This is a genomic window from Streptomyces sp. NPDC052079 (assembly GCF_040680275.1).
Classification (GTDB): Bacteria; Actinomycetota; Actinomycetes; order Streptomycetales; family Streptomycetaceae; genus Streptomyces.
In genome coordinates, this window is the sequence record NZ_JBFAWL010000007.1 from 221,945 (window position 1) to 271,587 (window position 49,643).

Genomic DNA, 49,643 nt, shown 5'->3' on the forward strand with positions numbered 1-49,643 from the left:
CGGCTGCATCTGCGTCTCCCACGTCTGCCCCTGCCACTGCTGCGTGTACTGCTGATCCGCGTACGGATCGTCGTACCCCTGCTGCTGCCCGGGCCAAGCCTGCGGCTGCTGGTACGGCTCCTGGCCGCCCCCGTACGACCCGTACGGCTGGTTCGTCATCGCTCACCCTCCTGCGAACGGCGGAAGCACCTCGACCGTGCCGCCGTCGGCCAGCCGTACCGTCTCATGCGCGCGCTTGCCCACGGGATCACCGTCAACGAGGAAGGAACACCGCACCAGCACCCGCGCCAGTTCCCCGGAGTGCCGCCCCCGCACGGCATCCAACGCCTCGGCCAGCGTGTCCGCCTCGTACGCCTCCTCGGCCACCCCGGCCGCGGCCTTGGCGGCGGCCCAGTACCGCACCGTGACCTTTGCCATCTGCTGGTTCCTCTCGGTGGACATGAACACCGTCAGGCTAGCCCGCCCGGGCGACCACCCAGTCCCCGATCCGCCCCAGCAACGCCTCCGGCGCCGCGTTCTCCGCGTGCCCCATGCCCGGCTCGACCCACAGCTCCCCGTGCTCCCCGGCGGCAGCCGCCAGCATCCGGGGATGGTCGAGCGGGAAGTACGCGTCCTGGTCGCCGTGCACGATCAGCAACGGCGTCGGCGCGATCCCCGGCACCGCCTCCACCGGCGACACCGGCACCGGATCCCACTGCCGGTGATGGATCCGCGTACGCAGCCCGTACCGCCCGACGACCCGCCCGGACGGCCGGGTCACCAGCCAGTGCAGCCGCCGCATGGGCGCGGTCCCGCGATAAAACCACCGCGCCGGCGCACTAACGGAAACCACGGCATCGACAACATCACCAGCCACCCCCACCCCCGCATGCCGCAGCACCACCGAGCCCCCCATCGAGAACCCGACGGTGGCCACCCGCGCATATCCCAGCTCACGCGCCCACCCCACCACCGCAGCGAGATCCAGTACCTCCCGGTCCCCCACGGTCGACCGCCCGCCCGACGCCCCGTGCCCACGGAAGGAGAACGTCACGACACCGCCGTACCGCGAGAACACCCGCGCCACGCGCCGCACATGCGGCCGGTCCGCATCCCCGGTGAACCCGTGTGCGATCACAAAAACCAGATCACCGACAGAATCGGCCCCCGATACGGACGGTTCGTATACGGAATCGATCGCCACTCCATCCGCAGTTCGCAAGAACGTCCGCAAAGGCGCAGCGCCGCGTGTCCCCCCGCGCGTCACCCCACTCATCTCGGAATACGGACGATTCGTGGCCCACGCCACATGACCTGCCCGATCGGTGCTCATGTCGGCTATTCTGCTGCGAAGAGGACTCGGGCAGCGAAGCCCCCGAGTCCTTTTGTGCTTTCGGAAGCGTTGTATACGAACGCGGGAAGGCGCGCCCCCATCGCAGGGACCGAGGAGGAACCAGACGTCATGGGAGAGCGAACCGTGCACGACTCGAGGACGACCCGGCCCCGAGCAGATGAGGAGACGCGATGAGCTCGCTGCTGCTCCTGACCAACGCGCTTCAGCCGTCGGCGGAGGTGCTCCCTGCCCTCGGCCTGCTCCTGCACAACGTGCGCGTGGCCCCCGCGGAGGGCCCAGCCCTGGTCGAGACCCCCGGCGCCGACGTGATCCTCGTCGACGGCCGCCGGGACCTCCCGCAGGTGCGCAGCCTGTGCCAGCTCCTGCGCTCCACCGGCCCCGGCTGCCCGCTCGTCCTGGTGGTGACTGAGGGCGGTCTGGCCGCCGTCACCGCGGACTGGGGCATCGACGACGTACTGCTGGACACCGCGGGCCCGGCCGAGGTGGAGGCGCGGCTGCGCCTGGCGATGGGCCGCCAGCAGATCGTCAACGACGACTCCCCGATGGAGATCCGCAACGGCGACCTGTCGGTCGACGAGGCGACCTACTCCGCGAAACTCAAGGGCAGGGTCCTCGACCTGACCTTCAAGGAATTCGAACTGCTGAAATACCTGGCGCAGCACCCCGGCCGGGTCTTCACCCGCGCCCAGCTGCTCCAGGAGGTGTGGGGCTACGACTATTTCGGCGGCACCCGCACGGTGGACGTGCATGTACGGCGGCTGCGCGCCAAGCTCGGCCCCGAGCACGAGTCGCTGATCGGCACCGTCCGGAACGTCGGTTATCGATTTGTTACGCCCGAAAAGGTGGAGCGCGCGGCCGAGGAGGCGAAGGCCAGGGCGGACCGGCAAAAACCATCGGATACGGACGAGACGGCCACCGGTAAAGCCGCCGAGTCCCACGCGCGGGCGCGACAGGCGCACGCATGAGCGTTGCGTTCGCACATACGAGCCGTTTCCGTGCTGCTCGGAACCCTCTTCACGCCCTGCCCGGACCGAATATATCCGCGTAGACTCCGCGCGTGGCCAAGGTAACCAGGGATGATGTGGCGCGGCTGGCGGGTACGTCCACCGCCGTCGTCAGCTATGTCATCAACAACGGACCCCGGCCGGTCGCCCCGGCCACGCGCGAGCGCGTTCTCGCCGCGATCAAGGAGCTGGGGTACCGGCCCGACCGAGTCGCCCAGGCGATGGCGTCACGGCGTACGGATCTCATAGGCCTGATCATCCCGGACGCCCGGCAGCCGTTCTTCGGAGAGATGGCGCACGCGGTCGAACAGGCCGCGTCCGAGCGCGGGAAGATGGTGCTCGTCGGCAACACCGACTACATCGCGGAGCGCGAGGTCCACTATCTGCGCGCGTTTCTCGGGATGCGCGTCTCCGGTCTGATCCTGGTCAGCCACGCGCTGAACGACCTGGCCGCCGCGGAGATCGAGGCGTGGGACGCCCGGGTGGTCCTGCTGCACGAGCGCCCGGAGGCGATCGACGACGTGGCGGTCGTCACGGACGACCTCGGCGGCGCCCAGCTCGCCGTACGCCATCTGCTGGAACACGGGAACGCGTACGTCGCCTGTGTCGGCGGCACCGAGCAGACCCCCGCCGTTGGCGACCCGGTCTCGGACCACGTCGAAGGCTGGCGGCGCGCGATGAAGGAGGCCGGGATACCGACCGAGGGCCGCCTCTTCGAGGCGCCGTACAACCGCTACGACGCCTACCGCGTGGGCCTGGAGATCCTCTCCGGCCCGAACCGCCCGCCGGCGGTCTTCTGCTCCACCGACGACCAGGCGATCGGCATCCTGCGCGCCGCTCGGGAGCTGCGCATCGACGTGCCGGGTGAGCTGGCGGTCGCGGGATTCGACGACATCAAGGAGGCGGCGCTCGCCGACCCGCCGATGACCACGGTCGCCTCCGACCGTCCGGCGATGGCCCGCGCCGCGGTCGACCTAGTCCTCGACGACGGCCTGCGGGTGGCGGGCTCCCGCCGCGAACGCCTGAAGGTGTTCCCGTCCCGCCTGGTGGTACGCCAGTCCTGCGGCTGCCCGTAGGAAACCCGACCCGGAAACCTTTATATCGGGCATACGGCCTTCTGTCGGGCTTCTCAGCAAGCACTCAGGATGTTCTCATCGTCCGGCGCGACCCTCATGAGCATGACCGAGAGCCTCAGCCCGAGCGGCGAGTACGAGAGCAGCAACCCCCACCAGGTGAACCCCGAGTGGCCGCCCCCGCCGGCGTACGCACCGACGCCTGCGCAGCCCTCGAACCCGGCGCCGACCCCGCATCGGAAGCGCGCCCGGGGCCCCGCCGCCCTGCTCACGGCGGTGGCGATCGTCGCGGCGGCCGTGGGGGGCGGCACCGCCTTCGGGGTGCAGGAGCTGACCGGCTCCGACACCGTCGCCACCTCGAACTCCACCGGCACCAACGTCGTACCGTCGAGCCAGAAGGGCACGGTGTCCGGCGTCGCCAAGGCGGTCAGCCCCAGCATCGTCGAGATCAACGCGACCTCCGACGCCGGCTCCTCGACCGGCTCCGGCGTGATCATCACCGACGACGGCGAGATCATCACCAACAACCACGTCGTCGCCGGGGCGTCCTCGATCAAGGTGCGGACGGACGACGGCACGACGTACACCGCGAAGGTCGTCGGCACCGACAGCAGCAAGGACCTGGCGCTGATCAAGCTGGAGAACGCCTCCGGCCTGAAGGCGGCCACCCTCGGCGACTCCGACGGCGTACAGGTCGGCGACCAGGTGGTGGCGATCGGCTCCCCCGAGGGCCTGACCGGCACGGTGACCAGCGGCATCGTCTCCGCCCTCGACCGCGATGTGACCGTCTCGAAGGACCAGGACCAGGGCCAGGGCCGGCGGCCCGGACAGCAGGGCGGCGACTGGCCGTTCGAGTACGACGGCCGGGAGTTCAACGGCGACACGGGCGGCTCGACGACCACGTACAAGGCGATTCAGACCGACGCGTCCCTGAACCCCGGCAACTCCGGCGGCGCGCTGATCGACATGAACGGCACCATCATCGGGATCAACTCGGCGATGTACGCACCTACCGGCGCGGACTCGTCCGCGGCGGGCAGCGTGGGCCTGGGCTTCGCCATCCCGGTCGACACGGTGAAGAAGGACCTGCCGGCCCTGCGCTCCGGCTCGACGAACTGACGCGCACGCGCACCCCGGGAAACGTGCGAGGCTGAAGACCCGTGAAGAGCCTGATGGCCATGCTCCCGGCGCAGACAGAGGAACCCGAGACACCATGACCTCCGCAGAAGGCGACCGTGCCCCCCAGCGCATCCTGATCGTCGACGACGAGCCGGCGGTGCGCGAAGCGCTCCAGCGCAGCCTGGCCTTCGAGGGGTACGGCACCGAGGTGGCCGTCGACGGCGCGGACGCCCTGGAGAAGACGGCGGCGTACCGGCCGGACCTGCTGGTGCTGGACATCCAGATGCCCCGCATGGACGGCCTCACCGCCGCCCGCCGCATCCGCGCCACCGGCGACACCACGCCCATCCTTATGCTGACGGCCCGCGACACCGTCGGCGACCGGGTGACGGGACTGGACGCCGGGGCCGACGACTACCTGGTCAAGCCGTTCGAACTGGACGAGCTGTTCGCCCGGATCCGGGCGCTGCTGCGCCGCAGCTCCTACGCGGCGGCGGTGGCCGCCTCCGCCGAGTCGGACGACGTCCTCAGCTTCGCCGACCTGACCATGAACCTGGCCACGCGGGAGGTCTCGCGCGGCGGGCGTCCGGTGGAGCTGACCCGCACGGAGTTCACCCTGCTGGAGATGTTCATGGCCCACCCGCGGCAGGTGCTCACGCGTGAGCAGATCCTCAAGGCGGTCTGGGGCTTCGACTTCGAGCCGTCCTCCAACTCGCTGGACGTGTACGTCATGTACCTGCGCCGCAAGACCGAGGCCGGCGGCGAGCCGCGCCTGGTGCACACGGTGCGGGGGGTGGGGTACGCGCTGCGGCAGGGCGGCGCGGAGTGACCGCTCCGCTCCGCCGCTTCCGCTCGCTGCCGATCCGGGCGCGGCTGTCCCTGCTGGTGGCGGCGGCCGTGGCGTTCGCGGTGGCGGCGGTGTCGGTGACCTGCTGGTTCATCGTGCGCGGGAAGCTGTACGACGAGGTCGACAACGATCTGAAGGAGTCCGTGCTCACCCTCGAGCAGCAGGAGTTCGAGCAGCTCACCAACGCCTGTGTCCGGGAACCCTCCGACACGGGCACGATCACCCCGCGCAGCAAGCAGTACGCCCAACTGGTCCGCTCGGACGGCAGGGTGTGCGTGCTGCCCTACTCCGCGGCCGCGGTCGACGTCACCGACGGGGACAAGGAGGTGGCCGCGGAGCCGGACCCCAACGAGGGGCGCTTCCGCAACGGCACCGACAGCGACGGCACCCGGGTTCGGGTGCTGACGACGGCCGTCACCGTGAAGACCGGCCCGCTGAGCCAGGCCGTCGCCCAGGACTACGCCTTCGTCGTGGCCCTGCCGCTCAGCAACACCCAGTCCACGCTCAACGAACTGGCCCTCCTGCTGCTCCTCGTCTCGGGCATCGGCGTGTTCGGCTCCGCCGCCGCGGGACTCGCCGTCGCCCGCACGGGTCTGCGCCCGGTCGACCGGCTCACCGACGCCGTCGAGCACGTGGCCCGCACCGAGGACCTGGGCGTCCGCATCCCCGTGGAGGACGACGCCGACGACGAGATCGCCCGCCTCTCCCGCTCCTTCAACAGCATGACCTCGTCCCTGGCCAGCTCCCGCGACCTCCAGCAGCAGCTCATCGCGGACGCGGGCCATGAACTGCGCACCCCGCTCACCTCCCTGCGCACCAACATCGAGCTCCTCACCCGCAGCGAGGACACGGGCCGTCCGCTGCCCGCCGAGGACCGCAAGGCCCTGCTCGCCTCGGTCAAGGCGCAGATGACGGAACTGGCTGCCCTTATCGGCGATCTGCAAGAACTGTCCCGCCCGGACAATGACCAGCAGTCGGGCCGTACCCGGATCGTGGCGTGGCACGACACCGTCGAGTCGGCGCTGCGCCGGGCCCGGCTGCGCGGCCCGGAACTGACTATCAGGGCGGACGTGCAGCCCTGGTACGTACGGGCGGAGCCCGCGGCCCTGGAGCGGGCGGTGGTCAACATCCTCGACAACGCGGTGAAGTTCAGCCCGCCCGGCGGCACCGTCGAGGTCCGCCTCGCCGACGGCGTACTCACCGTCCGCGACCACGGCCCCGGCATCCCGGCCGACGAACTCCCCCACGTCTTCGACCGCTTCTGGCGCTCCCCCACCGCCCGCGCCCTCCCCGGCTCGGGCCTCGGCCTGTCGATCGTGGCCCGCACGGTTCACCAGGCCGACGGCACGGTCACCCTGACCCCGGCCGACGGCACGGGCACGACGGCCACCATCCACCTCCCGGGCGCCCCGACCCCACCACCGGAGGTGCCCTAGGACTCCGCCGTCCCCAACCCTCCGACCAGCACGCGCACCTGTTCCCACGCCTCTCCGTCCTGCCCCAGCCGGTAGTGCAGAGGGCCCCGGTGACCGGGGCCGAGCCGCACCGGCGTGGGAACCGGGGCGGGCGGACGGCGGATCCGGTCGGCTTCCGTGCGGCCGACGGTGAGGGTGACGGGTGTCGGCGGCGGCTCCGCATGGGCGGGTACGGTCAGGTCGCGGCGGCCCTGGCGGAGTGCCGTGAGCAGGGTGACGAGCCCGTGTTCCGCGTCAAGTTCGGCGGCCAGCCCCTCCACGGCGTCGAGCGGCGGTGCTTCCTCGTCCCCGTAACCGAGGGTGAGGGTGATGTCCTCCTCCACCCCGGCCGGGGTGCGCAGCACACGCAGCGTGGCGAGCAGCGGACGGTCGGGGTGGCCGACGGCGATCAGCCAGGTGGGCCGAGGGGCGCGGGAGCGGGCCAGGTCCGTCACCTGACGGGTGGACCAGGGCAGGTTGACCGGCTCGGCGGTGCTCCATCCGGCCGGCGGCCTTCCGGTCAGCCGGGTACAGGCCGTCTCCAGGGACCGCCCGAGCACCAGGTCCGGGTCGGCCGGATGCCGGGTCCGCAGCGTGAGCAGCAGCTGGCGTTCGTTCGCGCCGGTGACGGCTCCGAATGCCCCGGCGAGGCGGGCGTCTCCGTGTGCGTCGCGGACCGGCGTGAACGTGCCCCCTTTCCAGTGGAGCACCGCGCCGGACAGACCGTCGTAGTACCCGTCCTCGGGATCCCGGACGACCCAGCGGTTGGGCAGGCCGCGCAGGGCGGTGCGGGTGGCGAGGGTGAGGCGGGCGCCGGGCGGGGTGACGATCTGCACGGCACGGTCGTTGTCGGCGGCGGTGCGCAGGGCGTCGGACAGCCAGCTGCTCATGGGGACCAGGGGGCGGTCCTGGATCACCACCGCGGTGCTCGGGGTGAGGACGTCCACGGCGGGTGTCGCGGTCGCGGGGACCGGGACGGCGGTGATGTCGGTGGTCAGCGGCACGACCTCGGTGGTGGCGGCCTCGGGGGGCCAGACGGCGCCTCCGAGTACGGTGACCAGCCGGCCCGCGAAGGAACCCGCGAGCCGCCCGGCCTCGGCGACGGCCGTGGAGGCCCGTGCCTCCGTCCACCACACCGGCCCGTCGTGCCCGCCGCCCTCGCCGCCCTCGCTGGCCTCGCTGCCCTCGCTGCCGAGCAGGCGGGCGGTCTCCCCGGGAACCTGGACCAGGACGGGCGTCTCCACGGACACGAGGGGCCGTCCGTCGGGCGCGCAGAGCTGCACCACCGCCCCGTCCGCCAGGGTGTTCACACCCAGATCGGGGCCGCCCGCGTACAGGCCCGCGAGCAGGGTCGGCAGGTCGGGCATCTTCGGGGTGAGGGCGATGACGTCCTTGGTCATGGCGTCTCTTCCACGGCGTCGTCGGTGAGGGCGGTCTGGATGATCCGGTGAGCACGGCCCCGCCGGACGAGCGTGCCCCGTCCCGGCGGCTGCGGGGAGGCGTACAGGCCGGGGAAGAGCTGGCCCTCGGTGCGGTCGCCGGTCATGAGGAGCGCGGCCGTGCCGGTCTCCCGCAGCGTGGTGAGGAAGGGCTCGTAGAGGGCGCGGGAGGACCCGGCGGCGCGGCGGGCGACCACAAAGTGCAGGCCGATGTCCTGGGCCGAGGAGATGTAGGGCAGGAAAGGGGCGAGCGGCTGCTGTCCCGCGGTGGTGAGGACGTCGTAGTCGTCGACGAGGATGACGATGCGGGGCCCGTCGAAGGCCGGCCCGTCGGCCTGCGGCGCGTCGGGGTCGGCCGTCTCCGGCAGCCGCTTGTCCAGTTCGCCCGCGATGCCGCCGGCCAGCGCTGCGGCGGGCCGGGCGTTGTGGGCGTACCCGCCGCGATAGGGCTCGGGAACGACGCCGCGCAGGCTGCGGCGCGGGTCGAACACGCCGAAGACGACCTCCTCGTCGGTGTACCGCTCGACGATCCGGTCGGCGATCAGCTTCAGCAGATTGGTCTTGCCGCACTCGTTGTCGCCGAGGACCAGCAGGTGCTGGTCACTGCCGAACAGATCCAGGAGCACGGGCGCGAGGGTGTCCTGGTCGACGCCGACGGGCACCGCGGCGGGCGCGGCCGCGACGGACGGAAGCCTGGCGGCGGGCAGCCGGGACGGCAGCACCCGCACGGGTTCGGCCACCTCGCCGTGCCACGAGGCGCGGACCGTGCGGACGGCGCGCTCCAGCGCCGGGCCGAGGTCGTCCGTGCTGGGCCGGGAGTCGATGCGGGGCAGCGCCACCTGCGCGAACAGCTTGCCGTCGGTCAGCGCCCGTCCCGGTGTGTCCGCGTCCAGGGTCTCCGACAGTTTGCGGTCGACGGCGGAGTCGGCCGGGTCGTTCAGGCGCAGTTCGACGCGGGTGCCGAACATCGACTGCTGGGCGATGCGTACGTCGTTCCACCGCAACATGCCCGCCACCACGTGGATGCCGTAACCGCCACCCCGTTTAAGCAGGTCGGCGATGGTGTCGTCGAGGTCCGCGAACTCGTCGCGCAGGGCGCCGAAGCCGTCGACGACCAGGACGACGTCGGTCGCGCCCAGCTCGCGCACCCTTCCCTGGCCGCGCAGCCGGCGGAGCTGTTCGACGGAGTCGATGCCGTGCTCGCGGAACAGCTCCTCGCGGCGGGCCAGCATCCCGCGCACCTCGGCGACCGTACGGGCGGCCCGTTCGTGGTCCGCGCGTCCGGCGACGCCGCCGACGTGCGGCAGCCCGGCCAGCGCGGACAGACCGCCGCCGGCCAGGTCGAGGCCGTACACGGCGACGTCGTACGGGGTGTGGGTGAGGGCGAGGGAGAGGGTGAGGGCGCGCAGCAGGGTGGTCTTGCCGGACTGGGGGCCGCCGATGACGGCGACGTGTCCGCCGGCCACGGTGAGGTCGAGCAGCCAGGGCTGCTGCCACTGCCGGGCGGGGTCGTCGAGCGTGCCCAGCGGAACGTGCAGCGGGTCACCGCCGTGGGCGAGGCGCAGTCCGTCGGTGTGTGCCTGCAGCGGTCCGGCGGCGGTGTCCAGCGTGGTGGCGTCGGGCAGCGGGGGCAGCCAGATGCGCCGTACCGGCGGTGCCGCGGTGGCGAGTTGGCCCACCATCACGGACAGGACGGTCGGCCCGGCGTCCCGTTGCACGCCCGCCTGCTCCTCCTCCTCGGACGGGCCGGTGTCCTCGGGTGTGCCGCCGTACGTCGGGTAGGGCAGGGCAAGCGGCTCGTCGGTGCCGTCCTCGTCCCGGGTGGGCCCGCGGTAGGCGCCGGAGACGTATCCGGCCTTGAACCGCTCGTACGTCGAGGTGTCCACCTTCAGATAGCCGAAGCCCGGCAGTGGCGGCAGCCGGAAGGCGTCCGTGGTGTCCAGGACCGTACGGGACTCGTCGGCGGAGAAGGTGCGCAGGCCCAGCCGGTACGACAGATAGGTGTCGAGGCCCTTGAGCTTGCCGCCCTCGATGCGCTGGCTGGACAGCAGCAGATGGACGCCGATGGAGCGGCCGATGCGCCCGATGGAGAGGAACAGGTCGATGAAGTCCGGTTTGGCCGTGATCAGTTCACCGAACTCGTCGATGACGACGAAGAGGTGCGGAAGCGCCTCCAGGTCGGGCCGCTCCGTCGACCGCAGCGCCGCGTACTGCCCGATGTCGGCGACGTTCCCGGCGTCCTTCAGCACCTGCTGACGGCGTTTGACCTCACCGGCGAGGCTGGCGTGGACCCGCTCGACCAGACCGGCCTGGTTCTCCAGGTTGGTGATCACACCGGCGACGTGCGGGAGTTCGGCGAACGGGGCGAAGGTGGCGCCGCCCTTGTAGTCGACCAGGACGAGGGCGAGGTCCTCCGGGGAGTGGGTGACGGCCAGGGCGAGGACGAGGGTGCGCAGCAGTTCGCTCTTGCCGGAGCCGGTCGCGCCCACGCACAGGCCGTGCGGGCCCATGCCGAGCTCAGCCGACTCCTTGAGATCGAGCAGGACGGGCTCGTGCCGGTCGGTGACTCCGATGGGCACGCGCAGGAAGTCCCGGTCGCCGCGGGGCGCCCACAGGGTGCGCAGGTCGAGCGCGGCGGGGTCGTCGATACCGAGCAGCGCGGGAAAGTCCACCGGCCCGGACACCGGCGTGCCTTCGACCGCCGACTCGGGCGACAGCCGCAGCGGGGCGAGCATCCGGGCGATGCCCTCGGCTCCCGGGGCGGTGACGGCGTCCGCGGTGCCGCGGGCGACGCCTCCGCGCAGGTCGTCGACCGTGATCCGGTCGCCCTCCACGGTGATGCGCACGGCGACCTCGCCCGGCTCGTGCACCTGCTGCTCGAGCAGATGCAGCACGGTGACGCCCATCGCCTCCGGGCCGATCGCCGTGTCCGGCAGCGGGAGGTCGGAGGCGGTGGAGCCGTAGGTGTCGCTGACGACGAGGAGCCGGCCGGTGAGCCGCAGCGCGTCCCCGCCGGACAGACCCCGGCGCACCTCGGCCGCGTAGGCGGCGCGCTGTCGCAGGTCCGGTGCGCACAGGGCGGCGAGCTCCGGAAGACCGGGCGCGATCCGGCGGGCGGGGACCGGCCCGTCGCACGCGTGCGTGTCGAGGACGTGCGGCAACCACTTGACCCAGGCCCACTCGGCCTCGTCGGTGGTGGCGAGCGCGAGGGCCACGTCGTCCGGCGCGTGGGTCACCGCGGTCTGCACCAGCAGGGCGTGGGCCACGCGGAGCACGCCCTCACGGTCGCCGACGACGCTGACGTTCCCGGCCCGGTCCAGCGGGACGGTGAGCGGGACGTCGGTGACGGTGGCGAACCGGCTCTGCAGCGCGCGGGCCTCGTTCAGCATGAACGGGTCGGGCGGGGTGAGGACGCCACCGGAGGGATGCTGGGCGATGGTGAGGTGATCGGCGGGTACGGAACCGGTGCCGGCCCGCACCCGCAGGAAGTCGGCATCGCCCCGGCGCCGCTCCCACAGCCGCGCCGGGTCCCTGATCAGGTCGTACAGGGCCGCCGGCGGCGGGTCCAGCTCGCGGGCCGCGGCCCGTCGTACCCGCTCCTCGGTGCCCAGGTCCGCCCGCAACTCCTCCAGGTACTCCAGGTACCGCTCCCGCTGGACGCGCCGGGTGCGCTGCGCCTTGCCGCGCTGCGAAAGGAACAGCACCACGGCACCGAACAACGCCGCCACCAGCACGACCGCACCGAGCACGGCGAACCGGCTGTTGCGGATGACCGTCATGAGGACGACGGAGCTGATGACTCCCGCCATCGGCAGCAGAGCGGTGGCCGCGCTGCCCACCTTCCCCTCGGGAAGGTTGGGCGGCGGCTCGATGGTCCGTGCCTCGGGGGCCGCGAGCGGCCGGGGGGAACGCGCCGGCCGGTGGATCACCTGCTGGGTCATCGCACCTTCACCGCCCGCCGCATCGCCTCGGCGGCCAGATGGACGGCCGCGTCACGGGTGCCGCCGGCCAGCATGTCGGTGTGGATGGGCCCTCCCTGGGCGAGATGGCGGTCGTAGGGCAGGGTGACGACGGGCACGCCGGGCTCGCGCAGGTGGGCGGCGGCGGTCCTGGTGTCGATGGTGGCGTCCGGCGTGGCCGCGCTGAGCGCGACGACGGTGGTGGAGAGCGCGGGGTGCGGCAACTGTGCAAGCCAGTCGAGCACTTGCCGGGTCCCGTGGATCCCTTCGGCGGTCATGGGAGCGACGATCACCCGGGCGTGCGCGGTGTCCATGGCGGTCCGGGCCACCTCACCGGGCAGCGTCTCGCAGTCGACGACGGTGACGGCGAAGTAGCGGCGCAGGGCGAGGGTCACCGTGCGGTAGGTGGGTACGTCGAGCGGCGCGCCCACCCGTCCCTGGCTCGCGGGCAGCAGCCAGCCGCCGTCGGCGACAGGCAGGAGGTAGCCGGTGATGTCGGTGAGCTGCATGGCGGGGGTGAGAATCCGGGCGAGGTCGCCGCACGACCAGCGGACCGTCTCGGCGCCCATCCGCGTGGCGAGGGTGCCCAGCGCGGCGTCGGCTTCGAGAGTGAGGACGGGGTCGTGCCGGTAGTGGCTGAGCGTGCGGCCGAGCAGCGCGGACACGGTGGACTTGCCGACCCCGCCGCGGATGGAGGTGACGGCCACGACCCGCCCCGTGGTGACGGGCTGCTGCAGTTCCCTTGCCAGCTCCGTCAGCCGTGTCACGTCCCGGGCGGCGGAGGAGGTGAGCCGGCGCAGCCCGGCCCCTGCGCGACGGGTGACGGGGTCGCCGTGCTGGGGGCGGCCCAGGGCGATGGCGAGGCGGGGGTCGATGGTGGGGAGGGAGGCGGGGGTGGGCGCGTCGGCGGCTGCGGGCAGGCGCGGGTCGCCGGCGGACGGGGGCCGGGATGCGGCGGCGGTCCGGTCGACGGCGGGCGGCACTGGGTCGGGAGCCTTCGCGGGAGCGGGCGCCGGGGACCTGTCCACCGTCTCCTCCTCGGTCAACTCCCACAGCAGATCGCGCTGCCAGTCCCCTCCCCCGGTCATGCTCCTCCCCAGCCCCTTCAGGCGAAGGTGCCGAGCAGCCGCCCGTACACCCCGAACACGCCGATGACCAGCGGCACCAGCGCGATCACGGCGACGGACTCGACGACATCCCCGAGCCGACGCAGCCGAACCCGCACATGCTCGGCGGGTTCGGCGCCCAGGACGGCGAGGCAGACGCCCGCCAACAGCACCGGTACGGCGAGGGGCCCGCCGGCCGCCGAACCGTGCTCCAGCCACACCATGACGAGCCGCACGGCGACGACGGCGGAAGCGGTGAACAGCACCACGACCTCCGCGGCCAGCGGGAAGGCACGGGCCCGCAGCGCGAGCGCGACGACCACGACGGCGGCCAGCGGAACCGTCCACACGGACACGGTCCGCAGCACGAGCACCCCGCCGGCGGCGGCGGAGACGGCGAGCGCCACGGTGGCGAGCACCAGGCCCCGGTGCGTCGCGGCGAGCGCGGTTCCCACCTGATACCGGCTGACGGACGCACCACCGGTGCGCCGGTCGTCGAGCCGGGTGAGTCCGGACGCCATCAGCGCGAGCCGCGGCAGCAGCCCGAGCAGCACGACGGACACCAGCACGATCAGCGCACCCACGTGGGTCTGCTGGGCGGCGTCACCGGCCCCTCCCTGCGACCCGACGGCGGCCTCCCACACCACCAGACAGCCGACGGCACTCCCCGCGCCCACCAACGCCCCACGCCCGAACGGCGTGAACCACCCGGCGAGCGCCAGCACACCGGCCACCACGGCGACCACCCCCGCGAGCCGGACGGCACCGTCCCACTCCTGGGCGTCGGCCGCGGTCCACACGCCCAGCACCCCGACCGCACCGGCGGTGACGAGCAGACTCCCGGCCGGCGCATACCGCCGCGCCCGTCCGGAGAGGGCGCCGGCGAGTGCACAGACGGCCGCGACGACAAGGAGCAGCGCACCCACGCCCGCCAGGTCGAAATGATCCCGCGCCAGCACCCCGGCGGTCAGGGCCCACCCCGCACTCGCGCCCGCGGCGACGACCCGCCGCACCTCGGGCCGCCAACGCCAGGCGCGTACGGCGAGATCCTCGGCGACCTCGTCACTGACATCGTGCACGACGGGAGCCGAGGGCGCGTCCTCGACGCGCACCAGCCGCAGCACGGCCCCGTCGGCCACTCCGGCCGACTCGAGGGTGCTGTCGTGGGCGAGTGCGGAGCCGTCGGGGGTGACGAGGTGCCGCAACTCGGGGCGTTCGCCCACCCGGTCGTCGAGCAGGCGCATGATCTCGGGCAACAGGACCCCGACGGACTCCCGGGCCGGCAGCACCAGGTCGACGCGCCGCCGCTCCCCGACGAGCGTGACCCGACTGAGCGCTGTACGACCCTTGGTCACAGACCGGCTCAAATCCCCCACGGCTACCACGTATTCGAACCTATCACCGAGGAGAAGAGGGACTGGAGGGCGCGGAGGAGGACACCCCAGGCGCGGGCGCGGAGTACGGATCCTTCCCGATCACCCGATGCGAGAGAAACGACCACCCCACACACCCGGCACACACCACAGCGGCGATCACCACCCCGACGAACACCTTCCCCACCCGCTCATCAACAGTCCGCCGCTGCCGCTGCACCCCGAACAGCAAGGCATCCCGCAGGCGTCGACGCCGGACGGCAACGGACTCGAGCAGCTGGTTGTCGTAGTCCTGGGCTGTCACAGGCCAGTCACCCGCCCCCGTACCTCATTGATCACGTATCCACCTCGCCGACCCAGCCGAACTGCAGGAGTTCCTTGGGCAGGTACTCCGACTCGACCTCGATCGGCAAACCGGCATCGTGCGCCATGCAGGCAATGGCAAGGGGAGCAAGGGCAACCAACCCCTCACCATCCTTGGACCGCGCCTCGTCCGCACTCCAGTACTCCTTGTGCCACGCGAGTGCATCGACGAGAGCGGCGTTGAACCGCTCGGCGTCCCGGCGCTGGTAGCGGTGGAATAGTTCGAGGGGCGGGTAGAGGATCTTCAGCATCAACTCTCGACCGGCGATGTGCGCAGGGTCGGGGTCAGTGGCATTCACAGCGGTGACGAGGGTGTCCCACATCTCGCGCCGCCGGAACCATGCATGCTGAAGTGTTTCCACCCATGCGTAAATGTACTCGTCGAACTCCACTCCCGAGGCACGGAGAAACGACACCGGAACACGAGCCAGCCGATCGACGCGCTCATTCTCCCGACAAACGACCGCCAAGTAATAGGCAGTAAGCCAATTTCCCGCATGGAGGTATTCTTGAGGCCCTGTGGCAGGCAGGTTCTTGACCTCACCATCCACTCCGATACGACATGAAACTGGGCCTTCGGTTGCCATGCCTGAGTCGAACAGGGCACAGCCCACCTGCATAGCCTTCACCCACGCCTCCCACGTCACGAATTGCTCCGCTCTGGGATCCGACAGGCATCGCCACTTGGCGACGGCCAGCGTGTAGTCCAACGCATCGAAGCGGTCGAACTCCGATGTCTCCAGTTCGTCCAGCACTTCCTTGGCACTCTTGACGATTGGCGCAATGGCATTGGCAACGTCGTCCGTGCCGAAGGCATGGCGTGGAATGCGACTGACCACTCACTCTCCTCCAGCTAAATCTTGAGATACTCGAACACGGCACCGGCGTAGGACGTACCATTCGGCTGCTGCGCCTTGACCATGGCATACTCCAGCTTTCCGGCTTTGAGCGCATTACGCAGGTCCGCCGCTATTTCAGCATCCCTTCCGCCCCTCCGCGCCATCAGACCCAGGATCGAGCGAACGTAGAGCCTAGTACCTTGCTTGACCCTCATACCCTTGGCCCCGCCATCGTCGCCGACGTGCGGGTTCGATGGGTCCTCCGGATCGGCAACGCCATTACGCCAGTCCAGGTCGCCCGACGGAGCCTTGGCCTCGACGATAAGGTATCTACCGTCACCGCGATCGTAAACCAGGTCGAACGCATCGGCACCGTTGGGCGTCTTAGGCAGAGGAACTTCCACAGCCTCACCGAACTGGCGCGGCGCAACATGGAGCCGGACGGCCTTCTCACCGAGCTCTTCGGCAATCTTGCTGTTGTTCGGCCTGCCCCCGAGTTGATCAGCATATGCGTTTCGAGCCCTCGCCAGAGCATCCGACGCTTCTGGAGTTTCACTCTTCTTGAAGGCCTTCTCCGCATTAGTGAGCTCGAGTGACAACGTTCGATTGGCAGCCGCCTTGTCAAGTTCCGCAAGGTTACCCTCGGGAACAGTTTCCGGCCCGAGCGGATGCGAACCGAGCTTCACCTCGGACGGGCCACTCGGAACGTCGTATTTCGCGACCCACATACCGTTTTCGAGCTGCTTTATTATGGGAAGTTCGACGCCGTTGATCACAGTGTTCTTGGAAATCCGATGACCACGGCCGTCGTAGTACTTCTTGCGCCACTCCGGGTCATTTGCCTTCTTGACGAGTTCGTCCTGTCTGCGCTTCACCTCGTCAGCCGGGAGTTCCCCGTCTCCACCAGATTGAGATCCGTCCTGGCCACGGCCTGACGACGCGGCCGACCCTTCGACCGTCACCCCGTCGCCAACTGCTCGACCGCTATCGCTTGAGCCATCGAAACGAGACGTTTCCGCACCTCCGGTGCTACGAGACGTCCCATAACCGACGTCAGTCGGCGTGTCCGGCCCTGCTCCACCTACGTGTTGCGAGGAGTTCCTGCCAGCAACACCAACGAGGTCTCTTTCTCGGCTTACCGATTGCTCCGGACTTGTGTGGTCAACGTCGGAGGATCGTTCCTGCCTCGCCGCCTCTGGTACGACATTGCCCTGCCTGTCGTAGGCGATGAACTCACCGTTCTCGATGACGACTCTGGAGCCGTCCTCCAGTTCGATGACGCTGTGGACGCGTTGTGCGTCCGCCGCGGTGCCCGCGCCCGTGGTGATCCTCGACGTGAGGTCGGACAGCTTCGGCAGCTTGCCCGCGGCCGCGCCCGTGGCCCTGAGGCCCACGTACAGGGGGTCCATGTACAGCCCGGCCTTGGCGGCGGCGCCGGCGGCGTTCGAGGCCAGGCCTCCCTTGCCTGCCTTGGACGCCGCCGCCAAGGGCCCGGCGCCCAGCGTCAGGACGTTGAAGAGGACCGTGCCGGTGGCGCGCGCCGGGTTCTCCTCCCACTGGTCCCAGGCGACGATCCCCTTGGCGAACTCCTTGGCCGCCTTCTTCGCCCTGACCTCGTCCGCGCTCTCCTTGTCCGGGCCCACGGCCCAGTCCATGAAGGCGTCGTAGGGGGTGATGGTGTAGAGGCCGATGCCGGTGGCTACGTCCTTCAGGCCGCTCCACGCCTCACCGTCCCCGGTGCCCAGCGCCCATAACCCCTTGGCCGCGGCTTCGATGCCGTCCTTGTAGATGCCGTCCCAGACCAGGCTCTTGGCCCCGTGGCCGAACCAGCCCAGGCTCCATGACTCGTAGGTCTTGTCGTCGACGCTGCCCCAGGGCAGTTCCTTCGCTCCCTCGAACAACGCGGGGTCATAGCCGTACGGCACCGTGTTCCGCTTGACGAGCCCGCTGCCGTCATCCGTCACGAACGCGGGACCGCCCACGACCGCCGTGATTTTGCTCGCCGCACGGCGCTCCGCGTCCTGGAAGGCGGACTGCGTGGCCGTCACGTCATCGATGAGTTGCTTGTTCCGGTCGACCTTCTTCTCGTCCTCGGTCCAGTCGTCGTCGCCCTCGACACTGTCCGTGAACGCGACGGCGTCCGCCTTGAGCTGCTTCAGGCGCTCAGCCAGCGGACGGGCCTCGATGGCGAACGTGTCCAGCGCGTCGGCCACGGTTTCGAGCTTCGCGGCGAAGGTGTCGGCCTTGTCCATCACCGGCCGAGTGGTCGCGAACAGGGTGTCGGCCTCGGGCGCGGTGTAGAACGCCCCCAGCATCTGAAAGCGCGAGTGCACGTCCGCGCCCCCGTTACGGATGCCGATCGCGTCGCTGCGCAGCGCGGAGACGTCCTTGTCCAACTCGTCGAAATCGCCCGTGAACTGCGGTATTCCCCCCGGGCTGATCACTTCCCGCCCTCCCCCTCACCCTCACCCTTGCCCGGCAGATCGATCTTCGGCGCCGCCAGCGCCCTTCGCTGCGCACGCGCGGCCATCTCCTCGTCACCGAGCACGTAATGAGCCGTCGCCTCATGCGCGCCGTTCACCGACTTGGCCGCCCGCGCCCGGAGGAACAGCACGTCACCGGCGGTCCGTTCCACGAACAATGCCAGCGCCGCCCCGATGGGCCCGGTCGGCGCGGCACCGCGGTACGGCCCGCTGATGGTCCCGGCCGCCACGGCCGCACTCTCCACATCCGTGCCGTACGCCTTCACGTCCTTGGCCACGTCGTCCATCGCGTCCTGGACCAGCGAGGTCACGAACTCGACACCGGACGGCGATATGTCCCACCCCGTCATGCGTCAGCCGACCCCGCCTCAGCCGATGTTGTCGACGGCCGCGCGCGCCCGGGCCAGCGTCGACTGCGCGGTGCCGTCGTTCTGCTCCATCGTGGTGCGCACCAGGCGGATGATCTCGCGGACCTCGCCGGCCGCGCGGTGCCAGCGCTGCTCCTTGCCGTGGTACTCGTCGGCGACCCCGTCGGCCGTGAAGTCGGCCATCGCGGCCTTCACCGCCCGGTCCCGGTCGGCCAGCACACGCTCCAACTGCCCGATGACCCCATGCAGACTGATCTGCACCTCACCCGAGGCACCCGTGTCATACGCACGCCGGTCCAGGTTCTGCCCCATGACTCACTTCCCCCTAGAAAACAGCAAAGTTGACCATTGAACGACGGAGTCGTCGCCTACCGCGCCCCGAACCGCGCGGCGTCGAAGTTCGCCGACCCCATGTTCTGGTGAGCGTTGGTCTCCAGCTCCTGGTCACCGGTCCCGAACGCCGTGTCCATACCGGCCTGACCGCCCAGGATGGCGTTCAGCGAACCGTTCAGATCGTTCGTGATCTCGTCCGCATGCAGCTTGAACGTGTCGAACGCCGCCTTGCCGGCCCCGTTGAACTTCCCCTCCAACGGCTCCGCCGCCTGGATCAGCCACCGGATCAGAGTCCCCAGATCATCAACCGACCCGACGGTGCTCTTCCCCAGCTCCGACAGCGTCGTCGACCCCATGTCAAACTTCATCAACCCACCCCCGTACGGCACTTGCGCCTCACACGCGCTCGAACATCCTGTCGCACCGAGGTTGCAAGCGCAATGTGAATCGGGGGAGTTGGCGCGAAGCGGTCGAGCGGCGTCGGGATGTCAGAGGGTGGCTCTAGATTCGTCGCATGAGTTCGTCGCTGAGTGTCTACCTGCTCGACGTCGCCGCCACGCGTGCCCTCATCGGCTCCCGCGACGACCAGTTGCTCGAGGTGATCCGTACCAACTTCGCGGAGCAACTGGAGCGCGCGGACGACCAGTTCCGGGACAGCATCCAGGAGGGTGCGCCCACCGCGTACGAGGCACTGCACGCGGTCGTCCACGGTGGGCCCTTCAGCGCGGACCGTGAGTACGCCTTCCAGTACGCGTACGCCTACGAGCGGCTGTGTTCGCTCACCGGGTCGTTCCTGCCCAACCACTGCTTCACGCCCCACCGGGGCGACTGGCTGTCGGTCGTCGACCAGGGGATGAAGGCGCTGGGGATCACGGCCGTGTCCGTCGAGGACTTCGGCTTCGGCAGCCTGCCGGCCCCGCTGCCGTCCACCTACATCGTGGACTGCGGTGAGTGGACGCCCCAGCGCATAGCCGAGGCGCTCGAACAGTTCGAGGCGACCAAGCGGGCCGTCGACGAGGGGCGCCAGGACCCGCCGCCTCTCGAGCCCGAGGTCGTGGACGCGGTCATGCAGTGCATCGGGTGGCTGCGTCACGCCCAGGCCCAGCCGGGCTTCGGCGTCATCGGCTTCCGCTACTGACGGGCCAGGTCTTTTCGTCCGCCCGCTCAACCGTGTGGCACGGTGGGCGTATGTCGACACCACCGGACGGGTTGCCCGTCTACCGCGTACTGACCGGTCCCGACGACTCGGCGTTCTGCCGCCGGGTGAGCGAGGCGCTGGACATGGGCTACAGGCTGCACGAAGGGCCTGCCGTCACCTTCGACGGTGAACGGGTGATCGTCGCGCAGGCTGTGGTGTGGGTCGATTAGCGACCCTGGTCGAGGTCGGACCAGGTCTCAGTGGAAACCGAGCATTCCGGGGGAGTCGATGTCGACCGTGACCACGCCGGGTGGGTATGCCTCTTCGTGGTCCGTGAGCAGAATGGACATGCCGGTGAATTCCGGACGCGGCAGGGCGCAGTACAGCGCGTGACAGACGAACACCTTCCCCACCCGCTCATCAACAGTCCGCCGCTGCCGCCGCACACTACGTCGCCAATCTGCGGAGCACCGGGTGGCCATGGACAAGCTGCGAGAGCTCGTCACTGACTTCCGCACCAAGCACGACCAACTCACCCGCGAGGAGATCGAGGCCGCCCGCACCCTTCTGCGCCACGCCCGCCGGCACTCCGGTGACGCTGCCACCTGATACCCGCAACTCAAAATCGCTGGGTCAAGGTGTGAGTGTGGTGACCGGGGCGAAAGGGCCGCCGCAGTACGGCACATAGGATATCCGCGTTGTTCGAACCGAAGACTGGAACAGCATGGGGGTGCACATGCGGACGCGCACAACGATGGCCGCGATCACGGGGGCTGGACTGCTCGCGCTGGTCGCCTGCGGGACTGGCGGGGACTCCACCGCGACCAGTGAGTCGGGTTCCGGCAAGGCCTCGGGTACACCCGTCGCGCTGCCAGTGGAGTCGACCGCGCGGAAGGCCACATGGACGGACGAGAACAAGGCCCATCAGCTCACGCTCGCGCCCCAACGGCTCGCGCGCGGCACCGCGGCCGACCTCGACCACGTCCTTCTGGATGAGGGCCTGACGGGGATGGTCCCGTACTACCTGACCGTCACCTACACCAACACCGCGTCGGACGCCATTGCCCGGCCCGACCCGGAGGCCAACTTCACGGTCACCCTGGCGGACGGCACACCAGGCACTGCGATCCGCCTGTGGGACACCAACCATGATGCCACCGCGTCCAGATACCCCCTCCCTGACAACTGCGAGCAAGCCGGCCCCGCCGCGGTACCGCCCGCAGGCACCGCCACGGTGTGCCGACTGGTGCTGCTGCCCGAGGGGCACACCCCCGCCCACATCGCCTACTCCGACGACTCCGGCGAGACCTTGCTGTGGAAGGTCGGTGACGGCACCGGCGACGACGGCACACTGCTCGCCGTCGGCACGACCGCCGACTCCTCCTACCAGGGCGTCACCGCCAAGAGCGGCACCGTACCCATCCGTGTCGCGCTGAAAGGCGTGCGCGCCGGGAGCATCAGGGACCTCGGAAACTACCAGCTGAGCAACACCCAGAAGAACCTCGTGCCCTGGTACGTGACCTTCGAGTACCGCAACGTCGGCAAGGAGAAGCTGTTGCCGACCATGGACGACGGCGTCGAACTGCGCACCGTCGCAGGCCGAGAGGTTCAGCCGGTCTCCCTGTTCGACTTCTCCCCCGCCGCCCAGGGCGAAGGCATCGACCAGTGCCGGGGCAGCGTCCCCAACACGCGTTTGGAGCCGAAAGCCACGCTTAGGCTGTGCACCGTCCATCTGCTCCCCGAGGGAGACCGCCCGGCGATGGTGTCGTTCCAAGGGGAGGGCAAGGCCGCGAAGACGCTGATGTGGCGTGCCGGGTAGCGCTCGGAGCGGAGCTGCGGCTCAGGCTCCGGGCCACCGACTCCGAGACTCGCCTGCTTCCCACGGGCCGTGGACGGAGAATCGCCACGGCCCGGCACCGCTCCTACGACGAATCGCGCTTGAGGCTTGCCACGAATTGGGTCCAGGCGAGCGTGGTGAGCATCAGGACCGGGCCCTCCTCCGCGTATTTGCTGTCCCGGACGTGCACAGCTCCGAGGGAGCCGTCCGCGACCTCGAGACAGTCCCCCCGTCCACGTTGCTGTAGCTCGATTTGCGCCACTGTATGCTGCTCGACCCTATTGCCGTTCGCCTGGGTTGAAGCCTTCCATCGCTGCTTCGAGCACCGCAGCGGATTCCTACGGCGGCCGGGTCGAGCTTCTGGGTCTGAGAGGCCACGCGCTTCCCCTGCTGACAGCTCTTCAGCATCCCCGGGCGGGATGCGGTCACCATCCGGGGTGTAAGGGTGCGCATTGTTCACAAAGCTCCCGTCTGGGCCGTGCTGGGCTCGCTCGTACGCTAGCGGATGTCGAGGGCGCAGGCGTGCGAACAGGTGCCTTGTGGCGAGCCCACCGGTACCAGTCCACAAGGACGAAGACGCGGGTGTCGTGGTCGGCCGTGGTGCGCAGCAGCTCGCTGAAGCTAAGGTCGGATTCGCCGCGTTCGATGCGTTGGAGGGTGCGGCGGGGGATGCCGGTGGCTTCGCTGAGGAATGGACAAGCTTCGCGAGATCGTCGCCGCCTTCGAGACCGGTAGCGACGAGCTCACCCGCGAGGAGGTCGAGGCCGCCCGCGCACTGCTGCGCCACGACAACCGGCAGTCCGGCAGGACCGCCGTCTGATGCCAGACACCCTCCTGCTCGACAACGAAGGGCTTTTGAAGCTTCACCGCAAGGACCGTATCGTCGTGGCGCTCGTACAGGCCGTGAGGTTATGCCGGAATGCCTGACCGGGACGGGTATACGGCACTGCGTGACGACCTTGGCCGCCTCAGACGACAGCACTGGTGTCGAGGAGATCACACGACCCAGTTTGGCTGTACGAGCATCTTCTCGGCGGCCATCGCGCAGATGTCGGCCAGGACGTCCGGCCCTCGGTCGAACTCCTCGTCGGTCAGCGTGCATCCCATCCGCTCACGCAGCACCGCGCGCGTGGCGGCCACGCGTTCCGCGATCTGGTCGTCGGTGAGCTGTTGCGTCGCCAACTGCTCTACCAACTGTCCAAGCGTCATGCCTCGCTGGGCGAGGCGGTCGCGGGTATTCCGGGTCACCTGGATGGTGGTGCGCTCTGCCATGGATTCACCATCGCCGCACCACAGCGGCCCTCTCGGGCTCACCCGAAAGAGGGCTGACATGCGTCGGGGCCGGTACGAGGCGGTGAACACGCCTCGTACCGGCCCCGTCAGTGTTCACCGCACGATGGTGATGCGGTCTGCCTTCGGCGGGGCGATCGGGGTCGCCGGCGTCGAGTTGGCGGTCAGGTACTGCTCCAGGGCCGCCAGGTCGTCCTCGCCGACCAGGTCGTTGGTGCCCTGGCCCAGGGTCGGGAAGCCGTCGCCGCCGCCCGCGAGGAAGCTGTTCGTCGCGACGCGGTAGGTGGCGGCCGGGTCGATGGGCGAGCCGTTCAGCCGGATCGAGTCCGTGACCACGCGGTCCGCGCCCGTCTTCGTCAGGTCCAGGGTGTAGGTCAGGCCGGAGGAGATCTGGAGGATCTTCGGGGCCGCCTCGTTCGGGCCGCTGACCTGCTCCTTCAGGGCCTGGATCAGCTGCGCCCCGGTGAAGTCCTGGAGGTTGACCGTGTTGGCGAACGGCTGGACCGTGAAGCCCTCGGCGAACGTCACCACGCCGTCGCCCTCGCCACCACCGGCCGCGTAGGTGAGGGAGGCGCGGATGCCGCCGGGGTTCATCAGGGCCAGGTCGGTCTCCGGGTCCAGCGTCCTGCCGTACTCCAGCTGCGCGTCGGCGATGAGGTCGCCGAGCGGGGACTCCGTGCCGTCGCGCACGATGTCGCCGGAGATGTAGCCGATCGGGCGGTTGCCGATGGGGGCGGCGAGGGTGTTCCACTTGTCGATCAGGCGGGTCATGTCGGGCGCCTTGGGGACGTCCCGGGTGACGACGTGGTTCGCGGACTTCACCGCCGTACGGGCGATGTCACCGGTCCGGCGGTCGTACGTCAGCGTGGTGTCGGTGTAGAGGCGGCCGAAGGACGCGGCCGAGGTGACCGTGCGCGGCTTGCCCGACGGGTCGGGGATGGTGCAGGCGTACGCCGCGTGGGTGTGGCCGGTGACCAGCGCGTCCACGTCGGGCGTGACCTTCTTCGCGATGTCCGCGATCGGGCCGGAGATGCCGTCGCCGGCGCCCGGGGAGTCGCAGTCGTAGTTGTAGGCGGACGAGGCCGGGAAGCCGCCCTCGTGGATGAGCGCCACGATGGACTTCACGCCCTTGCGGCGCAGCTCTCCGGCGTACTTGTTGATCGTCTCGACCTCGTCCTTGAAGGACAGGCCCTTCACGCCCTCGGCGGAGACGATGTCCGGAGTGCCCTCGAGCGTCACGCCGATGAAGCCGACCTTGACGCCCTTCTGCTTCCACACCCAGTACGGCTTGAGGAGGGGCTTCTTCGTCTTCTCGTTCAGGACGTTGGCCGCCAGGTACGGGAAGTCGGCGCCCTTGAACTCCTTGTCCGCGTAGCAGCCGTCGTCCGGGTGGCAGCCGCCGTTCTGGAGGCGGCCCAGCTCGCGCGCGCCCTCGTCGAACTCGTGGTTGCCGACCGACGTGACGTCCAGGTCGAGCTTGTTCAGCGCCTCGATGGTGGGCTCGTCGTGGAAGAGGCCCGAGATCAGGGGGGAGGCGCCGACCATGTCACCGCCGGCGGCGGTGATGGAGTAGCGGTTGCCCTTACGGGCCTCCCGCAGGTGCGTGGCGAGGTACTCGACACCGCCCGCGTCGATGGTCTTCGTCGTGCCGTCCGGCTGGAGTTCGCTGACCCGGCCGGAAGAGCCCGACGGGGGCTCCAGGTTGCCGTGCAGATCGTTGAACGACAGGAGCTGGATGTCCTGGTAGCGGTGGTGGTTCTCGCCCGCGGTCGCCGATCCGGGCAGGGCCGCGGCGGCCAGCGCTCCGGCGGTGAGCACACCGGCGGCGGTCGCGAGGAGACGGTTCGTACGGCGTCTGCGGCGCTGGTGGTGCGCCGGGGATGTGGCTGGCATGCGCCCCCCTGTGGGTCCGAGTGGGTACCGGCGCAGCCTAGAGTCAACGCGCGTAGCGCGACAGGGGCTTCAGGGTTACGACCTGGTTTATCTTTCGTCGGCGCCCGTGTCTTCCTTGGAGCGCGCCCCTGCCGTCCGCATTACGGCACCCCCCGGCACCGTCCCCTTACCCTCGTAGGCATGACCAGCGACGACGACTTCGCGCGGCCCGGCCGGCCCCGTTCGCTCCAGACCTACGCCGCGCTCTCCCCCGAGCAGACCGACGCGGTTCTCGCCCTGCTCGCGGACGCCGCCCGGACCGACGGTCAGCAGGCGGTGTCCGAGCAGGGGCGGCTGCAACTGCGCGGCGGGGAGCGGGAAGGGGTCTCGCATCTGCTGCTGTTCGTCGGCGACGAACTCGTCGGATACGCCCAGTTGGAGGACACCGATCCGGTGGAGCCGCCGGCCGCCGAGCTGGTCGTGCATCCGTCCCACCGGGGCAGCGGGCACGGGCGGGCGCTCGGTTCCGCGCTGCTCGCCGCCTCGGGGAAGCGGCTGCGGGTGTGGGCGCACGGCGGTCACTCCGCCGCCCGGCATCTGGCGCAGGTGCTCGGTCTGACGCTGTTCCGGGAACTGCGGCAGATGCGGCGGCCGTTGGCCGGGCTGGATCTGCTGGAGCCGGTGCTGCCGGAGGGCGTGAGCATCCGTACGTTCGTGCCCGGCCAGGACGACGCGGCCTGGCTCGCGCTGAACGCCGCCGCCTTCGCCCACCACCCCGAGCAGGGCTCACTGACGCAGCGCGACCTCGACGACCGTATGGCCGAGCCGTGGTTCGACCCCGAGGGCTTCTTCCTCGCCGAGGACGCCGACGGCCGGCTCGTCGGCTTCCACTGGACCAAGGTGCACCAGGCGGAAGGGCTCGGCGAGGTGTACGTCCTCGGTGTGAGCCCCGACGCCCAGGGCAGCGGCCTCGGCAAGGCCCTCACCGCGGTCGGGCTGCGGCACCTGGCGGGCAAGGGACTGCCGACCGCCATGCTCTACGTCGACGCCGACAACAAGGCCGCGGTCTCCGTCTACGAGCGGCTGGGCTTCGTCACGTACGAGACGGATCTGATGTACCGGACGGAGACATGAGCCCCCGGAGCCGGAACCCGAACCGGAGCCGGAACCGTCGTACCGGCTCCATCGCGCACACCGCGCCCGCCGCCAGGACCACGCACAGCAGCAGCGTCCAGCGGTCGTGGGCGGCCGCCCACCTCGGGTCGTCCGGCGTCACGAACAGCGCCCAGCTCCCGGGACTCAGCACCGCCCCCAGGATCGCCGAGACCAGCAGAAACCCGGCGACCGCCTGACCCGGCCGGGCGCTGTCCCCGCGGTGGATCGCGAACGCCGACCCGGTGAGGGCGAGGGCGAGGACCGCCGCCGCCTCGACGGTGATGCCGGCGGCCGGGGGGCGCAGGGCCCCGGGGAATCTCCGGCGAGCGGAGCACCCGCGTGGCCCTCGCCCGCCCTCGCTACGGCCGCCGCGTCCGCGGTACTGCGCCGCCGTACGGCCTGACGGATCCGCCGGTACGTCCGTGCCTGCCAGGGGGAGGGGAGGGACGTACGGTGGCCGTCGTCCCTCCAGGCCCCGCGCCGTAGGGCCGCACCCCCTGGGTCGCCTCCCGCTGTCCCATACGTCATGTCTCCGTAACCCTTGATTCAAACAGGCTTGCGACGCTCGGCCAATGACTCCCGCCGTGCCAGAGCCCGCACCGCCCCGACGGGTGAACGGGCGGAACGGGGACGCCTCACCACCCCCGCCGCTCTCACCCGCGCTTTCCGATGCGCCCGTAACGCTGCCGGCGCGGAACAATGGGGCCATGAGCCAGCCCAGCACCCAGGCACAGGTACAGCACCCGCAGCCCTCCGTGGGCTCCATCGCCGCCCACCGACCGCACACCGTGGCCGGAGTGGTCTCCGACCTGGAACCCGACATCGACGCCGGCCTCGACGGTTACGAAGAGTCGCACACGGACGGCGCCCCGTTGCCGCAGGGCCGCTTCCTCGACCGGGAACACAGCTGGCTCGCCTTCAACGAGCGCGTCCTCGAACTCGCCGAGGATCCCGCCACCCCGCTCCTCGAGCGCGCGAACTTCCTCGCGATCTTCGCCAGCAACCTGGACGAGTTCTTCATGGTCCGCGTGGCCGGTCTGAAGCGCCGCATCGCCACCGGCGTCGCCACCCGCACCGCGTCCGGGCTCCAGCCGCGCGAGGTGCTGGAGATGATCTGGGCGCGCTCCCGCGAGCTGATGGCCCGGCACGCCGCCTGCTACCACGAGGACGTCGCCCCCGCGCTCGCGGAGGAGGGCATCCACCTGGTCCGCTGGAACGAGCTCACGGAGAAGGAGCAGGCCCGGCTCTTCACGCTCTTCCGGCACCAGATCTTCCCGGTCCTGACCCCCCTCGCGGTCGACCCGGCGCACCCCTTCCCGTACATCTCCGGTCTGTCGCTGAACCTGGCCGTCGTCGTACGCAACCCCGTCACCGGCCACAAGCACTTCGCCCGGGTGAAGGTGCCGCCGCTGCTGTCCCGCTTCCTGGAGAGCTCCCCCGGCCGCTACGTCCCCATCGAGGACGTCATCGCCGCGCACCTGGAGGAACTGTTCCCCGGCATGGAGGTGCTGGAGCACCACGCCTTCCGGCTCACCCGCAACGAGGACCTGGAGGTCGAGGAGGACGACGCGGAGAACCTGCTGCAGGCACTGGAGAAGGAACTCATGCGGCGCCGCTTCGGGCCGCCGGTGCGCCTGGAGGTCGAGGAGTCCATCGACCGGGAGGTGCTGGACCTGCTGGTGCGCGAGCTGAAGGTCGGCGAGGCGGAGGTGTATCCGCTGCCCGGCCCGCTCGACCTCACCGGACTCTTCCGCATCCACAGCCTGGACCGGCCCGAGCTGAAGTACCCGAAGTTCATCGCGGGCACCCACCGCGACCTGGCCGAGGTCGAGTCCGCGTCGGCCCCCGACATCTTCGCCGCCCTGCGCAGCCGGGACGTGTTGCTGCACCATCCCTACGACTCCTTCTCCACCTCCGTGCAGGCGTTCCTGGAGCAGGCGGCCGCCGACCCGGACGTCCTCGCGATCAAGCAGACCCTGTACCGGACGTCGGGCGACTCCCCCATAGTCGACGCGCTCATCGACGCCGCCGAGTCCGGCAAGCAGGTCCTCGTCCTGGTCGAGATCAAGGCCCGCTTCGACGAGCACGCCAACATCAAGTGGGCGCGCAAGCTGGAGGAGGCCGGCTGCCATGTCGTCTACGGCCTGGTCGGCCTGAAGACCCACTGCAAGCTGTCCCTGGTGGTCCGTCAGGAGGGCGAGTCGCTACGGCGTTACAGCCACGTCGGCACCGGCAACTACCACCCGAAGACGGCCCGCCTCTACGAGGACCTCGGCGTGCTCACCGCCGACCCGCAGGTCGGCGCGGACCTCTCCGACCTGTTCAACCGGCTCTCCGGATACTCCCGCCGCGAGACCTACCGCCGTCTGCTGGTGGCCCCCAAGTCGCTGCGGGACGGTTTGGTCTCGCGGATCGACAAGGAGGCCCAGCACCACCGAGCGGGCCGGCCCGCCTACGTCCGCATCAAGGTCAACTCGATGGTCGACGAGGCCGTCATCGACGCCTGCTACCGGGCGTCCCAGGCGGGCGTGCCGGTCGACATCTGGGTGCGCGGCATCTGCGCGATCCGGCCCGGTGTGGAGGGCCTGTCGGAGAACGTCCGGGTGCGCTCGATCCTCGGCCGCTTCCTCGAGCACTCGCGCGTCTTCGCCTTCGGCAACGGCGGCGAGCCGGAGGTGTGGATAGGCAGCGCGGACATGATGCACCGCAACCTCGACCGCCGGATTGAGGCGCTGGTGCGGGTGACCGACCCGGCCCACCGGGCGGCGCTGAACCGGCTGTTGGAGACCGGCATGTCCGACACCACGGCGTCCTGGCACCTGGGCCCGGACGGCGAGTGGACCCGGCACTCCACGGACGCGGACGGCCAGCCCCTGCGCAACATCCAGGAGATGCTCATAGACGCCCGGAGGCGCCGGCGTGGCACAGCGACACCCTGACCCGACGGACGGGCCCGTCCCGGCGGACGCCCTGGCCGGCTACCTGCGGGACTGGGCGACCGACTTCCTCCGCGCGCTGCGCCTCCACCGGGAGACCGGTGCGGGCGCGGCCGGGTCGGAAGCTTCCGCCGAGGCGGCACGCGCGCTCCGGCACGCGACCCGCCGCATCAGCGCCGGCCTCCACACCTTCCGGCCGGTCCTCGACCCGGAGTGGTCGGAGTCGCTGCGCCCCGAACTGGCCTGGGTCTCCGCCACCCTGGCCCAGGCAGACGCGTACGCCACCCGCCTGAACCAACTCCTCCTGGCCCTGCACCGCCTGTCGGGAGCCACCTCGTTCCCGCCCCAGCCGACCTCCGCCCCGTCCGGCACAACAACGACCCCCGGGCCCGGGGTGCCCTCCGCCACGAAAACACCCAGCGCCCCGGCAACCACACCTCACCCGCCGGCCACCCCGCCCGCTGACCGGCACGCCAGCGACCTGGCCCCCAGCCGCACAGCCCTCGCCGTTCACGGCCGTCCGGCCCGGGCCGTCGCCGCAGCGGACCGGGCCGAGGATGCGCCCCTGCGTGCCACTACCGCCACCGCCCCCACGCCCACACCCGCCCCTGCAGGGCCCCACGGCGACGGCGGCCGTCCCGCGGGGGCCGTCCCCGCGCCCGGCCGGACCGGCCTCACCGTCGGTGCCGCCAAGGCCGGTGCCCTGCTGGACCGCCAGCTGACGCTGGCCAGGACCCGGGCGCACTCCACCGCGCTCCAGGCCCTCGGGTCGTCCCGGTTCCACGGGATCGCCGACAAGGTCGCCGTCCTCGCCAGCGAGGTGCCGCTGTCCCCGGCCGCCGCGGCCCGCGCCGACCTGCGCCCGCTCGCCGACGCCGCGCGCGAGCGGCTTGCGGACGCCGTCGCCGGGCTGCCCCTGCTCACCGCGGGCAGCCCGTACAACGCCGAGGCGCTGATCGACGGGCTCTCCCCCGCCCCCGCCCCGCACCCGCAGGACGCCCCCTGGCACCAGGTCCGTCTCCTCCTGCGCCTGCACCGCTACGCCCGCGAGGTCCTCCACACCGGCGCGCCCCCGTCCGCCGACCACCGTCTCCTCGCCGCGAGCGAGGCCGCCCTCGACCGGCACCGCGACGCCTCGGAGGCGGCCGCCGCCGCCGCTCAGGCAGCCCGCACCCCGCGCATCGCCCCGGCCACCGCGTACGCCCTGGGCGTGCTCCACGCCGACCAGCGGCATGAGGTGGAGGCAGCGCGGTACGCGTTCCAGCGTGCGTGGCAGAAGGAAGCCATCGGCATGTCAGAGGGAGGCACACGGTGAGCACCCCGGGCTCCGCCAAGAACCGCACCGGCACCATCGAGGCCGCCGGCTGCGTCCTGTGGCGCCGTTCCCCCGTGACCGGCGAGCTCGAACTCTGCCTCGTCCACCGGCCCAAGTACGACGACTGGTCCTGGCCCAAGGGCAAGCTCGAGCCCGGCGAGGACCCGCTGGCCGGAGCCCTGCGCGAGGTCGCCGAGGAGACGGGCTACACCGCCGTGCCGACGGCCGAGCTCCCGAGCAGGCACTACCTGGTGGACGGCCGCCCCAAGCGGGTCCGCTACTGGGCTGCCGAAGCCGTCGCCGGCGATTTCACCCCGAACGACGAGGTCGACCGCGTGCTCTGGCTCCCCCCGGACGCCGCCCGCGCCCGCCTCACCACCCCCGGGGACGCCGACCTGGTGGACGCCCTCCTCGCCACCCTCCGCCCGGCTCGGTGAGCGTCCCGTTCCGTCAGTACCTGCCCGTGTCCCGACGTGAGCGTTCCGTGATATCACCGCACCGTCCACAGGGGTTCACCCCTCGTTCATGTACGCCCATCGGCAGCTTCACCTGTTCTGCCTAATTTCGGCCTTACGCGATGCGGTCCGCCCGACGAAAGAGGGGGCACACCGCGTCACCCGCACTCCGCACGCCGCCGAATTCAGGACGGCGGCCACGGGAAGGAACTCAAGTGAAGCTTCAGCGCAAGAACCGGCGGGCCCTCGCTCTCGGTGCTCTCGCCGTCTCCGGCGCCCTGGCCCTCACGGCGTGCGGCTCGGACGCCACCGGCGGCAACGGCGGCGGCGACGCCTCCGCCACCACGCAGGCCGGCAACATCCAGTGCGGCGACGCCAAGGGCCAGCTGCAGGCCTCCGGCTCTTCCGCCCAGAAGAACGCCATCGACGCCTGGGTGAAGCAGTACGCCGCGGCGTGCAGGGGCGTGCAGGTCAACTACAACCCGACCGGATCGGGCGCCGGCGTCACCGCGTTCCTCCAGGGCCAGACCGCGTTCGCCGGCTCGGACTCCGCGCTGGACGCCGAGGAGATCGAGCAGTCCAAGAAGGTCTGCAAGGACGGCCAGGCCATCGACCTGCCCATGGTCGGCGGCCCGATCGCCGTCGGCTACAACGTCCCGGGCGTGGGCGAGCTCGTCCTGGACGCGCCGACCCTCGCCAAGATCTTCGACAGCAAGATCACCAACTGGAACGACGATGCGATCGCCAGGCTCAACCCCGACGCCAAGCTTCCCGACCTGAAGATCCAGGCCTTCCACCGCTCGGACGAGTCCGGCACCACGGACAACTTCACCACCTACCTCCAATCCGCCGCCCCCGGCGACTGGAAGTACGAGCCGAGCAAGTCCTGGCAGGCCAAGGGCGGCCAGTCCGCGCAGGGCTCCTCCGGTGTCGCCCAGCAGGTGAAGCAGACCCCCGGCGCCATCTCGTACATGGAGCTGTCCTACGCCAAGGACGGCATGAACACCGTCGCCGTCAAGACCGAGGCCGCCGAGCCGGTCAAGGCGACCATCGAGAACGCCACCGCCGCCATCGGCGCCTCCAAGGTCGTCGGCACCGGCAAGGACCTCGCGCTGGAGCTGGACTACACCCCGGCCGCCGACGGCGCCTACCCGATCGTCCTGGTGACCTACGAGATCGCCTGCGACAAGGGCAACAAGGCGGAGACCCTCCCCGCCGCCAAGTCCTTCCTGAACTACATGGCTTCCAAGGACGGCCAGGCCCTGCTGGCCGACGCGGGCTACGCCCCCATGCCCGACGAGATCATCACCAAGGTCCGCGAGACCATCTCGAGCCTCGCCTGACCCGAGAGTGCGGACCGGCTCCGGCCACGGCGCCGGTCCGCACCGTCCGGTGCACCGCCATCAGGAGCCCCCGGCCCCGGAAGGCTCCGACCGAGCCGCCCGTCCCGGCGGCTCCGCAGACCGGAGAACCCGATGGACATCACCACGCAGAAACCAGCCGCTCCCCCCGCACCCGGGCCGGCCGCACCCCCGGACCGGCGTGCCGCGCGCGGTGCCACCCGCCCCGGTGACCGGATATTCCTGGGGCTCTCCCGGGGGTCCGGCATCCTCGTCCTGGTGCTCATGGCCGCCATCGCGGCCTTCCTGACCTACCGCGCTTCCCTGGCCATCAGCAAGGACGAGGCGAACTTCTTCACCACCTTCGAGTGGAACCCCAGCGGCATCCCGCCGGAGTTCGGCATCGCGGTGCTGGCCTTCGGCACCGTCGTGTCGTCGGTCATCGCCATGGTCGTCGCGGTCCCGGTCTCGGTGGGCATCGCCTTGTTCATCACGCACTACGCCCCCCGCCGGCTCGGCGGCGTCGTCGCGTACGTGATCGACCTGCTCGCCGCAGTCCCGTCCATCGTCTACGGCCTGTGGGGCGCCCTCGTCCTGGTGCCGCACATGGACGGCCTCTTCGGCTGGCTCGACGCCCACCTCGGCTGGACCGGCGTCTTCTCCTGGAACGAGGGTCCCGCCCGTTCGCTGTTCACCGTCGGCATCCTGCTCGCGCTGATGATCCTTCCGATCATCACCAACGTCAGCCGTGAGGTCTTCCGCCAGGTCCCGCGGGCGCACGAGGAGGCCGCCCTGGCCCTCGGCGCCACCCGCTGGGAGGTCATCCGCATGTCGGTGCTGCCCTTCGGCCGCTCCGGCATCATCTCCGCGTCCATGCTGGGCCTCGGCCGCGCGCTCGGCGAGACGATGGCCGTGGCCATGGTGCTCTCGCCGACCTTCGACATCAACGCCAGCCTGCTCAACGCGGGCGGCGGCACCTTCGCCCAGAACATCGCAAGCAAGTTCAACGAGGCCACCGTGATGGGCCAGGACGCGCTGATCGCCTCCGGCATGGTGCTCTTCGTCATCACCCTGCTGGTCAACGGCGCGGCCCGCCTGATCATCGCCCGCCGCAAGGAGTACTCGGGGGCCAACGCATGACCAAAGCAACCCTTTCCCCCCAGCCCGGCTCGCTGCGCGGCGCGACCCTGCCGAAGTGGTTCCCCTGGGCGGTCGCCGCCGGCTCCCTCGCCTTGGGCTACGGCATCAGCGCCGCGGCCGGCCTGGACAGCGACATCCAGTGGGCCCTCATCGCCGCGGTCCTCTTCGTCATCGGCTCCTACGGCATCTCCGCGAGGATCGAGGGCAGCCGCCAGGCCAAGGACCGCACCGCGACCAGCCTGGTCTGGGTCGCCTTCCTCCTGGCCGTGATCCCGCTGGCCTCCCTCCTCTGGGAGACGGCCGAACGCGGCGTGAAGGTTCTCGACGGCTACTTCCTCAGCCACTCGATGGGCGTGGTCGCCGACTCCGAACCCGGCGGCGGCATCTACCACGCCATCCTCGGCACCGCCGAGCAGGTCGGCCTCGCCACCCTGATCTCCGTGCCGGTCGGCGTGCTCACCGCGATCTACCTGGTCGAGTACGGGCGGGGCAGACTCGCCAAGTCCGTCACCTTCTTCGTCGACGTGATGACGGGCATCCCGTCGATCGTCGCGGGTCTGTTCATCCTGAGCCTCTGGATCCTGATCCTGGACATGGGACCGTCCGGCTTCGCCGGCTCGCTGGCCCTGTCGATCCTGATGATCCCGGTCGTCGTCCGCTCCACCGAGGAGATGCTCAAGCTCGTCCCGAACGAGCTGCGCGAGGCGTCCCTGGCGCTCGGCGTGCCGAAGTGGCGCACGATCCTGAAGGTGGTCCTGCCGACGTCGGTCGGCGGCATCGTCACGGGCGTGATGCTCGCGATCGCCCGCATCACCGGTGAGACGGCCCCCGTGCTGCTGCTGGTCTGGGGCACGGACTTCATCAACGCCAACCCGTTCCAGGACCCGCAGGAATCCCTGCCGATGTACATCTACCTGCAGTGGGCCAACAGCGGTGGCTCCGGCGCCGCGTTCGACCGTGCCTGGGCGGCGGCCCTGACGCTCATCGGCTTCATCATGATCCTCAACCTTCTGGCCCGCGGCATCGCCCGCTGGAAGGCACCCAGGACCGGTCGCTGAGGCCTCCCGATCCGAAAGAAGAAGTGATACCCATGGCCAAGCGCATCGACGTCAGCGGCCTCAACGCCTACTACGGCTCCTTCCTCGCCATCGAGGACATCTCGATGACCGTCGAGCCCCGCTCCGTGACGGCCTTCATCGGCCCGTCCGGCTGCGGCAAGTCCACCTTCCTGCGCACCCTCAACCGCATGCACGAGGTGACCCCCGGCGGCCGGGTCGACGGCAAGGTCATGCTCGACGACGAGAACCTGTACGGCGCCGGCATCGACCCGGTGGCCGTGCGGCGCGAGGTCGGCATGGTGTTCCAGCGCCCGAACCCGTTCCCCACGATGTCGGTCTACGACAACGTGGCGGCGGGCCTGCGCCTGAACGGCAAGTACAAGAAGTCCCAGCTGGACGACATCGTCGAGAAGTCCCTCAGGGGCGCCAACCTCTGGAACGAGGTGAAGGACCGCCTGAACAAGCCCGGCTCAGGTCTCTCCGGCGGTCAGCAGCAGCGCCTGTGCATCGCCCGCGCCATCGCGGTCGAGCCGAACGTCCTGCTCATGGACGAGCCGTGCTCCGCCCTGGACCCGATCTCCACCCTCGCCATCGAGGACCTGATCGGCGAGCTGAAGCAGCGCTTCACCATCGTCATCGTGACGCACAACATGCAGCAGGCGGCCCGCGTCTCCGACCGCACCGCGTTCTTCAACCTCGCGGCGGTCGGGCAGCCCGGCAAGCTGGTCGAGATCGACGACACGGACCGCATCTTCTCCAACCCGTCGGTCCAGGCCACGGAGGACTACATCTCCGGCCGCTTCGGCTGACCAATCCCCTCGCGGTGCTGCATGGCGGTGCCACCGCGAGGCCCAAAAGGGCCCGCCCCCGAACCGGGGCGGGCCCTTCCAACGCAACTGCGAGCAGTCACCCGCGCAACTGCGGGCAGTCACCCGCGTAACTGCGGGCAATCGTGCCGCTGGGGCGGCACGGGTGGGCGCAGCGGCACCCCGCAAACGCCGGGCTGCGCAGACACCCCCCGCCCAGCCCTCGCACCACGGGCGCCTACAAGAACGCCAGATGCACCAGCCCGAACGACAGCGCAGCCACCACCGCAGCCGCCGGCATGGTGATGAACCACCCAAGAACAATGTTCTTGGCAACTCCCCACCGCACGGCATTGACCCGCTTCGTCGCCCCCACACCCATGATCGCCGACGTGATCACATGCGTAGTGGAGATCGGCGCATGAAACAGAAACGCCGACCCGAACATGATCGAAGCCCCCGTAGTCTCCGCAGCGAACCCCTGCGGCGGATCCAACTCAATGATCTTCCGCCCCAGCGTCCGCATAATGCGCCAGCCACCCGCATACGTCCCCGCGGACAGCATCACGGCACAAGCGAGCTTCACCCACACCGGAATCGGATCGCCGTAGTCCTCGACATCGGCGATGACCAGCGCCATCACCACGATGCCCATCGTCTTCTGCGCGTCCTGCAGACCGTGCCCCAGCGCCATGCCCGCCGCCGACACCGTCTGCGCGATACGGAACCCGCGCTTGGCCTTATGCGGATTGGACCGCCGGAAGATCCACATGATCGCGGTCATCACCAGGTACCCGGCGAGCAGACCGACCACCGGTGACACGAACATCGGGATGACGATCTTGTCGACCACGCCGTCCCAGTAGACGGTCGTCCCCCCGGCCAGCGCGGCCCCGACCATTCCGCCGAACAACGCGTGCGACGACGACGACGGCAGTCCGAAGTACCAGGTGATCAGGTTCCAGACGATCGCCCCCACCAGCGCGGCGAAGAGGATCCCCATGCCCGTCGAGCCCTCGGGTGTCTGGATCACACCCTCACTGACGGTCTTGGCGACCCCGGAGCCCATGAACGCGCCGGCGAGATTCATCACGGCCGCCATCGCCAGCGCCGCCCGGGGCGTGAGCGCCCGCGTCGACACGGACGTGGCGATCGCGTTCGCCGAGTCGTGGAAGCCGTTGGTGTACGTGAAGAAGAGCGCGACCCCGATGGTCACGACCAGAGCAAAGGTGTCCATAAAGGGCTCAGGACTCCTTGACCGCGATGGTCTCCACGGTGTTCGCCACGTGCTCGAAGGCGTCGGCCGCCTCCTCCAGTACGTCCACGATCTGCTTGAGCTTCAGCACCTCGATGGCGTCGTACGTGCCGTTGAAGAGGTGGGCCAGCAGCTTGCGGTGGACCTGGTCGGCCTGGTTCTCCAGACGGTTGACCTCGATCCAGTACTCCGTGAGGTTCTCCATGGTGCGCAGATGCGGCATGGCCTCCGCGGTGAGCTCCGCGGCCCGGGCCAGGACCTCGATCTGCTGCTCGACGCCCTTGGGGAGTTCCTCGACGTTGTAGAGGACGACCAGGTCGACGGCCTCCTCCATGAAGTCCATGATGTCGTCGAGGGAGGACGCCAGGGCGTAGATGTCCTCACGGTCGAACGGCGTGATGAACGAGGAGTTCAGCTGGTGGAAGATCGCATGCGTGGCGTCGTCACCTGCGTGTTCCGCGGCCCGCATCCGCTCGGCGATCTCGGCCCGGGCGGAGGTGTCCGCCCCGAGCAGTTCCATCAGGAGCTTGGAGCCCGTGACGATGTTGTCCGCGGACGCGGCGAACATGTCGTAGAAGCTCGTCTCCCTGGGGGTCAGACGAAAGCGCACGTGGGGTCCTCGGTCTGCATCGGTGTCGGTCAGGCTGATGCTAGGCGCATCATCCGGCCACGTGTAACGGGCCGCCCCCCAGTGTCGCGCATCGGACACAGTGATGAGCACGGGGGCGGTCCAAGGCCCGTTTCCGGCCGTGGCGCAGGCCATGGGCCATCATCGGCCAAGGGGCCCCTACCCAGCGAAGTTCGGTAACATATACCCACCAGGGGTATATGTCGGCCATCACCCACAGGAGGACGCGATGACGACCACCGAAACCGGCGCGGACGCGCCCTCCTCCCCGGAGACCGTGACCGATCACGACCGGGGCGTCCACGGCTACCACAAGCAGAAGCAGGAACACCTCAAGCGCCTGCGCCGCATCGAGGGGCAGATCCGCGGGCTGCAGCGCATGGTCGACGAGGACGTCTACTGCATCGACATACTCACCCAGGTGTCCGCCTCCACCAAGGCCCTGCAGTCGTTCGCCCTGCAACTGCTGGAGGAGCACCTGCGCCACTGTGTCGCGGACGCGGCCGTCAAGGGCGGCGACGAGATCGACGCCAAGGTCAAGGAGGCCACACAGGCCATCGCCCGCATGCTACGCACCTGACCGACGGACTCCGCCCGGGGCTCAGTCCCCGGCGGACTCCGCCCGCGTCTCGGCCACCCGCAGCACCTCGTCGATGCTCTCCAGGCTGAGCCGGTCCTCGGCGGCGGAGGCGGCGATGATCAGCTCGCCGCACAGCTCGATCTCGGCAAGCGCCACGTGGTCCTGAACCGTCCCGCCCCTGAGCAGAGCCACGCGCCTCACCTCTTCTCCGTCGTCACCGACTTCCTAGAGTAGGGAGCGCCCTACGCACCGCGCATGGCACGGAAGGGCTAGTTCCCGCCGGTCACATCCGGCCCTTCCGGTCTGGCCCGGGGCTCATTCCGCGGCGATCCGGCCCGCGTAGATGTCCTCACCCTCGGGCAGCCGTACGTCGGCCGGGGCCCCGAAGTCGTACAGCAGCGTGGTCGAGGCGACCCCGACGGGGTCGTCCTGCCGCCCGTTGACAAAACTGAACCGGTGGCGGACCTTGCGGATCCGCCCCTCGTCGTCGAGGTAGACGTCGAACGGCACCCGTGCGGTGGCGAACCCTTTCGCCGCCGCGCCCAGCGGCCCACGGTTCGCCTCCGAGGCCGCCCGCGAGGCTGCCTCCAGGTCGGCGGTGCCCCGGTAGTGGCGCACCTTCGTCCCCGCGAGCTCGGTCCGCCCGACGAACTTCGCCGCACGCGTCCCACGCAGCACCTCGGCGGCGGCGAACGGATCGGTGGCCCCACCGGTGACGAGGTTCCCGTCGGACAGCGTCCCCGTGTCCACCCGTACCCACTTGTCGGGGGGCACCCCGGCCCCCCGGTTCTTCATGAACAGCGCTCCGGGAGCGAGCAGCTCGGTGATGGGCCGGCGGACGGTGGCCCCCGCCGGATCCTGCGGCAGCAGCACCTTGAGCCGCCCGAGCCGCTTCCGGTAGTCGTAGACGCCCTGGCCCCGGATGGTGACCCGGGTGCCGCCGGTGGCCATCTCGAGGGAGGTGCGCGCCTTGGAACTCCCCGCCTCCACCAGAGCCTCGGCCGCCCCCCGCAGCACCTCCACCGGGTCCCCGGCCGGTGCTCCCTGGGGCACGGCATCACTGCGCGCACAACCGGCCACCCCGAGCCCGAGACAGCACACGACGCCGACCCCGGCCATCACGCCCCGCATCCGCCAGTGCTGCTGCCGTCGAGCCATGCCTGCCTACCCCTGCTCCGTCCGACACGGGCCGCTTGTCGTCGGGGTTAACGACCGGTAAGGGGCCCCGTCACGCCGACACGCCGGGCGCTACCGTGGGCGGCGTGGCACAACAGGACGACGAGCCGCCGCCGGGCCGGCACACGACCACCACCACCGAGCAGGGCCCCTTCTGTCTGGCCTGCTGCACCTGCGGCTGGCGGGGGCCCGCCAGAAGAGCCAGAAGCCAGGCCCGCACGGACGCGCAGAACCACACGGCCGAGTGACACACCCCATGCCGCCGTCCCGGCCGGACGCGGCGCCCTGCTCACGGGCTCCGTCAGGAACCGGGGTCGGTCAGGCGGCCAGATCCCGCTCGTCCGGGTCCGTGCCGCTCCCCGGTGCCCCGTAGCGCGCGCCGGAGGCCGTCCGCCCCCGCTCGCCGTCCTGCCACTTCCGGGACGTGATGAGCCACCCACCGCGCGGCGAGCGCTCGATCGCCCGCATCAGCGGGGTCAGCAGCGCCATGGCGAGCGGCGACAGCAGCAGCGCGACGGCCGTACCGAGCGCGAGTCCGCCCACCACGTCCGTCGGGTAGTGGACGCCCATGTAGACGCGGATGAACCCGCCCAGCAGTCCGAGCACCAGGCCGATGATCCCGAGCCGCCGATTGGCCAGGAACAGTCCCACCGCCAGCGCCATGCACAGCGTCGCGTGATCACTGACGAACGAGTAGTCGTCCTTGCCGTGGACGAGAACTTCCAGACCCTCATGGTCGTTGAACGGCCGTGGCCGCTCCACGAACCCCCGGATCGGCACATTGACCAGTACGGCGACTCCGGCCGCGAGCGGGGCCCACACCAGGGCCGCCACCGTCGGGGCCGCGTCCTCGCCGCCCCGCCTCCTGACGCCCCACCAGCACCACAGCAGCAGCGCCAACAAGGCGAACAGCAGGCCGAACTCGCCCACGAACTCCATGATCCGGTCGAACCACGGCGGCGCTTCCTTGGCAAGGCCGTTGATGTCGTACAGCAGGTCGACGTCGGGGTTCGACCCGGAATCGGCGAGTCCAGCCATGGTGCTGCGGCCCCTTCGTCATCTCTCTCGGCGCACGATTGCACGCCGCTCCGGCCACCCCCGTGGTCTGCAGATCCGCTCGTCGGCTCGGCTACGACAACAGGAACGCACGATCCCCGCTGATACGTTCCACCCTCTACCGAATGATCACGCAGACGTTATCGAAGAGAGACGCATCTCCGCAGCTCAGGGGGAGGGTTAACGCTCCGCTCACACCGTGGTGGGCAATGCTTTCGCGCCATCTTCGGTGACACGGGTGGCACCAAAGTAGTCAGGAGTGTCCACCGGGTCGAATCGGATCACGGCACCCGGCCGGGGTGCGTCGATCATGTACCCACCGCCGACATAGATACCCACATGCCGGATGGCCCGTGAATTGGTGAGGTCGTCCGAGAAGAAGACCAGATCACCGGGGAGCAGCTCGTCCCGCTTGGGATGCGGGCCCGCGTTGTACTGGTCGTTCGCCACCCGGGGCAGCGTGATCCCCACGCTCTCGTACGCCGCCTTGGTCAGCCCTGAGCAGTCAAAACGTCCTCCCTGCTGAGCGGTGCCGTTGCCGCCCCACAGATACGGGGTGCCGAGCTTCTTCTGCGCGTACGCGATCGCCCCGGCGGCCTGCTCCGACGGATCCACCCGGCCCACCGGCGCGGCGAAACTCTGCTCCAGAGCGCGGATGCGCTTGACGTAGTTCTGCGTCTCCTTGTACGGCGGAACACCCCCGTACTTGATCACCGCGTACGCGCCGGCGTTGTACGAGGCGAGCATGTTTTCGGTCAGATTCCCGCCGACGTCCTTCACATAGGACGCGAGGGTGCAGTCGTACTTCGCCGCCGACGGGATCGCGTCCTTCGGGTCCCATACGTCACGGTCCCCGTCGCCGTCGCCGTCGATCCCGTGTGTGGCCCAGGTGCCGGGGATGAACTGGGCGATGCCCTGGGCGGCGGCATGGCTCTGCGCCTTGGGGTTGAACCCGCTCTCCTGGTAGAGCTGCGCGGCGAGCAGGGCGGGATTGATCGCGGGGCAGAGGTTCCCCCACGTCGAGACGAGCTGCTGGTACGCGGCCGGCACGCTCCCCTTGGCCAGCGCCTTGGCGGCCCCGCCGCCCACCCCGTTGACGATGTTCCCGGCGACGACGTAGACCCCGATGACGAGCACCATGACGAAGGCGAGCACGGAACCGACGGCAAGAGTCACGGCGACCCACGCCTTACGCACCGTCAACCACCCCTCACCGTCCGGCAGTCCACCGCCGCCCGACAGTGTAGGGGTGACATCCGCCCTCAGGGGGTCCCGAAAGCGCCGGACCTGAGAAACCCGACGGCACGTCAGAAGCAGTGCGGCGGGAGCCTCGTTGCCCAGCGTGACACACCGTGATACACAGAGTGACGATACGACTCTTCACCCGTCGGTGCGCGCCCCTGCCGGAGTCCGGCGCGCGCCGGTGGCAAGCTATTCGTACGAAACCTGCCAACGGATGACGCCAAGTCGACATACGACGGCGTCATTGTCGGCGACAATGAGGCCTGACCTCTGCACCACCGCAGGGGATGCGGAACTACCCATACAGGGGCGGTGACTTACATGTTCTTCGCGGCCGACGAGGGAGACATCAACACCATTATCGGCGGGATCGCTCCGGATTGGGGCCCCTTCGGCAGCCTGGGCAACGAGGCCAAGGTCATGATTGAAGTGGTCATGGCGGTCGCCATCCTCATCTGCCTGGGCATCGCCATCTGGGGGGCGGCCAAACAGCGCATCGGCGCCACCGCGTTGAGGGACACGTTCAGTGCCGAACAGGGCAAGGGCCTCATCATCGCCGGCCTCACGGGCGTCTTCATCATCGGTTCGCTCGGCACGCTGTTCACCATCGTGTACGGCATGGCCGTATAGGTTCCGCACCATCGGTCCGACCGGGCACGCCCGGCTCCCCCTCCATCCCACCCGCCCGTCGTGCCCACCGGCTGAGGTTGCGTTTCCCTGATGTCCACTCACCACACCGCGTCCGAACGGCAGCCGGCACGGCTACCGTCGTACGTGGAGTACCCGGAGTACGAGGTGTTTCCGCACGACGCTGAGGGGGCGTACGCGGCATGAGTCTCGGAGACGACACGGGCCAGACCCGCACCCGCCTGCCGGAAGGAGGCGGCGACCCGTACGGCGGCGCCCGCAGAGGCGGCCGTTCGTCGTCGCGCAGCCTCGTCACGGTCGTCGGCGTGGTGGTCCTCCTCATCGCCGCGATCGCCTTCGCGAACCGTGGAGGCGACGATTCCGACCCGGAGGAGGGCGCGGGCGACTCCCCCAAGTCGGCGGCGACGGCCCCTACGGGGGAGAAGCCGGTGAGTGCGAAGGCAGCGGGCATCCCCTCGGGCTTCGCCCACGACCGCCAGGGGGCGGAGAGCGCGGCGGCGAACTATGCGGTGGCCTTGGGTTCCGCCGAGATGTTCAGCAAGGCCCGCCGCGACGCCATCCTGCAGTCGATCATCGTTCCCGCCCGGGTCGCGGACTTCGAGGCGACCCTGGACAAGGCGTACACGCCGGAGTTCAACAAGAACGTGGGCCTGAAGGAGGACGGCAGCACGCCGAGAGGCTTCACGTTCGTCTCCCGCACCAGCCCGATCGGCACCAAGGTCACCAAGTCGTCCGCTGACACCGCCACGGTCGAAGTCTGGTGCGGCGGCCTCTTGGGACTCGCCGGTGAAACGTCCACGAATCCGGTCACCAGCAGCTGGTTCACCATCACCATGCAGCTGGAGTGGACCAACGACGACTGGAAGATCGTGACCCACTCTCAGAAGGACGGCCCCGCACCGGTTCCCGGCGACGAGCGGGCCTCCAGCGCCGACGAGATGGCCAAAGCCGTCCAGGAGTACGGAGGGTTCACGTATGCCCGCTAACCGCCGCCTGCTGGCACTGACGGGTGTCATCGCGGCCGCACAGACGACAGCCGTTCTGTTCGCCACGCGGGCCGTCGCCGCTCCCACACCGACGCCGACGCCGACGCCGACGCCGACGGACAGCAACGACCCCTGCGACCTGATTCACGGCCCCGCCAAGGACTACTGCGAACGCGGCCAGGAAAGTGACGGCGGCGGAGGGTCCGGCACGCTCAACGACCCCACCACCACCCTCGACCCCCTCGCCTCCCTCGCCAAAGGCTGTGCCGACGCCGCCTCCTGGACCATCGACAAGCTCAGCGGGGCCGTGGAGGAGACGGCGGACGTCGACTTCACCAACGACACGTTCCTCCAGCAGTACGCCGTCGTCTTCGCCGCGTCGACGATCCTCACCCTGCTCCTCTGGCTGCTAGCCGTCGCCAAGCGCGCGGTGCGAGGCGTCCCCCTCACCACCGCCCTCTCCGAGGCGATCGGCTTCCTCTGGCTCACCGTCCTCGCCTCGGCCTTCACACCCCTGATCCTCTACACCGTCGTCTCCGCGACCGACGGCGTCACCGAGGTCCTCGCGAAGGCGACCGGCGACCAGACGGACACGTTCTTCGGCACGTTCTCCGGCGCGCTCGAGAAGGGCGACGACATCGGCGGCGGACCGATCATGCTGATCGTCGTCTCGCTCGTCTCCATCCTCGCCGCCGGCGTCCTCTGGCTGGAGCTCGTCATCCGCGCCGCCCTGCTCTACGTCGGCGCCCTCCTCGGCACCGTCGTCTACGCCGGCCTCGTCGACAAGAACCTGTGGGGCCACGTCCGCCGCTGGGCGGGCATCATGATCGCCGTGATCCTGGTGAAGCCGGTCATCGTGATCGTGCTCGGGCTCGCCGGCGCGCTCTCCGCCGACGAGGGCCCCGACGCCTTCTCCGCCGTCGTCTCCGGACTGTCGATCATCCTGCTCGCCATCTTCGCCTCCGCGATGATCTACCGCTTCGTCCCCGGCTTCGGCGACGAGATCGCCGGCTCCCGCAACAACCGCCTCATGCAGAGCGCCGAAAGCAAGGCCGCCGCCGTCATCAGCTCCCCGGCAACCCTCGTCGCGCAGGGCATCAAGACCCACAGCTCCCGCGCCGACCACAACGGCGGTGGCGGCCAGTCCTCCGGCCCGCGCCCCTCCAACCCCGCCTCCGGCGGAGTCGCCGCGCACAGTTCGCGCCCGTCGAACGTCGGCGGAACTGCCTCCTCCACCGCCCCCGCGCCCCGCTCGGGCAGCCCGGTGAACACCCCCCACGCCAGCAGCAGCCGCAACAGCAGTACCAACCGCACGGGAGGTGAAGGGCGTTGACGACCGAGTCCCATCTGTCCCATCCGATCACGCCCCGCCGTACGTATCTGATCGGCCGCGCCCGGCCGAACGCGATCGTCGGCCGCAATCGCGAGACCGGAGAGATCGCGCTGATCGTCCTGGGCGCGTTCCTCGGCATGATGTGCGGGCTTCTCGTCCCCGTCCTGTCCGTGCGGATCGTGCTGCTCGCGGGCCTGCCGATGCTGGCCCTGTCCGCCGTGTACGTGCCCTACCGGGGCCGCACCTTCTACAAATGGTTCGAGATCAACCGCAGCTACAAGCGCACCGTGCGCCGCGGCACCACCTACCGTTCCGGCGCCGTCGAGGCCGGCACCCGCCTGGACGGCCGCGAGGTGGAGATCGGGCCGCCACCGGGAATCGGCAGGATCACCTGGCTCGCCGCCCCCTTCGGCCCGGACGAGATCGCCGTACTGCTGCACGCGGACCGCAAGACCGTCACCGCCGCGATCGAGATCGAGGGGCCCGGCGTCGGCCTGCGCGACTCCGAGGACCAGGAAGCCCTCGTCGACCGCTTCGGCACGCTCCTCAAGCATGTCGCCAACGGCGACGGCTTCGTCACCCGGCTTCAGATGCTGGCCCGCACCCTGCCCGCCGACCCTGACGCCCACGCCAAGGACGTCTCCGTACGCGGGGACGACAAGGCACCGCCGTGGCTCCAGCAGTCGTACGACCAGCTGCAGTCCATGGTGTCCACCAGCAGCGAGCAGCACCGCGCCTACCTCGTCGCCTGCATGCACTTCAACCGGGAGCTGGCCGCCGAGGCCAACACCATGGCCCGCGCGATGCGCAGCCAGGGCGGCGGCAAGGTCGACCGGGACGCGGGGCTCGCCGTCGTCATGGCCCGTGAGCTGACCGACATCTGCTCCCGGCTCCAGGAGGCCGACATCCGCGTACGGCAGCCGCTCGGCCAGAGCAGACTGTCCTCGCTGATCCACTCCATGTACGACCCGGACCACCCGATCGACCACATCCAGGCGATGACCCAGCGCAACGCCTGGCCAGCCGAGCTGGACGCCATGGAGCCCACCTACCTCCAGGCCAAGACCCGCGAGTCCACCACCCGCGCCCCCTGGTGCCACGCCACGGCCTGGATCAAGGAGTGGCCGATGACCCCCGTGGGCGTCAACTTCCTCGCGCCGCTCCTCGTCCACACCCCCGACGTGATCCGCACGGTCGCCGTCACCATGGACCTCGAACCCACCGAGGTCGCCATCGAACGCATGCTGACCGAGAAGACCAACGACGAGGCGGAAGCGTCCCGCGCCGCCAAGATGAACCGCACCGTCGACCCGCGCGACATCGCCGCGCACAGCCGCCTCGACCAGCGCGGCGAGGACCTCGCCAGCGGCGCCGCGGGCGTCAACCTGGTCGGCTACATCACCGTCTCCTCCCGCACGCCCGAGGCCCTGGCCCGCGACAAGCGGACCATACGGGCGTCGGCCGGAAAGTCGTACCTGAAGCTGGAGTGGTGCGACCGCGAGCACCACCGCGCGTTCGTGAACACACTCCCGTTCGCCACCGGCATTCGAAGGTAGGGGCTGAGCCGCTATGCGGGATCCGCTGTCCGTCGTCACCGACGCCTTCACGTCCTTCCTGTTCGGGAAGGTCGAGACCACACGGCTGCCGGTGCGCACGTCCACGGGCCAGGCACAGGCGGTCTATCTGCCGACCGCCGCGCCCGGCCTCGGCGACTCCGGCGTCATCATCGGCCGCGAGGTCTACTCCGGCAAGGGCTATATCTACGACCCCTTCCAGCTCTACGGCCAGCAGCTCCCCGCCCCGCACTGGCTGGTCCTCGGCGAGTCCGGCAACGGCAAGTCGGCCCTGGAGAAGACGTACGTCCTGCGCCAACTGCGTTTCCGCGACCGCCAGGTCGTCGTCCTGGACGCGCAGGGCGAGGACGGCGTCGGCGAATGGAACCTCATCGCGCAGGAGCTGGGGATAACTCCCATCCGCCTCGACCCGATGGCCGCCCTCAACCACGGCATCCGGCTCAACCCCCTGGACCCGTCGATCACCACCACCGGCCAGCTCGCGCTGCTCCGGACGATCATCGAGGTCGCGATGGGCCACGGCCTGGACGAGCGCGCCGGCTTCGCCCTCAAGGTCGCCCACGCCTACGTCAACGAGACCATCGTCGAACGCCAGCCCGTCCTCTCGGACATCGTGGAGCGCCTGCGCCACCCCGAACCCGAGTCCGCGGAGGCGATGAACGTCGCCATAGACGACGTACGGGCATGGGGCCTGGACGTGGCCCTGGTCCTCGACCGCCTCGTCGACGGCGACCTGCGGGGCATGTTCGACGGCCCGACGACGGTCGGCATCGACCTCGACGCACCGCTCATCGTCTTCGACCTGTCCCATATCGACCGCAACTCCATCGCCATGCCCATCCTCATGGCGATCGTCGGCGTCTGGCTCGAGCACACCTGGATCCGCCCCGACCGGAAGAAGCGCATCTTCCTGGTCGAGGAGGCCTGGCACATCATCAACAGCCCGTTCGTCGCCCAGCTGTTCCAGCGGCTGCTGAAGTTCGGCCGACGGCTCGGTCTGTCGTTCGTCGCGGTCGTCCACCACCTGTCCGACGTGGTGGACGGGGCGGCGGCGAAGGAAGCGGCAGCCATCCTGAAAATGGCGTCGACCCGGACCATCTACGCCCAGAAGGCGGACGAGGCGAGGGCGACCGGCCGGGTGCTGGGCCTGCCCAGGTGGGCCGTGGAGATCATCCCGACGCTGACTCCCGGCATCGCGGTCTGGGACGTCAACGGCAACGTCCAGGTGGTCAAACACCTGGTCACGGAGACCGAACGCCCGCTGGTCTTCACCGACCGCGCCATGACCGAGTCCTCGGTCGACCTGTCCGACGACGCCCTGCGCGCCGCCGAACGGGAGGCGGAGGAACGGGCGGCGGCCTTCGTGGAACAGCACATCGGTGACTCCGAATCGACGGTGGCGTAAGGGGCAACGCGTGAGACCGGACGATCACCGTGCGCAGGGCCGGACCGGCCAGGGCGGTATCCCCGACGGGCTGCTGATCGGCATACTCGCCTTCCTCATCGGCCTGACCACCATGGTGTGGACGGCCACCGGGCTCGCGGGCCTCTTCGCCCACGGCCACTGGCCGTCCGGCGTCACCTTCACCCGCACCCCGGTGGCGATGCGCCACCTCGTCGCCGACCCGAAGGACCTCCCCGTCGCCTGGCCGGACGCGCCGGAGACCGATCTCTCGGGGTACGGCCTCTTCTGGGGTCTGTTCATCGGCGAGCTGATGATCCTGACGGTCCTCGTGGTGTTCGCCGTGGGCACGGTGGCCCGCTGGAGAGCCGTACGGGACATACGGCGCGCGGAACGCGCGACGGCCACCCCCCGACCGCAAACCGAACCCCACCAGGAGCCGGCACCACAGCCCGAACGGGAACCGCTGCCGGCCCAGAAGCAGCTGCACGAGGTACCGACGCCCAGAGGGCCCGAGCAGGAGCCGCCGTCACCCGCACCACAAGAACCGGCGTTCCCGTCCCCGTCCGACGGTGCACGGACGAACGACTGGCGGACACCTCGCTCCGAGGGCCCGGGCCTGCACTACGGCCCCCCGGACGCCCGCCACACCACCGCCACCCAGGCCATACGGGACGCCGTCGGCCCGGCGCTGGTCGTCACCTCCAACCCCACCCTCTGGCACGACACCAAGGACGCCCGCGCCAAGCTCGGCCCCACCCACCTCTACGACCCCACCCACCTCTGCGACACCCCCGCCCGCCTGCACTGGTCCCCCACGGCCGGCTGCGAGGACAAGCACACGGCCACCGCCCGCGCGGCCGCGCTCCTCGCTCCCGTGCGCCCCACCTCCCGCCTCGACCAAGCGGTCGCCGACACCGCCGAGACACTGCTCCGCAGCTACGTCCATGCCGCGGCCGTCGACGGCCGCACCATCCGCCACGTCCACCGCTGGGCCCAGGGCATCCAGGTGCACGACGCCGTACGCATCCTCCGCACCAACCCCAAGGCCGCCCCCGGCTCCGCCGGCGAACTCGAAGCGGCCCTCACGGCGCACCCCGACCGCCGCGACATGGCCCAGCAGTTGACGACCCGGGCCCTGTCCGCCCTCTCCACGATCAACGTCCGCGAGGCCTGCACTCCCAACCGAAATGATGCCCTCGCCTTGGATTCCTTTATCGACGAAGGGGGCACGCTTTACGTTGTGGGTGAATCCATCGAGGACCCCCGCACCAGCCCGGGCGCGATGCCCCTGCTGACGGCGCTCGCCTCACACGTGGTCGAGCACGGCCGGCGCATGGCCGAACGGTCATCCTCCGGTCGGCTCGACCCACCACTCACCCTCGTCCTGGACGACGTGGCCGCCGTGGCCCCGCTCCCCCAGCTACCGGAGCTGCTCGCCACCGGCACGGACCGGGGCCTGCCCACACTGGCCCTGCTCCGCTCCCGCGAACAGGGCAGAGCCCGCTGGCCGCACGACGAACTACCGGTCTGACCCAGCGGCCGGACTACCGCTCCGGCACCGGCCGGTCCACGGCCAGCTCGAACTCCAGGTCGTCCGGGTCGTCCCCCAGCGACATGGTCACCCCGGTCTCCACGAAACCCGCCTTGCGGTAGGCCCCCAGCGCCCGCGCGTTCTCCCCGTGCACAAGAAGCCGCACGCGCTCCGCCCCACGCCCCCACGCCCACTCCAGCGCGGTCTCGAACAGCGCCTTCGCCAGCCCACTCCCCCGATACCCGGGAGCCACGTACACGCCCACCAGGTGCCCCTGCCGCCGCGCGACGACGGACCCGGTCCAGTCCGTCGTACCGGCCTCCTCGATCAACATGGCCACATTGGCGACCCAGCTCCCGTCCGCCGTCTCGGCGATGAACTGCCGCGCCCCGTTCGCCGTACGCTCCTGCCACCAGGAGTCCGGCCGGGCCACGGCCTCCTCGTAGGTGTCCATGTAGGCGATGTGCGCGACCGGGTCCCGCAGCGCGGTGAGCCGCAGCTCCCTCGACGCCGCCCACTCCTCCGCACGCACCGGCCGGATCACACAGTCGTCCATGGACATCGCACTCATGTCCGCCACCGTAGTACCGGAGTAGCACCGCCCTCACCCGAAATACGGCCCCCGGACCGACGCCTGCCGCCCCCGCGCGGAAAACGCAGAAAACCCCGCACCGGAATGGTGCGGGGTTTCCCCTAATAATTGTTCGGCGGCGTCCTACTCTCCCACAGGGTCCCCCCTGCAGTACCATCGGCGCTGTAAGGCTTAGCTTCCGGGTTCGGAATGTAACCGGGCG

General features: G+C 70.1%; 51 protein-coding genes, 1 rRNA gene and 1 pseudogene (1 of these 53 cut by a window edge). 28 read left to right on the forward strand and 25 right to left on the reverse strand.

Annotation, left to right across the window (positions count from 1 at the left end; translation table 11 throughout):
- The 3 genes in view from AB0L56_RS14865 to AB0L56_RS14875 are tightly spaced (at most 37 nt apart) and all read right to left on the reverse strand, a layout consistent with a single transcriptional unit that may run on beyond the window.
- Window positions 1-159 carry the 5' portion of a hypothetical protein gene (locus AB0L56_RS14865; RefSeq protein WP_365423101.1) on the reverse strand. Its footprint begins 864 nt before the window's first position, so only the first 159 of its 1,023 coding nucleotides appear in the window; it begins with the start codon at window positions 157-159; the stop codon falls past the left edge of the window.
- Between the two features lie 3 nt (window positions 160-162).
- The gene (locus tag AB0L56_RS14870) at window positions 163-417 is read right to left on the reverse strand and encodes a MoaD/ThiS family protein (RefSeq protein ID WP_361031898.1); all 255 of its coding nucleotides are present in this window, start codon (window positions 415-417) and stop codon (window positions 163-165) included.
- Window positions 418-454: 37 nt separating this feature from the next.
- The gene (locus AB0L56_RS14875; RefSeq protein WP_361031766.1) at window positions 455-1,312 is read right to left on the reverse strand and encodes an alpha/beta fold hydrolase; all 858 of its coding nucleotides are present in this window, start codon (window positions 1,310-1,312) and stop codon (window positions 455-457) included.
- 191 nt (window positions 1,313-1,503) lie between these two features.
- Between AB0L56_RS14875 and AB0L56_RS14880 the strand changes: the two genes are divergently transcribed.
- The 5 genes from AB0L56_RS14880 (at window position 1,504) to AB0L56_RS14900 (ending at window position 6,812) form a co-directional block, all read left to right on the forward strand.
- The gene (locus AB0L56_RS14880; RefSeq protein ID WP_365423105.1) at window positions 1,504-2,298 is read left to right on the forward strand and encodes a response regulator transcription factor; all 795 of its coding nucleotides are present in this window, start codon (window positions 1,504-1,506) and stop codon (window positions 2,296-2,298) included.
- 92 nt (window positions 2,299-2,390) lie between these two features.
- A complete protein-coding gene (locus AB0L56_RS14885) occupies window positions 2,391-3,413 on the forward strand; it encodes a LacI family DNA-binding transcriptional regulator (RefSeq protein WP_361031772.1) in 1,023 nt (340 codons plus the stop codon).
- 96 nt (window positions 3,414-3,509) lie between these two features.
- Window positions 3,510-4,529 (forward strand): trypsin-like peptidase domain-containing protein, encoded by a 1,020-nt coding sequence (locus tag AB0L56_RS14890; protein ID WP_365423108.1) that lies wholly within the window; start codon window positions 3,510-3,512, stop codon window positions 4,527-4,529.
- A 94-nt stretch (window positions 4,530-4,623) separates the two neighbouring features.
- Window positions 4,624-5,358 (forward strand): response regulator transcription factor, encoded by a 735-nt coding sequence (locus AB0L56_RS14895; RefSeq protein ID WP_361031778.1) that lies wholly within the window; start codon window positions 4,624-4,626, stop codon window positions 5,356-5,358.
- Window positions 5,355-6,812, forward strand: a complete 1,458-nt coding sequence (locus AB0L56_RS14900) for a HAMP domain-containing sensor histidine kinase (protein ID WP_365423111.1) — start codon at window positions 5,355-5,357, stop codon at window positions 6,810-6,812. The genes AB0L56_RS14895 and AB0L56_RS14900 overlap by 4 nt, the downstream gene beginning before the upstream one ends.
- Here the strand turns inward: AB0L56_RS14900 and AB0L56_RS14905 are convergent.
- From AB0L56_RS14905 to AB0L56_RS14950, 10 genes are read right to left on the reverse strand one after another with little or no spacing between them, the layout of a single operon-like run.
- Window positions 6,809-8,230 (reverse strand): DUF6177 family protein, encoded by a 1,422-nt coding sequence (locus AB0L56_RS14905; protein ID WP_365423114.1) that lies wholly within the window; start codon window positions 8,228-8,230, stop codon window positions 6,809-6,811. The genes AB0L56_RS14900 and AB0L56_RS14905 overlap by 4 nt on opposite strands.
- The gene (gene eccCb, locus AB0L56_RS14910; RefSeq protein ID WP_365423117.1) at window positions 8,227-12,210 is read right to left on the reverse strand and encodes a type VII secretion protein EccCb; all 3,984 of its coding nucleotides are present in this window, start codon (window positions 12,208-12,210) and stop codon (window positions 8,227-8,229) included. The genes AB0L56_RS14905 and eccCb overlap by 4 nt, the downstream gene beginning before the upstream one ends.
- Window positions 12,207-13,316: a hypothetical protein gene (locus tag AB0L56_RS14915; RefSeq protein ID WP_365423120.1), complete on the reverse strand. Its 1,110-nt coding sequence runs from the start codon at window positions 13,314-13,316 to the stop codon at window positions 12,207-12,209. The genes eccCb and AB0L56_RS14915 overlap by 4 nt, the downstream gene beginning before the upstream one ends.
- A 17-nt stretch (window positions 13,317-13,333) precedes the next feature.
- Window positions 13,334-14,689 carry a type VII secretion integral membrane protein EccD gene (gene eccD / locus AB0L56_RS14920; protein ID WP_365423123.1) on the reverse strand — a complete coding sequence of 452 codons (1,356 nt, stop codon included), beginning with the start codon at window positions 14,687-14,689 and terminating at the stop codon, window positions 13,334-13,336.
- A 43-nt stretch (window positions 14,690-14,732) separates the two neighbouring features.
- On the reverse strand, window positions 14,733-15,011 hold the full coding sequence (locus AB0L56_RS14925; protein WP_190166539.1) for a hypothetical protein: 279 nt from the start codon (window positions 15,009-15,011) through the stop codon (window positions 14,733-14,735).
- Between the two features lie 31 nt (window positions 15,012-15,042).
- Window positions 15,043-15,909, reverse strand: coding sequence for an immunity 49 family protein (locus AB0L56_RS14930; RefSeq protein ID WP_365423126.1), 867 nt, complete (start codon window positions 15,907-15,909; stop codon window positions 15,043-15,045).
- 14 nt (window positions 15,910-15,923) lie between these two features.
- Window positions 15,924-18,353, reverse strand: a complete 2,430-nt coding sequence (locus AB0L56_RS14935) for a hypothetical protein (RefSeq protein WP_365423129.1) — start codon at window positions 18,351-18,353, stop codon at window positions 15,924-15,926.
- Window positions 18,350-18,742, reverse strand: coding sequence for a DUF6507 family protein (locus AB0L56_RS14940; RefSeq protein WP_365423131.1), 393 nt, complete (start codon window positions 18,740-18,742; stop codon window positions 18,350-18,352). The genes AB0L56_RS14935 and AB0L56_RS14940 overlap by 4 nt, the downstream gene beginning before the upstream one ends.
- A gap of 18 nt (window positions 18,743-18,760) precedes the next feature.
- A complete protein-coding gene (locus tag AB0L56_RS14945) occupies window positions 18,761-19,072 on the reverse strand; it encodes a pore-forming ESAT-6 family protein (protein ID WP_365423134.1) in 312 nt (103 codons plus the stop codon).
- Between the two features lie 56 nt (window positions 19,073-19,128).
- On the reverse strand, window positions 19,129-19,461 hold the full coding sequence (locus AB0L56_RS14950) for a hypothetical protein (RefSeq protein WP_190166544.1): 333 nt from the start codon (window positions 19,459-19,461) through the stop codon (window positions 19,129-19,131).
- Between the two features lie 146 nt (window positions 19,462-19,607).
- On the opposite strand from AB0L56_RS14950, the gene AB0L56_RS14955 reads away from it, so the two are divergent.
- Together AB0L56_RS14955 and AB0L56_RS14960 are read left to right on the forward strand one after the other, a co-directional pair.
- The gene (locus tag AB0L56_RS14955; RefSeq protein ID WP_365423137.1) at window positions 19,608-20,231 is read left to right on the forward strand and encodes a hypothetical protein; all 624 of its coding nucleotides are present in this window, start codon (window positions 19,608-19,610) and stop codon (window positions 20,229-20,231) included.
- A gap of 50 nt (window positions 20,232-20,281) precedes the next feature.
- Window positions 20,282-20,461, forward strand: a complete 180-nt coding sequence (locus tag AB0L56_RS14960; RefSeq protein WP_365423140.1) for a DUF1737 domain-containing protein — start codon at window positions 20,282-20,284, stop codon at window positions 20,459-20,461.
- Window positions 20,462-20,488: 27 nt separating this feature from the next.
- Here the strand turns inward: AB0L56_RS14960 and AB0L56_RS14965 are convergent, their stop codons facing one another.
- On the reverse strand, window positions 20,489-20,644 hold the full coding sequence (locus AB0L56_RS14965; protein ID WP_365423229.1) for a hypothetical protein: 156 nt from the start codon (window positions 20,642-20,644) through the stop codon (window positions 20,489-20,491).
- Window positions 20,645-20,711: 67 nt separating this feature from the next.
- Between AB0L56_RS14965 and AB0L56_RS14970 the strand changes: the two genes are divergently transcribed.
- Together AB0L56_RS14970 and AB0L56_RS14975 are read left to right on the forward strand one after the other, a co-directional pair.
- Entirely contained in the window at window positions 20,712-20,840 is a 129-nt protein-coding gene (locus tag AB0L56_RS14970; protein ID WP_365423143.1) for a hypothetical protein, read from the forward strand.
- 127 nt (window positions 20,841-20,967) lie between these two features.
- A complete protein-coding gene (locus AB0L56_RS14975; protein WP_365423146.1) occupies window positions 20,968-22,050 on the forward strand; it encodes a hypothetical protein in 1,083 nt (360 codons plus the stop codon).
- A gap of 103 nt (window positions 22,051-22,153) precedes the next feature.
- On the opposite strand, the gene AB0L56_RS14980 is transcribed toward AB0L56_RS14975, so the two are convergent.
- Window positions 22,154-22,528 carry a DUF397 domain-containing protein gene (locus tag AB0L56_RS14980; protein WP_365423149.1) on the reverse strand — a complete coding sequence of 125 codons (375 nt, stop codon included), beginning with the start codon at window positions 22,526-22,528 and terminating at the stop codon, window positions 22,154-22,156.
- Window positions 22,529-22,759: 231 nt separating this feature from the next.
- Here AB0L56_RS14980 and AB0L56_RS14985 point away from each other — a divergent pair, with 231 nt between their 5' ends.
- Together AB0L56_RS14985 and AB0L56_RS14990 are read left to right on the forward strand one after the other, a co-directional pair.
- Window positions 22,760-22,888 carry a hypothetical protein gene (locus AB0L56_RS14985; protein ID WP_365423152.1) on the forward strand — a complete coding sequence of 43 codons (129 nt, stop codon included), beginning with the start codon at window positions 22,760-22,762 and terminating at the stop codon, window positions 22,886-22,888.
- Window positions 22,888-22,971: pseudogene (locus tag AB0L56_RS14990) on the forward strand (DNA-binding protein); the annotation flags it as partial. The gene AB0L56_RS14985 and the pseudogene AB0L56_RS14990, both read left to right, overlap by 1 nt.
- A gap of 93 nt (window positions 22,972-23,064) precedes the next feature.
- Here the strand turns inward: AB0L56_RS14990 and AB0L56_RS14995 are convergent.
- On the reverse strand, window positions 23,065-23,340 hold the full coding sequence (locus tag AB0L56_RS14995) for a hypothetical protein (RefSeq protein ID WP_365423154.1): 276 nt from the start codon (window positions 23,338-23,340) through the stop codon (window positions 23,065-23,067).
- A 114-nt stretch (window positions 23,341-23,454) separates the two neighbouring features.
- Window positions 23,455-25,251 (reverse strand): bifunctional metallophosphatase/5'-nucleotidase, encoded by a 1,797-nt coding sequence (locus tag AB0L56_RS15000; RefSeq protein ID WP_365423157.1) that lies wholly within the window; start codon window positions 25,249-25,251, stop codon window positions 23,455-23,457.
- A gap of 180 nt (window positions 25,252-25,431) precedes the next feature.
- Between AB0L56_RS15000 and mshD the strand changes: the two genes are divergently transcribed.
- The 9 genes from mshD to pstB all read left to right on the forward strand — a co-directional run bounded on the left by mshD (window position 25,432) and on the right by pstB (window position 35,438).
- The gene (gene mshD / locus AB0L56_RS15005; RefSeq protein WP_365423161.1) at window positions 25,432-26,364 is read left to right on the forward strand and encodes a mycothiol synthase; all 933 of its coding nucleotides are present in this window, start codon (window positions 25,432-25,434) and stop codon (window positions 26,362-26,364) included.
- Window positions 26,361-26,582, forward strand: coding sequence for a hypothetical protein (locus tag AB0L56_RS15010; RefSeq protein WP_365423164.1), 222 nt, complete (start codon window positions 26,361-26,363; stop codon window positions 26,580-26,582). Before mshD ends, AB0L56_RS15010 begins: the two co-directional genes overlap by 4 nt.
- Before the next feature lie 510 nt (window positions 26,583-27,092).
- Window positions 27,093-29,324, forward strand: coding sequence for an RNA degradosome polyphosphate kinase (locus tag AB0L56_RS15015; RefSeq protein WP_365423167.1), 2,232 nt, complete (start codon window positions 27,093-27,095; stop codon window positions 29,322-29,324).
- Window positions 29,305-30,636: a CHAD domain-containing protein gene (locus tag AB0L56_RS15020; RefSeq protein WP_365423170.1), complete on the forward strand. Its 1,332-nt coding sequence runs from the start codon at window positions 29,305-29,307 to the stop codon at window positions 30,634-30,636. The genes AB0L56_RS15015 and AB0L56_RS15020 overlap by 20 nt, the downstream gene beginning before the upstream one ends.
- Window positions 30,633-31,073 (forward strand): NUDIX hydrolase, encoded by a 441-nt coding sequence (locus AB0L56_RS15025; protein ID WP_365423173.1) that lies wholly within the window; start codon window positions 30,633-30,635, stop codon window positions 31,071-31,073. The genes AB0L56_RS15020 and AB0L56_RS15025 overlap by 4 nt, the downstream gene beginning before the upstream one ends.
- A 233-nt stretch (window positions 31,074-31,306) precedes the next feature.
- Complete coding sequence (gene pstS / locus AB0L56_RS15030; RefSeq protein WP_365423176.1) at window positions 31,307-32,434, forward strand: phosphate ABC transporter substrate-binding protein PstS; 1,128 nt, start codon at window positions 31,307-31,309, stop codon at window positions 32,432-32,434.
- A 132-nt stretch (window positions 32,435-32,566) separates the two neighbouring features.
- On the forward strand, window positions 32,567-33,571 hold the full coding sequence (gene pstC / locus AB0L56_RS15035; protein ID WP_361031839.1) for a phosphate ABC transporter permease subunit PstC: 1,005 nt from the start codon (window positions 32,567-32,569) through the stop codon (window positions 33,569-33,571).
- A complete protein-coding gene (pstA, locus tag AB0L56_RS15040) occupies window positions 33,568-34,629 on the forward strand; it encodes a phosphate ABC transporter permease PstA (RefSeq protein ID WP_365423179.1) in 1,062 nt (353 codons plus the stop codon). Before pstC ends, pstA begins: the two co-directional genes overlap by 4 nt.
- A gap of 32 nt (window positions 34,630-34,661) precedes the next feature.
- Window positions 34,662-35,438 (forward strand): phosphate ABC transporter ATP-binding protein PstB, encoded by a 777-nt coding sequence (gene pstB / locus AB0L56_RS15045; RefSeq protein ID WP_361031845.1) that lies wholly within the window; start codon window positions 34,662-34,664, stop codon window positions 35,436-35,438.
- Window positions 35,439-35,673: 235 nt separating this feature from the next.
- Here pstB and pitH read toward each other — a convergent pair whose 3' ends face one another.
- Window positions 35,674-36,672, reverse strand: coding sequence for a low-affinity phosphate transporter PitH (gene pitH / locus AB0L56_RS15050; RefSeq protein ID WP_361031848.1), 999 nt, complete (start codon window positions 36,670-36,672; stop codon window positions 35,674-35,676).
- Window positions 36,673-36,679: 7 nt separating this feature from the next.
- Window positions 36,680-37,300: a DUF47 family protein gene (locus AB0L56_RS15055; protein ID WP_361031851.1), complete on the reverse strand. Its 621-nt coding sequence runs from the start codon at window positions 37,298-37,300 to the stop codon at window positions 36,680-36,682.
- A 247-nt stretch (window positions 37,301-37,547) separates the two neighbouring features.
- Between AB0L56_RS15055 and AB0L56_RS15060 the strand changes: the two genes are divergently transcribed.
- A complete protein-coding gene (locus AB0L56_RS15060; RefSeq protein ID WP_361031853.1) occupies window positions 37,548-37,898 on the forward strand; it encodes a metal-sensitive transcriptional regulator in 351 nt (116 codons plus the stop codon).
- Window positions 37,899-37,919: 21 nt separating this feature from the next.
- Here AB0L56_RS15060 and AB0L56_RS15065 read toward each other — a convergent pair whose 3' ends face one another.
- Both AB0L56_RS15065 and AB0L56_RS15070 read right to left on the reverse strand, forming a co-directional pair.
- A complete protein-coding gene (locus AB0L56_RS15065; RefSeq protein WP_361031856.1) occupies window positions 37,920-38,099 on the reverse strand; it encodes a hypothetical protein in 180 nt (59 codons plus the stop codon).
- A gap of 114 nt (window positions 38,100-38,213) precedes the next feature.
- Window positions 38,214-39,056 carry a hypothetical protein gene (locus tag AB0L56_RS15070; protein WP_365423184.1) on the reverse strand — a complete coding sequence of 281 codons (843 nt, stop codon included), beginning with the start codon at window positions 39,054-39,056 and terminating at the stop codon, window positions 38,214-38,216.
- 104 nt (window positions 39,057-39,160) lie between these two features.
- Here AB0L56_RS15070 and AB0L56_RS15075 point away from each other — a divergent pair, with 104 nt between their 5' ends.
- Complete coding sequence (locus AB0L56_RS15075; protein WP_361031905.1) at window positions 39,161-39,322, forward strand: hypothetical protein; 162 nt, start codon at window positions 39,161-39,163, stop codon at window positions 39,320-39,322.
- Window positions 39,323-39,392: 70 nt separating this feature from the next.
- Here AB0L56_RS15075 and AB0L56_RS15080 read toward each other — a convergent pair whose 3' ends face one another.
- Together AB0L56_RS15080 and AB0L56_RS15085 are read right to left on the reverse strand one after the other, a co-directional pair.
- On the reverse strand, window positions 39,393-40,112 hold the full coding sequence (locus AB0L56_RS15080) for a phosphatase PAP2 family protein (RefSeq protein ID WP_365423187.1): 720 nt from the start codon (window positions 40,110-40,112) through the stop codon (window positions 39,393-39,395).
- A 210-nt stretch (window positions 40,113-40,322) separates the two neighbouring features.
- Window positions 40,323-41,333, reverse strand: coding sequence for an NlpC/P60 family protein (locus AB0L56_RS15085; protein ID WP_361031865.1), 1,011 nt, complete (start codon window positions 41,331-41,333; stop codon window positions 40,323-40,325).
- Window positions 41,334-41,693: 360 nt separating this feature from the next.
- Here AB0L56_RS15085 and AB0L56_RS15090 point away from each other — a divergent pair, with 360 nt between their 5' ends.
- The 6 genes from AB0L56_RS15090 to AB0L56_RS15115 all read left to right on the forward strand — a co-directional run bounded on the left by AB0L56_RS15090 (window position 41,694) and on the right by AB0L56_RS15115 (window position 48,849).
- Window positions 41,694-42,002: a hypothetical protein gene (locus tag AB0L56_RS15090; RefSeq protein WP_332888069.1), complete on the forward strand. Its 309-nt coding sequence runs from the start codon at window positions 41,694-41,696 to the stop codon at window positions 42,000-42,002.
- 200 nt (window positions 42,003-42,202) lie between these two features.
- Window positions 42,203-43,006, forward strand: coding sequence for a hypothetical protein (locus tag AB0L56_RS15095; RefSeq protein ID WP_365423191.1), 804 nt, complete (start codon window positions 42,203-42,205; stop codon window positions 43,004-43,006).
- A complete protein-coding gene (locus AB0L56_RS15100) occupies window positions 42,996-44,339 on the forward strand; it encodes a hypothetical protein (protein ID WP_365423193.1) in 1,344 nt (447 codons plus the stop codon). Before AB0L56_RS15095 ends, AB0L56_RS15100 begins: the two co-directional genes overlap by 11 nt.
- Entirely contained in the window at window positions 44,336-45,895 is a 1,560-nt protein-coding gene (locus AB0L56_RS15105) for an SCO6880 family protein (RefSeq protein WP_361031874.1), read from the forward strand. The genes AB0L56_RS15100 and AB0L56_RS15105 overlap by 4 nt, the downstream gene beginning before the upstream one ends.
- A 13-nt stretch (window positions 45,896-45,908) precedes the next feature.
- Window positions 45,909-47,318: an ATP-binding protein gene (locus AB0L56_RS15110; protein ID WP_365423196.1), complete on the forward strand. Its 1,410-nt coding sequence runs from the start codon at window positions 45,909-45,911 to the stop codon at window positions 47,316-47,318.
- Between the two features lie 10 nt (window positions 47,319-47,328).
- Window positions 47,329-48,849, forward strand: a complete 1,521-nt coding sequence (locus tag AB0L56_RS15115; RefSeq protein ID WP_365423199.1) for a type VI secretion protein — start codon at window positions 47,329-47,331, stop codon at window positions 48,847-48,849.
- Window positions 48,850-48,862: 13 nt separating this feature from the next.
- Here the strand turns inward: AB0L56_RS15115 and AB0L56_RS15120 are convergent, their stop codons facing one another.
- Together AB0L56_RS15120 and rrf are read right to left on the reverse strand one after the other, a co-directional pair.
- Window positions 48,863-49,411 carry a GNAT family N-acetyltransferase gene (locus tag AB0L56_RS15120; RefSeq protein WP_361031902.1) on the reverse strand — a complete coding sequence of 183 codons (549 nt, stop codon included), beginning with the start codon at window positions 49,409-49,411 and terminating at the stop codon, window positions 48,863-48,865.
- Between the two features lie 140 nt (window positions 49,412-49,551).
- A 5S ribosomal RNA gene (gene rrf / locus AB0L56_RS15125) occupies window positions 49,552-49,643 on the reverse strand; the annotation flags it as partial.

Bases quoted from the DNA above. Each gene is read 5' to 3' on its own strand.
- AB0L56_RS14870 (WP_361031898.1), bottom strand. From the start codon at position 417: ATGGCAAAGGTCACGGTGCGGTACTGGGCCGCCGCCAAGGCCGCGGCC.
- AB0L56_RS14875 (WP_361031766.1), bottom strand. From the start codon at position 1,312: ATGAGCACCGATCGGGCAGGTCATGTGGCGTGGGCCACGAATCGTCCG.
- AB0L56_RS14880 (WP_365423105.1), top strand. From the start codon at position 1,504: ATGAGCTCGCTGCTGCTCCTGACCAACGCGCTTCAGCCGTCGGCGGAG.
- AB0L56_RS14890 (WP_365423108.1), top strand. From the start codon at position 3,510: ATGAGCATGACCGAGAGCCTCAGCCCGAGCGGCGAGTACGAGAGCAGC.
- AB0L56_RS14895 (WP_361031778.1), top strand. From the start codon at position 4,624: ATGACCTCCGCAGAAGGCGACCGTGCCCCCCAGCGCATCCTGATCGTC.
- AB0L56_RS14905 (WP_365423114.1), bottom strand. From the start codon at position 8,230: ATGACCAAGGACGTCATCGCCCTCACCCCGAAGATGCCCGACCTGCCG.
- eccCb (WP_365423117.1), bottom strand. From the start codon at position 12,210: ATGACCCAGCAGGTGATCCACCGGCCGGCGCGTTCCCCCCGGCCGCTC.
- AB0L56_RS14915 (WP_365423120.1), bottom strand. From the start codon at position 13,316: ATGACCGGGGGAGGGGACTGGCAGCGCGATCTGCTGTGGGAGTTGACC.
- AB0L56_RS14940 (WP_365423131.1), bottom strand. From the start codon at position 18,742: ATGACGGGGTGGGACATATCGCCGTCCGGTGTCGAGTTCGTGACCTCG.
- AB0L56_RS14945 (WP_365423134.1), bottom strand. From the start codon at position 19,072: ATGGGGCAGAACCTGGACCGGCGTGCGTATGACACGGGTGCCTCGGGT.
- AB0L56_RS14950 (WP_190166544.1), bottom strand. From the start codon at position 19,461: ATGAAGTTTGACATGGGGTCGACGACGCTGTCGGAGCTGGGGAAGAGC.
- AB0L56_RS14955 (WP_365423137.1), top strand. From the start codon at position 19,608: ATGAGTTCGTCGCTGAGTGTCTACCTGCTCGACGTCGCCGCCACGCGT.
- AB0L56_RS14960 (WP_365423140.1), top strand. From the start codon at position 20,282: ATGTCGACACCACCGGACGGGTTGCCCGTCTACCGCGTACTGACCGGT.
- AB0L56_RS14970 (WP_365423143.1), top strand. From the start codon at position 20,712: ATGGACAAGCTGCGAGAGCTCGTCACTGACTTCCGCACCAAGCACGAC.
- AB0L56_RS14975 (WP_365423146.1), top strand. From the start codon at position 20,968: ATGCGGACGCGCACAACGATGGCCGCGATCACGGGGGCTGGACTGCTC.
- AB0L56_RS14985 (WP_365423152.1), top strand. From the start codon at position 22,760: ATGGACAAGCTTCGCGAGATCGTCGCCGCCTTCGAGACCGGTAGCGAC.
- AB0L56_RS14995 (WP_365423154.1), bottom strand. From the start codon at position 23,340: ATGGCAGAGCGCACCACCATCCAGGTGACCCGGAATACCCGCGACCGC.
- AB0L56_RS15000 (WP_365423157.1), bottom strand. From the start codon at position 25,251: ATGCCAGCCACATCCCCGGCGCACCACCAGCGCCGCAGACGCCGTACG.
- mshD (WP_365423161.1), top strand. From the start codon at position 25,432: ATGACCAGCGACGACGACTTCGCGCGGCCCGGCCGGCCCCGTTCGCTC.
- AB0L56_RS15010 (WP_365423164.1), top strand. From the start codon at position 26,361: ATGAGCCCCCGGAGCCGGAACCCGAACCGGAGCCGGAACCGTCGTACC.
- AB0L56_RS15015 (WP_365423167.1), top strand. From the start codon at position 27,093: ATGAGCCAGCCCAGCACCCAGGCACAGGTACAGCACCCGCAGCCCTCC.
- pstC (WP_361031839.1), top strand. From the start codon at position 32,567: ATGGACATCACCACGCAGAAACCAGCCGCTCCCCCCGCACCCGGGCCG.
- pstA (WP_365423179.1), top strand. From the start codon at position 33,568: ATGACCAAAGCAACCCTTTCCCCCCAGCCCGGCTCGCTGCGCGGCGCG.
- pstB (WP_361031845.1), top strand. From the start codon at position 34,662: ATGGCCAAGCGCATCGACGTCAGCGGCCTCAACGCCTACTACGGCTCC.
- pitH (WP_361031848.1), bottom strand. From the start codon at position 36,672: ATGGACACCTTTGCTCTGGTCGTGACCATCGGGGTCGCGCTCTTCTTC.
- AB0L56_RS15060 (WP_361031853.1), top strand. From the start codon at position 37,548: ATGACGACCACCGAAACCGGCGCGGACGCGCCCTCCTCCCCGGAGACC.
- AB0L56_RS15070 (WP_365423184.1), bottom strand. From the start codon at position 39,056: ATGGCTCGACGGCAGCAGCACTGGCGGATGCGGGGCGTGATGGCCGGG.
- AB0L56_RS15080 (WP_365423187.1), bottom strand. From the start codon at position 40,112: ATGGCTGGACTCGCCGATTCCGGGTCGAACCCCGACGTCGACCTGCTG.
- AB0L56_RS15090 (WP_332888069.1), top strand. From the start codon at position 41,694: ATGTTCTTCGCGGCCGACGAGGGAGACATCAACACCATTATCGGCGGG.
- AB0L56_RS15095 (WP_365423191.1), top strand. From the start codon at position 42,203: ATGAGTCTCGGAGACGACACGGGCCAGACCCGCACCCGCCTGCCGGAA.
- AB0L56_RS15100 (WP_365423193.1), top strand. From the start codon at position 42,996: ATGCCCGCTAACCGCCGCCTGCTGGCACTGACGGGTGTCATCGCGGCC.
- AB0L56_RS15110 (WP_365423196.1), top strand. From the start codon at position 45,909: ATGCGGGATCCGCTGTCCGTCGTCACCGACGCCTTCACGTCCTTCCTG.
- AB0L56_RS15120 (WP_361031902.1), bottom strand. From the start codon at position 49,411: ATGTCCATGGACGACTGTGTGATCCGGCCGGTGCGTGCGGAGGAGTGG.